We start from the raw sequence: 52167 nt of genomic DNA, 5'->3' as shown, positions 1-52167 counted from the left end.
TTTCATGTGGTACATCGTCATTCCATCAACGGAAGTATCAGAGAGGCTATGAATATGGCTGGAGAGAAAGTAAAGCTGAAAAAGAGGAGGCTATCAGGTCATTTGAAGCTGAAGACAAAACAGAAGGAGCCTTCTCTTTAAGAGAAGAGGAGTGGAGAGAGACTGAAAAAACGGATGAGGTTTCTAGTAATACAACGGTTCGGATACAAGAAACAGAAACAATAGCAGAGTCCTTACCAAGGCGAAATAAACCAGATAAGAAAAGTAACATTGAAAGGAAGGGTATTTCAGAGGTAGAAGTTGAGCGGGGCTATAACGGTAACTCGGAACCGGAATCTATTGAGGAAAGAAAAGAACGTCATGCGTATAAATTTAAGAAAGCAAGTGACGCAATGTTGGTAATGATGGCAATTTTCCTGTTTCTTACACTAGCGTTCTCTATATTGGCAATGTCGTATTTTGTCGTTCCATTAATTTTGGGTTGTGCAGCTTTGTTTTTCCCTGTTACACTGCATTCTGTCTTTAGAATGGCCAGTAATAAGCGAACAAAAAAAGAAGAACTTAAGGCGAAAAACAAGAAATGGTTTTGGGGTATTTTAGTGGGATACCTTTCCTTACTTATCGTTGGTTTGGTTGTTGGACTTATACTGTTTGTTTATTTCTAATGTAACCTACTACTGTTTTACCGACCGGTCCTTCCACTCTTTGTGAATAAACAAAGAACCCAACCCGATTGAACAGAGTAAAAGCGGGTAAAAAAATTGTAATAAGGGAAGGTAGAAGGCTAGACTCCAGTTTTGATAGCGTGTAAACCAGGGTATGTACGTGATAAAATCCACACAAAAACGTACAATAAATAATCGGAAAGCAAGCGGATAGTCAGCTTGTACAATCAATAGTAAAAACGATAACGGATAGATCAGGTTAATCAAAAACACCCACCCGGCAAAGAAAGTGGCCCGGGAGTCCGTGCCTCCCGAATTGTTCGCCATCCAGCGAATTCGTTGTCGGATCAAAGCTCCGATAGATTCCGGAACAGGTGTGACAACCGTTTGTTCAGGATGGAGGGTGTAACGCACTTTTCTTCCCTGTTTTTTGAATTGAGAAAGCGCAAATTGATCATCCCCCGAAAGCAGATGGTCATGTTGTGACAGGTCGTTGTATGTCAGGTAATCTTTCGTAGCGAATAGCAGATTGGCTCCACTCGCCATCAGAGGATTATTTTCCGGAACACTTCCCTGTAACAGTTGAAAACTACCGTACTCCAGTTCCATGAGTTTACCGGCCAAAGTAGCTCCTGTCATACGAACAGGCAGACAAATCATAGCGTAACTCCCGGGATCAGGAAGGACGGAGAAATAATCTTCAGGTACTACGACATCTGCATCAAGAGTCAGTGTATAGAGAGTGTTTACTTTTTTAACTCCTTCAAATACAGCCTGTTTTTTCCCCGAAACAGGATGGGGAAGAGAAAGAATCGCAAAGGAAATGGCAGATTCCGAAAGTTCTTGTTGGATTACGGCTTTTCCATTGTCAGTAGAATGATCATCTACAAAAATGAATGCAGCGGGAAGTTGTTTTTGAGCTTTGAGAGACTGTAAAAGGGGACGAATCCGGCTTTCTTCGTTTCGGAATGGAATGATAACAGTAAGCTCTTCCGGTCGTATTTTCGGGGATTGCTTTCGCTTTCTAACGAGATTAAAAAGTAAAATATACAACGCAAAGCCGAGCGCAATACTGATCCAGAGGGCTACTACGATTTCGAGGGCTTCCATCGCAACCAGATTATTCCTCCGAGTAAAGCCGGAAGACTTAGATTAATAAACCAAAGAATCAGTGAGCAACTCAGGATCACAGCAGAATTAGGAATCAAACCTGCTAACACAAAAACGGCAATATTTTCCCGCACCAGAAGCTTTCCGAAAGCAATGGAAGGAGCCAGTGTCATGAGGAAGTAAACAGTCCAGACGGCATATAGTAATTCCAGATTAACCGGGATCGTAAACGCCGAAAGGATGAGCACGTATTGTATAGAAAAGATGCTGTGTCTTAGTAAACTCAACCCCAATAATTGCCATTTCAGCTGGTGATTCCGTTGCAGAACTAGTGCTGCATGCTGCATAGATTTTTTCCAGAAAAAACGGGAAATAAACCGTGGTACGACCATCGGTATGAGGTACAGGATAACCATTATTGTTGTGAGTAAAAAGAAAATAACCCACATCCAACCTGATATTTCGGGAAAGTCCAGATGAACGAAAAGAGCAAATCCGATGGCTCCAAAGAACATAGAAGCAATCCATTGCGCTACATTGCCATATATCGTAAGAACCGAAGCTTCTATTTGCAGGCGTTTCGGAAGCCAGATCATTCTTCCGATGAAGTTCCCCGACCGGTTGGGCGTAAAGAGACTGGAAGACACACCGGTTAACAATGAAAAAACAACTTTGGAAAGCGACACTTTTGCGTGGAGACTTTTCAGAATGATACGCCATTTTATTCCCTCGATAAGCCAGTTGATGGGCATAAGCAGAAATGCCAGGAACAAAAGAGACGGTTTCCGAAGCAGAATTTCTTCGGGGGCAAATTTGTCAAACCGAAAGAGCTGATACAGCAGGATCACCAACAAACCGATGCTAAACAGCAACTTGATGGTTGTAATTATCTTCCCGTTTATTTTCCGTAATTTCGCCAAAGTAGCTTAAAATAATGGTTGAAGATAAAATAATTCTTGGAATTGACCCGGGTACTACCGTTTTGGGGTATGGGTTAGTACACGTGCAGGCGAAAAAGCTCAGTTTACTCAATTTTGGCGTGATTCATCTACATAAATTGGGCAACCAACCGGATAAGCTGAAACGGATTTACGATCGGGTAGAGGAAATTATCAGAGAGTATAAGCCGGATGAAATGGCTATCGAAGCTCCTTTTTTCGGAAAGAATGTACAATCAATGTTAAAGTTGGGGCGTGCCCAGGGCGTTGCCATAGCGGCTGCTTTAAGTAAGAATGTGCCGTACGAAGAGTACACCCCAAAGCGGATCAAACAGAGTATTACCGGTAGTGGTAATGCTTCCAAAGAACAGGTAGCGGCTATGTTGCAAACGCTGCTGAACTTTCCGGAAATGCCGAAATATCTTGATGCAACAGACGGTCTTGCTGCGGCTGTTTGTCACTATTTTTCCAAAGGGATTGGAGAGAATAATAAGGCAGGCTCAAAAGACTGGAAATCTTTTCTTACGCAGAATCCGGAACGAAAAAGATAACTACCCGATCGGGTGGTGATGAAAGAAAATGCAAGTCAGTCCTTTTTTCTTGTACTACATAAACAGTTTATGTACATTTGCGCCCTATTTTGCTGGTTGTGAAAAACGGAATTAAATATCTATTGCAGAGAATGCTTGGTTTTAGGCGTTATCTGATTGTTTTTTCCCGTTTTAAAATTGCCACACTTCGCAAAGATAAGAAAGAAGCCGATTTCTTTGTGTTTGTTGACCTGTTGAAACATCCTACCACAATCCTTGATATAGGCGCCAATCTGGGGATCATGACGGTGCATTTGGGAAAGAAATTTCCTGCTGCAACGATCCACGCAATAGAACCTATACCGGATAATCTCGCTGTTCTATACGCTAATATTCGACGCTACCGACTCAAAAATGTGGAAGTGCATGAACTGGCGGTCGGTGACGAAGAAAAAACCGTCAAAATGGTGCTACCCGTTCAGGGAAAAACCCGTATGCAGGGATTGAGTCATGTCAAACATGAAAGTATCACCGAATGGAACGAGGGAGATGAATTTGAAGTACAGTGTACAAAGCTGGACACTCTTTTTCCGCAAGAACAGGTCGATGCTATTAAACTGGACGTTGAAAATTTTGAGTTTTTCGCACTTCGCGGCGGAATTGAAATAATACAACGGACACATCCGGTTATTTATGCCGAATTATGGGACAACGAGAACCGGGTAAAATGTTTTGATTTACTAACCGGGTTAGGCTATACAATCAATGTGGTCGAGAACGGGATTTTGGTGCCTTTTGATCCGTTGAATCATACCCAGCAGAATTTTATCTTCCTGATCAGCGAGTAAGTCGCGTTTATTTTCCGTTATATTCTACAATATTCCGTTCTGTTTCGTACAAACGTACCGTAAGTTCAAGTCGGGATGAAAGTCTTTTCCTGAGCTTGTTCCAGATAACAATAGCAATATGTTCGGCAGTAGGATTTAGTTGCGCAAATTCAGGTACGTCAAGGTTTAAGTTTCTGTGGTCAAAGGGTTCAATCACTTCTTCCCGGATGTATTGCTTCAATATCTTCATATCGATGACATATCCGGTGTCCGGATCTATTTCTCCTTCTACCCAGGCTTCCAGTACGTAATTGTGTCCGTGATAATTGGGGTTATTGCAAAGGCCAAAAACTTCGTCATTCTTTTCCTCCGACCATGTCGGATTATACAGCCGATGTGCTGCATTGAAAGTCTCTCGTCTGCATACTTTCATAACTCCCTTATTTAATTTATACAACAACTCCCGCCAAAAGGACGGGAGTGTATGACTATAAGTACTTTTTTATTTCGTCTGCATTTTCCTGCATAATGATACGGAACCACGCCGTGTAATTTTCAGGATTATTTTTCATGTCATCAACGAGATCTTCCCATGCCATGAATTTCCAGTCACCCACTTCCTCGGGGTTAGGAACCGGTTCGCCATTAAAAACACCTGTCATTACATGGTCAAATTCATGTTCGGTCATACCTTTATCCAATTCTGCTCTGTAGATAAATGGATAGGCATAAGTAAGATCTACCACAAACCCCATTTCTTCCTGCAGACGTCGTTTTCCGGCTTCGATAATTTCCTCACCGTCTCTTGGATGGCTGCAACAGGTATTCGTCCACAACCCTCCTGAATGATACTTAGAGTCGGCACGTTTCTGTAAAAGGACCTCTCCCTTATCATTCACCACAAAAACAGAAAAGGCACGGTGCAAAAGACCTTTTTCATGCGCTTCTGTTTTTCCCATCAGCCCGATGGGATTATCACTTCTGTCTACAAGGACTACTTGTTCTTCCACGTTTTTCGAATTTGATTGTGATAGACAAAGGTAATACAATTGATTCTAATTTTAGAAGCTATTGAGATGACTTGGGTGGATTATTCCGGTTTTTGAGAGTGGAATTTACTTCCTTAAACCGAAAGAAAAACAGGGAGACAGAATCTGTTGGGAAGTGTTGTCCACAATTAATTGTTAAATTTGTTAATAATCCTGTAACAAAATAAGGCGTAATCCGTCTCAGTAAAAACGAGAACAAAATCGAATGACAGTAAGTGAGTACAACATTTGTGTAAGAGACTACTCCGATAATATCTATCGGTTCGTTTTGAAACACATAAAAAATGTTGAAAAAGCGGAGGATATTGTCCAGGATGTTTTTGAAAAAGTTTGGGTAAAAGTTGAAGATATTTCATTCGCCAAAGCAAAGAGTTATTTTTTTCAGGCGGCCTATCGAACGATGATAGACTACATTCGGAAAGATGCCAGAATGTGCTACAGCGAAGACATTCAGTCGGAACAAAAGAGCTTTCAAAAACAGACGGACTTACAGGAGATTCTGAACAATGCCCTGGAGCGATTGCCCCAAATTCAACAGAGTGCGATACTGCTGCGGGATTATGAAGGTTATAGCTACGAGGAGATAGGAGAGATTTTGTCATTGAATGAGTCGCAGGTGAAAGTGTATATTTTCAGGGCGCGAAAAAATTTGAGAGAGTATTTGAGAAAAATAGATTATGTGTTAGACGAACGATGAAAAGAATTACGCGAAATAACTATGAAGCCTTTTTGCTGGATTTAAGCGAAGGGAGATTGTCTCCGGAACTGGCTGAGGAGTTGTTTGATTTTTTATCAGACAATTCTGATCTGGAAGCTGATCTGGAGGAAATGGATACGACGCCAGTTCTCTTAACCAGTCATGTTCCTAACCGTCGCAAAAACTCTTTGTATAAAGAGGAAAGCGAAGAAAACCTTCTGAACCTTATTATCTCAGTAACGGAAAATGTTGCTAAACCAAATGAAGAAAAGCAACTTTCTGTGATGATAGAAAAAAATGAGCAATGCAGAGACGAGTATAAACTCATGCGGTCGATTGCGCTTAAACCGGGAGCAGAAGAGTTTTCAAGAAAAGCGCTATTGATGCAGGAGGCACCTGTTCGTGTTATGCCTTGGTTATTGCGTTTTTCAGGAGTCGCTGCAGCGATTTTGTTTATGTGGACCTTTTTCAGAAGTGACAATCCGTCGCTATACTCTTCTGAGCGTATGGCGTATGTGAACGAAGGAGAAGTATCAACGAGGGATGTGGGAGGACAGTTGGTCGCAGAAGGATTACCACCTGATGTTACGTCCGAAAATCTCTTGAATGAAGAGACCGTTATCCAGGATGGCGGGAAAAACACTCCTCAAAACTCAATTAATTCGGGAGAAGAAAAAATGGTCTGGCTGGCAGACAATACTTTTGATAATGCGCGTACAAATTATACTGAGGACGCTGCATTACCCCGATTGAAGCAAGTAGATAATATCACATTGGACCAACATCTTGATATGGATGTGATCGCGTTGCAAACAGAAATTCCGCAACAGGAGAAAACCCTTGTTGATATTAGTGAGGAACCCAGCTATATTACAGCTATGTCTGAAGAACATGAGGATTTGAAATCTTCTTCTCTTGTGAACAAAGTAACTATTAAGATTGATGAAAGCGTTGAGTTGAAGCGTGAGAATGATGCGTTTTATGTGCGAATCGGTCGCTTTACGGTAAGTTTTGTTAAATCAATCTTTTCTAAGAATAACAAAGACGAGAACAAAAAAGAAAACAAGAAGAAATGAGAAAATTACTTTTCCTCTTTTTGTGCGGTAGTGTATTTACCGGATATGGTCAGGAGGCCGATACTACGAAAATCAAACTGGGAGACTCAAACATGACGATAGCCATTGAAAAGAATGGCAAAGATCAGGGGTACTACAACCGATACCGGAGAAAGGATAAAATTCTCGGAGATCATAAGTATGCACATTGGTCCGGATTAGATATTGGTGTGGGAATGTTGTTGAATTCTTCCGGAGGAACCTCTTTTGCAGGAGCGGATTATCTGGAAAATGATCCGTCGGCTTCATGGACATTCAATGTGAATCTTTTTGAACATTATTTTCCTATTGCGAAACATCATTTCGGATTTGTAAGTGGTATTGGTTTTAATGCTGCGCATTATGGTTTCAAGAGAAACAATAGGATTGATTTTAACTACCTGGACAATGAGATGACAGCTGAACTGGATACCGTTTGGAATTACACGCGAAATCGTTTGTTGGTTGGCTATCTGCAGCTTCCGGTTCTTTTTCAGGTAAATACCAGTGATGATTACAGAAAGAATGTACACATTGCTTTCGGTGTCCTGGCGGGTGTACGTATCGGTTCGGATGTTAAAAGGAAATCGAAACAGAATGGTGAAGTATATAAATACGTAGAAAGGGGATCGTTTTTCCTCAATCCCTTTAAATTGGACGCAACATTGCGTTTAGGATACAGAAACTGGGGGATATTTGGCAGTTATAATCTGGTTCCTCTATTTGAGACATCTGTTACGCAAAGAGCAAATGCTGTTTCGTTTGGATTGTCTTTTACCTGGTAAATAAATTTTATCTATAATCGAAAACGTGGAGGGCGATACGGTTTACCGTGTCGCCTTTTACTTTTCCTATACGGTGTGTTTGGATAAATATGGAGCAGTAAAAAGGGGGGATTCAACGAATCCCCCCTTCACTTTTATCTGAAAGAATTTCTGTTATTTTTCAGTAGTTGTCAGTGATGCTTTCATAAACTCACGGTTCATACGTGCGATATTAGAAAGAGAGATTCCCTTAGGACACTCTACCTCACAAGCTCCTGTATTTGTACAGTTTCCAAATCCTTCTTCATCCATTTGAGAAACCATATTCAATACGCGTTGTTCAGCTTCTACACGACCCTGTGGAAGTAGTGCAAACTGAGATACTTTTGCCGATACGAAAAGCATGGCAGAAGCATTTTTACAGGTAGCTACACATGCTCCACACCCGATACAAGTCGCAGCAGCAAACGCATCGTCTGCATCTTGTTTTGGAACAGGAATAGAGTTTGCATCTTGTGCTGCTCCCGTATTAACGGAAATATAACCTCCTGCCTGAATGATACGATCAAACGCAGAACGATCTACTACAAGATCCTTGATTACCGGAAATCCTTTTGCTCTCCATGGTTCGATATAAATCGTGTCTCCGTCTTTAAAAGAACGCATATGTAGCTGACAGGTAGTGACACCTGACTGAGGTCCGTGAGCACGACCATTGATGTATAATGAACACATTCCGCAAATCCCCTCGCGGCAATCGTGGTCAAATGCTACAGGTTCGTCACCTTGTTCAACCAACTGATCATTTAATACATCCAACATCTCAAGAAAGGACATATCAGGTGAAATATTGTCGATGGGGTAGTTTACAATCTTACCTTTATCATTAGCGTTTTTTTGTCGCCAGATTTTCAATGTTAATTTCATCTCTTTCGTTTTTTTAATGATTCGACAAACCCTTACTTGTAGCTTCGTTGAACCAGTTTTACGTTTTCGAATACCAATTCCTCTTTATTCATTTTGGGTTCCTGACCGTCACCGGTAAATTCCCAGGCAGAAACAAAGGCAAAGTTTTCATCGTCACGAAGAGCCTCCCCTTCGTCAGTTTGGGACTCTTCACGGAAGTGTCCACCACAAGACTCTCTTCTTGTCAGTGCATCCAGACACATTAGCTCTCCTAATTCAAGGAAGTCGGCAACGCGTCCTGCTTTGTCCAATTCAGGGTTAAATTCGTTTACAGATCCCGGAATACGAACGTTTTCCCAGAATTCTGCACGGATAACACGTATTTCTTCGATAGCCTCTTTAAGACCTTGTTCATTACGTGCCATACCACATTTATCCCACATTACTTTTCCAAGGCGTTTGTGGAAGTAGTCAACAGGTTTTGTTCCTTTGTTAGCGATAAGTTTTTCGATACGATCTTTAACTTCTTTTTCTGCTGCTTCAAACTCAGGAGTGTCTGTTGGTATTTTTCCTGTACGAATATCTTTTGATAAATAAGACCCTATAGTGTAAGGAATAACGAAATATCCGTCTGCCAGACCCTGCATTAAGGCAGAGGCTCCAAGTCGGTTTGCTCCGTGGTCACTAAAGTTCGCTTCTCCGAGAGCATATAAACCTGGGACAGTTGTCATTAAGTCATAATCTACCCAAAGTCCACCCATTGTATAGTGTACTGCCGGATAAATTTTCATTGGCGTTTCGTACGGGTTATCACCTGTAATCTGCATATACATATCAAACAGGTTTCCGTATTTTTCTCTTACAACATCTTTCCCTAATTTGATAATTGTTGCTTTATCCGGGTTAACAATGTTGTGTTTGTTTGCTTCAATTTTACCGTATCGCTCAATAGCAGCAGCATAATCAAGGAAAACAGCTTGCCCGGTTGGGTTTACACCAAATCCGGCATCACATCTTTCCTTGGCTGCACGCGAAGCCACATCACGCGGAACCAGGTTACCAAATGCAGGGTAACGTCTTTCCAGGTAATAATCGCGGTCTTCTTCTGCTATATCGTTTGCTTTCTTTTGACCTTGCTGAATGGCTTTCGCATCTTCGATCTTTTTAGGAACCCAGATACGACCGTCATTACGAAGTGACTCTGACATCAGCGTCAGCTTACTTTGATGATCTCCTGAAACGGGGATACAAGTAGGGTGAATCTGTGTAAAACAAGGATTTCCGAAGAATGCACCTTTCTTATATGCTTTCCATGCCGCACCTACGTTACTTCCCATTGCGTTTGTTGAAAGGAAGAACACGTTTCCGTACCCACCTGAACACAAAAGTACTGCGTGTCCTGAGTGACGCTCAATTTCTCCGGTTACAAGATTACGTGCAATAATTCCTCTGGCTTTACCGTCAATTTTAACGATGTCCATCATCTCATGACGATTATACATCTTAACTGTTCCCTTTGAAATTTCTTTTGAAAGTGCCGAATACGCACCTAATAAAAGCTGCTGTCCGGTTTGCCCGGCTGCGTAGAATGTACGTTGTACCTGTACCCCACCAAAAGAACGGTTGTCCAGAAGTCCACCGTATTCGCGAGCGAAAGGAACTCCCTGAGCAACGCACTGGTCAATGATGTTTGCACTTACTTCTGCCAGACGATGAACATTTGCTTCACGAGCGCGGTAGTCACCACCTTTAATTGTGTCATAGAAAAGACGGAACGTTGAGTCACCGTCATTTTTATAGTTCTTTGCTGCGTTGATTCCTCCCTGTGCTGCAATAGAGTGAGCACGTCGTGGAGAATCCTGAAAGCAGAATACTTTAACATTATACCCCATCTCAGCCAACGAAGCAGCTGCAGAAGATCCTGCAAGACCTGATCCGATTACGATCACATCTATCAGTCGCTTATTTGCCGGGTTTACAAGGGCTACTTTATTTTTATAATCAGTCCATTTTTTGTCTAATGAACCTGCTGGTATTTTTGAATCCAATGTACTCATATCTGTTTATGGATTAAGATTGTTGAGATAAAAACAAATAAACGGGGATCGCTGCAAACGCCAATGGGACAATAACAGCAAATGCTGTTCCCAATTTCTGGATAGCAGGCGTATATTTCTTGTGGCGAAGTCCCAAACTCTGGAATGCACTTTGGAAACCGTGCATCAGGTGGAATGCCAAAGCAAACATCGCAACAACGTAAAGAAGCATTGCTACAATTGCTGTGCTGTTAACGGCAGGATTAAAGAAATCCATTACAACCTGGTACAAATCTTTGTTTCCGGCAGTATCTACAGGAAGATCTCCGAAATGCATACGCCACCAGAAATTCTGCATGTGCACAACGATGAAGACAAGAATCGCTGTCCCCAACACTGCCATACTGCGTGAATACCACGTAGAATTCGCTCCCGGATTAGAGTTAGCATACTTTACCGGGCGTGCCTTTCTGTTCGCTACGGTAAGCAAAATACCGTCAATTGCGTGAAATAAAATACTGAGGTACGTAAGGTAACTTAGTATTTTGACAGCCGGGTTTGATGTCATGAATAGGGCATATTCATTGAACTGAAGTTTTCCTTCTTCTCCTGAAATGAACAATTGTAAGTTTCCGGCAAGGTGACCGACTAAAAACAAACACAGAAACAGTCCTGTCAGTGCCATCCAGTATTTCTTGGCTAAAGAGGACTTAATTAGTACTGATTTACTCATGGTATCCTTAATAATTTAAGTATGAATGCGACAAATTTAACCCACATTAAAAATAATATCAAGGTATCGTCCTATTTAGAATAAATATAGATAAATTCCGATACCTGATTTTGGTACAAATGTAATGATAAATAAAGCATTTTTTTCTGAATTGAAAATCCGGTTTTATGCATCATAATCGACTCCCTGATCTTTTAAATGCTTCTTAACACGGAAGGCGTACAAAAGAATAAGAGCAAAACAAATTACGGTCAGCCAATACGAAAAATGTATGTCTTGTGTGTAATCTGCAACAGCTCCCTGCAATGGAGGAATAATAGCGCCCCCCAGAATCATCATAATCAGGAAGGCAGACCCCTGATTGGTGTATTTTCCTAACCCTGCAAGGGAGAGAGAGAAAATACAGGGCCACATAATAGAACAGAATAAGCCCCCGCTGATAAAGAAGTAAACGGAAGTTTTTCCACTCGTAAAGATTCCTGCGAGCATCATTACCAAGGCGACAAAACTGTATATCATAAGAGTACGGGCTGGTTTTTCCTGCCCGATATAGGTAGCAATGATCATAAGCAAGACAAAAGGAAAGTAGTAATAAAGCTCGATCATTTTTTCAGGAGTTCCAATCGCACTGAATTTAATCCAGTTTACTCCCAAAAGTACGAGATAGGCAACAACGGGTACAACCGTTAGCAGAATTTTCCTTATTTGAGTTTTTAAATTGAATGCGGCTATTGCACCGGCCCATCGTCCTATCATAAGACTTCCCCAGTACAACGAAATGAAATGAACTGTGTGATCACTCGTCAGTCCAAGAATATCCGGCTGTTTCATCAATTCGGGGAGGTTACTCTGAATAGCTACTTCAACGCCTACATAAACAAAAATAGCCAGCATTCCCCAGCGTAATTGAGGGAACTTCAGTGCGCCGATCCCTTTTTCGATTTTTTCAGTGGATGTTACTTTCGGAAGCTTGGAAAGAGCAAGTATGATTGCAACGAGAACGAAAGCCCCTGCAAGATATAAGTAAGGTGCTTTTACTCCCTGAATTCCCAGACCGAACTTATTGTCACCGGTGATATTCCCAAAAATGGCGTAACTGACAAGAAGCGGACCAATGGCAGTTCCGAAGGAATTAATCCCTCCTGCCAGGCTCACACGATGTGCGCCTGTTTTAGGCTCGCCTAATGCAATTACGTATGGATTTGCTACAATTTGTTGCAATGAAAATCCAAGTCCGACAACAAATAGAGAGGTGAGCATAAGGGGATAAGATTGCATATCTGCGGCAGGAATAAATCCCAACGATCCGATGGCGGAAATTCCAAGTCCTAGAATCAGTCCCTTTTTATAACCAATTGCATTTAAAGGGTCACGCCAGAATACAGAAAGAAGGAAATAAACAAGCGAACCACTAAAATAGGCAGCGTAAAATGCCCAGTCAACCAGCTGGCTTTGAAACTGGGTTAACTCGAACCCCTCTTTAAAAAGCCCAATGAGCACGGTGTTGGAAGCAGCTACGAATCCCCAAAAGAAAAAAACGAGTACAATGACAGCCAGTGACCTGCCGGGGTTGTTTATTTTCATAGATAATTGTTTAAGGATGGCAAATTAGAAAAAATATAGTTCATTCCAACAAAAAAACGGACGATGCAGAATCACCGTCCGTTTATTAGCTCTATTTTTTTAGTTATTGTTTGATAATTCGTTTTACCACAACACCTTCTTTTGTTTCAATGTGAACATTGTAAACTCCGGTTGCTTTTTCGGATAAATCAAGTTCTGCTGTATTCGCTTCTGTTGTGAAAGAAGTAACCAGCATTCCGGTTGTACTGTATATTGAAATATGTTTGGTTCCGGATATGTCTGCCAGTATGTTTACTTTACCATTAGTAGGATTAGGATAAACAGATACTGTTTGCTCATTTTCTAATTCTTTGACTCCTACTACTTGATTCGTACAGAAGTTAATGGTTGTTGTTGCTCCGAAGTCAGCATCTTCTTCAGCAATAAGACCTATTGTTCCGGATGCGTCCGTAATTGTAACATACCCTGTTGTTGAACACCAGCCACCACCGGATATTCCGTCACTGAATGTGTCGTCGAGAATAAGTTTGTAACAACCTTCTTCCAGACACCATTCGGTTGACATCAATGGAGGGTTAAAATTGTCGGGATAAGGCCCTCCTGTTGCCAGTTGGTTTCCTGTACTGTTTTCAAGTACCCAGGATGTTTCGCTCCCGTAACAATCCAGCTGTAAGTCGTATTGGACCTCCACTCCATTCGGGTAGGTAGTAAAAGTTGACGAAAGGGCATTATTTCCGGCATTTTCATCAGAACTTCCGTTTACAGAAACAACTTCTACTGCAAAAGTATGTTCTCCGTTACCCAGGTTGTTTACCGGAAGATTGATCACTTCAGACTCATACATGTTGAGACTTCCTGACCAGTTGATCGTCTGAGTAGCTCCGTTATCATAGCTATATTCAATAACAGCACTTGTCATTACAGTTGATCCCAGGTTAATCAATCGGAAAGAAGGAGAAACACTTCCTGAACAAACGGTTCCGGCAGCTCCTTCCAGTGAACCAATACTGGCGTCTAACGCTGCAGCAGGTGTCCCCAGATTCAGTCCGTCGATAAACTCAACACCGGAGTTATTAGGGTCTAACCAGTGTTTTAATTGATTAGACTGATCGCTCCCTGCGGGTTCCCATGAATTATGTACGCGACCATAAAAATCCGGAGAAGTCAGATTGCTGCAAGAAGCTCCACCACCCCATAACTGCCCTATGATACGACCGTTTTGATCAAACAAAGGAGAGCCGGAAGAACCACCTTCTGTTGTTGTATTTCGATCCCATTGTACTCTCCAGCTACTTGCCGGTTCCGTAGAATTCATAGCTTGTTCTGCTGATGCAGGATTGTCGTCAAATGAAATCTTTTTGATATCACCGGATGGATGATGAATGGAAATCGTAGATGTTGGTGGTGTGTTGGAATTGTTCCACCCTGCAAAATAAGGGTTATAAGCTTCCGGCACAGTTCCGTTTTCCAATGCTCCTGCTGTGATTTCTACCAAACACATATCGGAAGGTTGTCTTCTTGCCCGCAGTACAGCTCCGGATAGAGACTGGAAAGAAGGAGAAGAACCCGGATCAGAACAACCGTCTGCCTGCCAGTTAAAGCGGAAAATCCATGAAGCAGGATTACTGTAACAGTGGTTTGCCGTTAAAACATAGGGAGTTCCATCGTTAAGGGTGTTGTTAATCAGTGCTCCTGAACAGAATCCGTTACTTCCGGAAACAAGCATAAGTGCACTGTTACGTTGGTTTACCCATGGGCTGCCATCAGGGCAGTTCACGTTCATATTACAGGAACCGGATTCTCCGAAAACTTTTTCCTGAAATTCGTTGGAAGATCTGTATCCGTGAGTTACGGTACCTACTTCTACAAAACCTGCTTTATTCTTGTTCTTTTCAGGAATAAAGTATTCAACAATTACGGTGTTCCCAGGTACTAATTCAGCTCCAAGCGTTCCTTTATACAGGTGCTTTGAAGTGAATTTTCCCAATACAAAATCTCCTGAGGGATTGAATACAAATAATTCATTTCCTTCCGGGATCACCGTATTTTCAAATGTAAGGTTAACCGTCAATGCATTTTCACAGGTAATAGATAACAACCAGATTTTACCACCGTCAGCAAGTTCAATCCATGACCCGGCATTTTCAGTGTTCAATTGCGTATGATTATTATACCCGAATCTCCACGGAGCAATACCTTTTCCGTCAGTTTCTGCATCTTCTGCACGAAGAGCTGCAATATCCGGTTCGGAGAACACTTGTTTTTGTACCTGTTTCAGTTCCTGAGCAGGTAGCTTATGGCTTTTCGGAAAACCGCCGTCCCCCTGTTGTGCTTCCACGTTCATAGAGAGCAACAGCAAGCCAATAATTAGTATATGTTTTTTCATGGTTTTTAAGAAGTTTACTTTCGTTTAATACTACAACCTTTGGCAGGTGTCTGCTGAGGCTCAATTTTCTTTCCGGCAGAGGCGTTTTCGATTGCATTTAACAAATACGTCTCCTCTTTTTTTCTCTTGATATCCCAATTGTTATCAATCAAGCCTTCATAAATAAGTTTTCCTGTCTTGTCAAAATAAAAGACGTGTGGAGTGGTCTTTGCGTTGAAAGCATTTGCCACTTTGCTGTCTTTATCTAACAGATAAGCCATTTTGTATTCTCCTTTTTTTGCCTGTCGGGTCATGTCTTCAAAGCTTTCACCACCTTCTCTTTTGGCTTCATTGGAGTTGATAAGCACGAGGTTTACTCCTGTTTTTTGAGCGGATTCGTAGAGGGAATTATAGTCTTTCTCCCATCCGGCAAAGCTCTCTCCGCCGATTACAAAAGGACAAGTTGTTGCCGAAAAGATCACAATCAGGCCATTTTTACCCATACTTTCTTTCAAAGTTGTGGTTTTTCCGTCAACAGATTTCAGCTGTGTATTACTCTCTGGAATCATTGTTCCCGGTTTTATCGGGACAATGTCAGTTTGTGCATCGGCGAAGAATACCGCCGAAATTGCAAACAAAATCAATTTTAATCTTAACATAACATAAATTTTTGGGTTGTTCTGCATCTTTAAAATCCCTAATTTCGGGCAATTATTTTATTTTTCCATGAAAATACTCAAAATATTAACAATATTCTTGGTGTTCTGTTCAGGGATTTCCATTGCACAGGAAATTAGTATAACACCTAAAAAACTTTCCTATTATAAGCTCTATGAATGGCCCGGGAAGGGAGTGATTGTTGCGGGTAAAGACTTTAAAGGGAATACGCTTCAGCAGGAAATCACTTTAGTTAGTGCATCCGGCGAGACGAAATGGCAGGAACAATATATGCCACAGGTTGAAAATCCGTATCCTATCTATTCGGAACACTCGGATTACCTGTATTTTCTGGATCAATTAGAGCCTGACAACGGAAAGATTTTTTACAATCAGACCAATTTGAGTGGGTACATCAGAAAAGGATCTGTTTACTTTCCGCCGATTTTCCGATCTGTTTCTGACATTGATTACAGTTCCTGTGAATTAATTGATATTAACAATGCTACGGATGATCTGATTTTTCATTTTCGCTTAAAGGATAAAAAGAATAAGCAGTATCAGGATGTTCTTGTATTCCTGAATCATTACAGTTTAAAAACCTTTATTGCAAAGGTTCCCACTGTATTCCCTTTTGATGTTGTAGAGAAGGGAGATAAATCGCTGTTATATTTTGCAGGGAGTAAAGCGGATGAAAATTATTTTGTGCATACTACTGTGAAGGATAAAAAAGAGGGGTTTGATATTCTGATTTTTGATAAAAAAGGCGCATTTTCCGGTTCACGCTTTTTATTAAACCCGGATACTGCTATTGAACTTTCTGATCGCAAGGCATTTTTCCCATCCGGAGCCTATTATAATCAGGGAATTGTTTTTTCTGCACGGGGTCAGTTGTTCTTTATGGAGAACGAATGGTATTTGAGTGGTCGGAAAGGAACTACTCTGTCTGTTTGGAAACAGGACGATAACGACGCGTTTCAACTCTTTGGGTCGTATGAGGTAAAAACGAAAAAAAATCCGGGACACGCGGTTGGATTAACGAAAATTAATGGTAACTTGTTGGTTACTGTATCCTCTGATCTGGAACAGACAGGTTTTGTCCTGTCAGAAAAGGGGGAAACGGTAGCGTCTCATGAATGGGGAGAACAGCAACGATATAGCGAAAATCCGTCAGGATTGCTTCGGGAGAATTCCGGAAGCACGTTTTGGCTTCTGTTCGATGATGGTTGGCGAAAGGCCGGTAAAATTGAGTTTAGCGAAGAACTTCAGTCATTAACTTTTGAAAAAGAATAAGATGATAATAGGGATTTGCGGAGGAAGTGGTTCGGGTAAGACCTCAGTGTTAAGTGGTTTAAAAGAATACTACAAAGAGTTTAACCCGACGGTTGTCTCTATGGACAATTACTACCTCCCGATGGAGCAACAGCAAAAAGATGAAAACGGAGAGATAAATTTCGACCTCCCTTCATCGTTAGACCGGGAAAAGTTATTTGATGACGTAAAGAAGTTATTACGTGGTGAGCCGGTAGAATTTGTTGAATATACCTTTAATCATAAGGAAACAGAGATTCGGACGGTTTTAGAACCTTCTGAGTTGATTATTATAGAAGGGTTGTTTCTGATGTATTATACCGAAATTTTTGATCTCATTGATTTCTCCGTATTTATGGATGTCTGTCAGAAAGTACAACTTGAAAGAAGAATAGAGCGGGATCTTGTTGCAAGAGGATACTCAAAGCAGGAAGTTTTGTACCAGTGGAACAATCATGTACTTCCTTGTTATGAGCGTTATGTTGAACCCTATAAGAGTCTTGCCGACCTGATCGTTATTAATGAACGCCCTATAAAAGAGGTAATACGAGATGTGATTGAAAGTGTAGATAAGCATCCGTGTATGAAAAAGCTTAGAGTTTTGGTGTAAACTACTATGAGGAGATGGCTGAACAATAGTAATTTTATTCTGGCAACGCTATTTCTGTTAGTTTCCACATTATTATTCGGTGTTTTCTTTACTCCTTCTCCTGAAAAGGAGTTTGATAAGTTTCATGAGCAGTTTATACGGAAGAAGGTGCAACTACATCAGTCAATGGATGAGTTCGCTTCTTATGTTTCCCCTAACGATTCACTTCCTTCCATCTGGAAAAAAACCAGAAAATTTCGGCGCTCTGATTTTGTCTATTATTTGTATGATGTAGATACACTTGTCTACTGGACATCCAATAAGGCCCCGTTCACATTAGAGAACAGCGAGGTTACAGAAGGAGTTGTGTTGTTGGAGAACGGTTGGTATTATTTGCACGAAAAAGCCGTTGACCAACGCAAGCTGGTCGGTCTCTTTTTGATAAAGAATGAGTATCCGTATGAAAATGAGAGTCTTTCAAATCATTTTAATGAAGATTTTTCATTTCCATTTACAGCTGTTATAAATCAATTTCCCGATAAATATGACGTTACGGATGAAGCGGGAAATTTTCTTTTTTCGCTTCGTGATTTTAAACCGTTACCAAATTCGGACCGATTACAGGTGTTTTTTTTCCTGTCGGTTATTTTTACTTTGTTTTTCTTTTTCAGAGGGATCATCACAGAAATTCAACGTCATACGAATGCATCACTTTATTTAGGTATTGTAGCAATTTTGTTGTTGTTTATCCGATGGATGCTGATGCGGTATGATGGTCTCAGAGTCTTTGAAGGATTTACACTACTTGACCCACAATTATTTGCTTCTTCAGCCCTTTTTCCTACACTTGGGGATCTGATAATAAACGTGCTTCTGTTGGTGCTTTTTGTTAAAATGGCAACACAGATTAAAATTCCGGAACTGAAAAATGGATTTCGGGCTGTTGTTGGTGTTTTGTCACTTCTTTTGTTCTTTGGGTTAAGCTATTTGTATACTGTCAGCATACATCATCTTATTCTGGATTCGGACATTCCAATTGAGTTGTACCGATTTATGGATTTGAATCTGTATTCCTTTATTTTAGTAGGGTTGATAGGTGTTTTACTGTACATATACTACACGGTAGCTCTTACATTATTACGAAACTTTTCATTTTCAGGATTGCGTCCTACAACTCAGGGAGTGATTTGGTTTTTCTTTTCAGTCCTCTACTTTTTCGTTTTTATTCTCTTACCGCATGAATCGCTAGCTGTTTTATTATTCTCTGTAATTTTCAGCGGAGTAGTACTCTTTTTACAGGTTTGGAAACCAAAGCGCTATTCATTTCCGAGAGTTGTACTTATTCTTGCTTTACTAACGGCTTTTTCTGCTTTTCAGATTCAGTCAACTATTCTGGAAAAAAGTATTGAGCGGTTTGAATTATACGCTACTAAGCTCATTTCTGACAAAGATTTGAATACAGAGATTGAATATGGACAATTGGGGAAAGTTCTAAAGCAACACCCTCTTTTGGTTGAAGCATTCAATAATCAGGAAGAATTGAGTCTTTCGGACTTAAAGAATACATTGGAAAAGCGCTTCTTTAACCAGTATTGGAGCAGGTATGAGACGGATTTCTTTTTGTTTGATTCCGATTATAGCCCCGTTGCGCCCTATGCTGTAATACAGGATGGTAATCTGGAACGGTTCAATGAGCTGTTGGCATCCAGTGCAGAACCTTCAGAGATCAGTGAAAACATCTATTATATTACAGATTATAGTGATAAATTGAGCTATTTAATCAGACAACCAGTCTATGCAAAGTCAGATAGTTTACTGGGTTATTTATTCTGTACACTAAAGTCGAAAATTATTCCACAGGAAATAGGTTTCCCTAGACTTTTGCTGAGTGAAGAGTCCCGTGTGTTTTTTCCACTTGAGGAATATTCTATTGCTAAATATGTGGGAGGAAAACTTGTTTCACGCCATGGAGCATACAATTATCCTTTATCCCTCACATCTTTTCTTTCGGAATCATCCCGTAAATCGGGATATTTTATTCACAGAAGAGATGCACATTATGTACTGTTCGGTGACTATGAAAGGACAATAGTCTTATCAAGACCGGTAGTTTCCTTTTCGGAAAAACTAACATCGTTTTCACTCTTGTTTTCCATTTTCGGACTTCTTCTGTTAGCCGTTTTGCTAAGTTCCGGTAAACTGATTCCCGACTTGTCCCGTATCCGGCTGGCATTCAGAATACAATTGTTACTTATCGCGCTTGTATTTTTCTCATTACTGTTTTTGAGTTTAGGCACAGGGTCTTTTGTTAAGGATCAATATGATGATTACCGGGATGGTTTAATCAGAGAAAAGTTGACATCCGTAAATCTGGAACTTGTTCAGAAGTTGGGATATGAGACCTCACTGAAACGTTCCAAAATGGCAAGCTATCTGGAATACTTACTACAAAAATTTTCTATCGTTTTTCTTACGGATATAAATCTGTATGGACTGAATGGAGAGTTGCTCGCATCTTCGCGTCCCGAAATCTATAATCTTGGGTTGATTTCCGACCAAATCAATCCGAGGGCTTTCAGGAATATCGGTCATAAGATGAAAAGTGTCTATATTCATGAAGAAGAGATTGGAAATTTGACCTATCTGTCAGCTTATATTCCTTTGCAGAATGATGAAGATGAGGTTATAGCCTATATCAACCTGCCCTATTTTGCAAAACAGAATGAGTTTGAAAATGAAATTGCAGGTTTCCTTTCTGAAATCATTAATATTTTCGTTCTGCTACTCACACTGAGTATTATTGTTACGGTCGTTATTACGAATCGTATTACTGAACCACTGAAGCTGTTACAGAAAAGTCTGGCAGAATTACGTTTGGGGAGATCGAATAAACCTATTTTTTACAAGAGGGATGACGAGATTGGTGCATTAGTAAAAGAATACAACGCTAAGCTGAAGGAATTAGAGGTTAATGCTGAAAAACTGGCGCAGACGGAGCGTGAAGTAGCCTGGAGAGAAATGGCAAAACAGGTGGCACACGAAATAAAGAATCCGTTAACACCAATGAAATTAAGAATTCAACATCTGCAGCGATCATTTGATCCTTCCGATCCTGATTCTGTTCAGAGACTGGATGAAGTAGCCCAATCGATTGTAGAACAGATTGACGCACTTACCGTGATTGCGAATGAGTTTTCCAATTTTGCAAAACTTCCGAAACCAAACAAAGATATTGTTGACCTGAACATGGTTATAAAGAATGTTGTCACCACTTTTGAAGAACTTGAAGAGGTCGACATTACGACCGATTTTCAGAATGTGAAAACAGCTGTTTTTGCAGATAAAGATTTGATGATCCGGGTGTTTAATAACCTCGTAAAGAATGCAGCGCAGGCAATCCCTGAGGAGAGAAAAGGAGAGATCCTGATTACGGTAAGAACAGAAGAAGGAGTTGTAAAAGTAGCGGTGCGTGATAATGGATCCGGAATTCCGGATGAGATGAGAGATAAGATCTTTGCACCTAATTTCACAACAAAGTCAACCGGTATGGGGCTGGGGCTGGCTATGGTCCGTCAAATTATTGAATCACATAATGGGCGGATTTATTTTGAAAGTTCAGAGGCAGGGAGTACTTTTTTCATTGAATTAAAAGAATATTCGGAACAGTAACTTTGGTTTATTGTATGGATTGTTTTTGCGATGTAAAATGCACTACATTTGCAAATTATCATGACGAAAAGGCAACAATATCTGATTCTTATTCACCTGGTAGTTATTGTCTGGGGGTATACTGGAATTATGGGAAGGGCAATAACATTGTCTTCAACAGAACTGGTTTGGTATCGCCTGTTGATTGCTTTTGTTTCGCTGGGACTTTTTATCTGGTTGCTGAAGCGACCGGTTGTTAAAATCGAGAAAAAAGTTTTTTGGAAAATTGTCGCTGTCGGAGCAGTCGTCGGACTACATTGGTACGCATTTTTTCAAAGTATAAAAATGTCATCTGTTTCGATCGGAATTATCTGTCTTTCCACGACAACTCTCCATGTTTCCTGGCTGGAACCTCTGATGAGAAAACGACGGATTTCTTTGGTAGAAGTGCTTTTGGGAGTTGTTATCGTATTTGGAATCTCTTTTATACTTACCGTTGAATTTGAACACATCAATGCCATTTTAGTAGGGTTACTGGCTGCTTTTCTGGCGGCTTTATTCTCGGTTTCTAACTCAGTACTTGTGGATAAGGTTCCTTCTTCACAGTTGTCCTTTATTGAGCTGATAAGCGGTTTTGTGGTGATGACCGGAATTCTTCTTTTTCAGGGAGAATTAAATAGGGATTTATTCAATGTCTCGTCTGAGAATATAGGAAATCTTTTGTTTTTAGGGATCATTTGTACTTCGCTGGCATTTATTATTGCTGTTGATGCAACAAAATACCTCGGAGCCTTCACGGTTAGTTTAAGTATCAATCTGGAGCCGATATACACCATGATTATGGCTGTACTACTTTTCCCGAATGAAGAAGTAATGGATGCGTCTTTCTATCTGGGCAGCTCTATTATTCTTGCAGCTGTATTTTTTAATGGTCTCTGGCAATACAGAACCGGGAGAAAAGAGCGGAAAAAAAGTGTTTCCTGATTATTTGTTCTTCCGCTGAATCCTGAAGTCGATCCGGTAATAAAATATCGGAAGGAAACCTAACTGTGTTCGTTCTGCCAGAGGCTCTGCTGTTGGGTCAGAAAGACTTGGCGCATAAGCAAGGCTTAAGAGGTTTCTTGTGTTCAGAATATTTACAAGATCAAGACCAATTTCATGTGTTACCTTTTTAGCATTCAGTCGGTATAGAATTTTTAAATCCATACGGAAGTAATTTCTGAATTGACGCTCGTTATAAGCTGAATCGAGAAAGACAATTTCCTGCACCTGATTCGAAGCAGCTATGTCTACATATCCGTAGCGTCTACCACCCGCGTATGTAATTTTAGTTCCTACGGAGATCATATTCTTTTCATTAATCTGAAACTCTTTTCCAACAACTAAATTTGTCGCAAATGTTGCATTGTAATCCGTGTTTCGCCAGATTTTATCACTTCCCTGATATTTTGAGTCAAAAAGAGACCCCGTAATGAGAAAGAAAAAGCTGCGATCAAAATATTTCTCAACCGTTAATTCAATTCCGTAGTTTTTTCCAATTCCTTCGTTAACCAGTGAGTCTGGGAAAAAGCGTTGAAAACCTGATCCCATATTGTTGAGCGAGAATGCAGAAGGTGTTCGCTCTACAGGAATATTATACAAATGCTGGTAATAGATTTCTGCTGCTATACGCATTTTGCTGCGGAAAGATTTCTGATAACCGGCTGCAACGTGAACACTTCTGGAAAAATCCATGTTTTTATTAATCAGAACATTGTTCCCGTTTTTATCAGATTGGTGATAAGTATACAGATAGAGGGGTTGCGTCTGACTATGCATACCTGCACCAAATTTTATTTTGTTTCCTTTCTTCAGCGTCCAGTCCCACCCGATGCGCGGTTCTACATACGACCAGCTGTTGCTCATGCTGTAGTATTGACTGTGCAACCCTGCAACGAGGTTCATACGGTCTGAAATTCGGTATTTCCACTGAAAGAAAGGCTGAAGTAATGTGGCAAACCCTTTGTAGTCCCAGCGCACCTTGAAATTATCTGCAATGTGGATGTCATACAGAACCGAGTCATTCATTTTCTGATGCTGTAATTCTGCGTTGAATCCAAATTTGATAAGATGCCTTCTGTTGATTTTGTGATTAAAGGATACGTGAGAGGTAAGACGGGTAACTTCAAACCTATACCCCATTAACTGATAAAGTGAGTCAAGGTTAATCCTATAGCTTTCTTCTCCATCTATAATAGTGGTATCAAGTGTTCTCCAGGTAATATCGTGGTGGGATTTCTGACGCTCGTAGGAAGCACCAAGTGTTGCATGTAGAAAGGTCTTGTCGTTTAACGGCTTTTTGTACGTAATACCTCCGACTGCCATTGCTGTTGAAAAGTACTGATCACGATCTCCTTCTCCATAAAGCTCTTCTGTGAGTTCTGTCTGATCACTAATCATGATTTCAATCGCACTCATTCCGCCCATTCCCCAAACCGAAAGTTGCCCCCCTTTTTTCAGTGGGAAATTCAATTTAAATGCCATATCGCCGTACTGTGGAACGGCACTGGTTCCTATCTTTATCCCTAATGCCTGAAACATGGATAATGTGGAGTACCTTCCCATAAACAAATAACTTGCCCGCGATTTTGAAGAAAGGGGGCCTTCCATGAGTACTTCTGTACCTAAGAAACCGAATTGCCCTGTAAATTCATGCCGCTCTGTATTACCGCGTCTCAAATTCAGATCAAAGACACCGGAAAGACTGTTTCCATACTGAGCCGGGAAGGCGGACATAAAAAAATCAGAATTATCCAGAAATTTGTTGTTAAGAATAGAAACCGGTCCACCTGTTGATCCCGAAATAGCGAAGTGATTCGGATTCGGGATATCGATTCCTTCCACGCGCCACAAGAGACCCAGAGGTGAATTTCCACGTACGATAATATCATTCCGGGAGTCATCTGCACCCTGTACTCCTGCAAAGTTAGAAGCCATTCTTGCAGGGTCAGCGCGAGAACCCGCATAACGTTCTGTCTCCTCAATCGAAAATTGCTGAGCGGATATTGTGGCCATTTCATTAATAGGTTGATCCTGAGCTCGTGCGGTAACAATTACTTCATTGGTTTCCACCGCTTTTTCAAGAAGAAAAATTGTGACTACCGTCTCCCTACCGGAATTAACCTGTATAGGTTGGAAAGAAGGCTCATACCCAAGAAAGGTTGTCTTTAATGTGTGTTTTCCAATAGGAACCTGTGGAATCTGAAACTCTCCGTTGACATCAGCTACAGCACCCAAAACAAGCGTAGTATCTTCAGCCAAAACCTGTATGCGTGCTCCTGTAAGCGGAACCTGAGTTTCTACATCGGCAATCCTCCCGCGTACACTTTGTGTAATCTGCGAATGCGTGGTGAATGCGATTACTAAAAACCCACAAAATACAATTAATCTCATAGCAGTTCATTGCATGTTAAGAGGGTAAATATGAAAAATTCTGCTGAAAAAATTACGGATGAAGGTGATTAAACTCTTCTTTAGTCCAATCTTTAACACGTACTTTTGTAAGATCCAGATACAGAATAGAGTTGGTTTCCAGGTTTCTTACATTGTAATATTGTAGCATAAATTGTTCATTATACCAGAGTACGATTAGAGGGGCGTCTTCGAGCATAATTTTTTCAGCTTCCGAGAAAAGCCGGTTTCTTTCTTCGATATTTTTTTCTTTCTGAGCTTTCTCGAACAATGTGTCAAACTGTTCATTTTGATAGCGGGATGAATTTACGTGGGAGGGAGTGCGTATATCATCCGGAACAAATTTCCCGTAAAAATTCATCAGAAAACTTTCTGCACCGATATAATCCGCATACCAGGCTGTTCTGAACAAGTCTCCTCTGGCCATCGTCTCATCGGACAGACGATCCTCAAAGGAAAGCCCTTCGAGATTGACGTTAATACCTAACTCCTTGGCCATTTGTTTTCTAAACTCATCGGCTACAGCTGAGTGAATAGTTCCGGTATTGAATTTTAGTGTAAGTGTCGGAAAGCCTTTCCCATTTGGATATCCGGCTTCAGCTAACAACTCTCTGGCCTTTTCCGGGTCATAACTGTAGCCCTTTTCTTTTATTCCGGAGAAATCATACCCGGGAAGTAATTTCGGAAGAGGAGGGACAACTCCGTAAATACCTGATTGTGGAGAGCTTTTTAAAACATTGCTAAGTATTCTATCCCGATCTAGAGCGTAATTAAGTGCCTGACGTACACGTTTATCTTTGAGAGCGGGAGAGTTAATATTCAGCGAATAGTATTGTGTGCTGAGTAAGGGGTCATTGGTAAGTTTCATGAGAGGAGGTTCTCCACTGAAATCCTGTATTCTATCTTCAAGAATATGCGTAATTCTGCTTGGGGGAATGTTTTCTATATAATGCACTTTTCCTCTTTCAAACAAATCCAGTTGTTCAAGCTGGTTGTTCTGAACGTAAATCATAACACTATCCAAATAAGGTAGTTGAACTCCGTTTTCATCTTTCAGATAGTATTTTGGATTTTTGACGAGCGCAATAAAAGGTGTCCCATCATCAGCATCATATCCATAGCGGAAGGGACCTGTCCCTATTAGATCTGTTTCTTTTCCGCATTCGATTACTTCACGTGCAACTATCCCGAAATTGGTAAGTGACAATTTTGCCGGAAAATTCAGGTCCGGACGTTTGATTTTTAAAGAAATTGTATGGTCTCCGGTTACGGATATCCCGGCTATAGATTTTGTTTTTCCTTCAAAAAAATCTTCCGCGCCTTCCAGAGTTTCTTTAAGTATAGAACTGTATCCGTGACTGGCTTGTCCGGTTTCACTTTTCGTACAAATCAGCTCAAAAGTGTACTGAATATCTTGTGCATTTAACTTCCTTCCTTTTCCCTCTTTGAAACAGGAGTGATCATGAAAAAAAACGTTGTCGCGTAAGAAAAAAGTATAAGTAAGTCCGTCATCGGAAATCTCCCATTTTTCCGAAACAGCCCCTTTCGGACGGAGTGTTTTGGGATCAAGCTTTACCAATCCTTCAATTACTTGATTTACAACAATGGAGGTGTAGTAATCTTTAACATCCCGAACCAAAAAAGTTTGTGGATACTGGTCCACTACCATTTTAAAAGTAGCGAGTGTTTCTTTTGAATCCTTAATCTGATCTGTACCGGTTTCGTTACAAGAAGTGAAAAAACAGGTGGTAATCAAAGTGACAAAAGACCACAAAAACCATTTATTCATTGAGTTAGGAGTTTCATTTTCCTCACAAGAATAAGAAAAAAATGTTGGAATAACTTTATTTTATCTGATAAATTGCGATATTCGTGGTAAATTTAAGAACGTTAAAGGATATCTGAAATATTTCGGATTCTTTTGGAAATTAAAAAAATACGCAGTAATATTGCGACTGTTTAATACATTAGGCTCAGACACATACTATGAAAAACCTAATTTTGACTGTTGGTGTTTCTTTGATCTCTTTATTTTCACTGGCAAATTTGTCCATTGAAGGAAGTTATCAGGGAAAAAATTTATACGTACAAAACCCGGAAGACGAAGATGGATTTGGTTTTTGTGCGACACGCGTTACCGTTAATGGAGATGTAATGCCTGGTAGCGTAAACCAAAGTGCCTTTGAGATCAATTTTGCTGTTTACGGACTAAAGAAAGGAGATCCTGTTTTTATCGTTATAGAACATGGTCCCGGGTGTAAACCTAAAATTCTGAATCCTGAAGTTTTATTGCCCCGAAGTACATTTGAAGTTGCAGAGATCACAAGCTCTCCAAACGGATTGTTGAAGTGGACAACAACTGGAGAGCAAGGTAAACTCCCCTTCATTATCGAGCAAAACAGATGGAATAAGTGGGTAAATGCAGGTGAAGTTGACGGAATCGGAACTCCCGGGTCGAACTCGTACGAATTTAAAATTACTCCACATTCCGGAGAGAATAAGGTACGTGTAGTTCAGATCGATCATTCCGGAAAGAAAAGAACTTCGCAGGAAATTACTTTTACAGACTCATCAATTCCTGAAATAGAATTCTCTCCGAAGAAAGTTAAGACCGTTATCAAGTTTGATGCAAACGGAAGTGCTTTCGAAACGAAGTATGAGATTTACGACGCTTACGGGAACATTGTTAAGAAAGGTGTTGGTACAGAAGTAGATTGCTCAAACCTTAAGAAAGGAGCTTACTATATCAATTACGATAATAAGAACGAAAAATTTATCCGCGGATAAGTATAGAAATATTGTAGCGAAACGGCCTTCCGGTTTATGGAAGGCCGTTTTTGTTTTTAGTATCTTTGTTGTGTAAAAGAACATGAATGAATAAGATTGAACACCTTGGAATTGCGGTGGAAAGCCTTGAGGCTTCGATACCTGTCTACGAGAAATTATTAAATACGAAATGCTACAAGATTGAAGAAGTGGCATCCGAAGGGGTAAAGACAGCGTTCTTTGCAATCGGAGATTCAAAAATCGAGCTGTTGGAAGCTTCTAATCCTGAGAGTCCGATTGCCCGCTTCCTGAATCGTAAAGGAAAAGGAATACACCATATTGCTTATGATGTTACGGATATTGAGAAAGAAATGAAGCGTTTGGTAGCAGAAGGGTTTGAACTGATTTCTATGTCTCCCAAAGAGGGCGCTGACAATAAACGTATTGCATTTCTGCATCCGAAATCAACGGACGGTGTTCTTGTTGAGTTGTGTCAGGAAAAGAGTTGAAGTATTTCGTCTTTTTGAGTAATATGATACGTTTGTATCCCAATTCTTTTCGCTCCTTCAATGTGTTGGATGGAATCATCAATAAATAACGTATTACCGGCATCTGAACCAATGGAATCCAAAACGTATTGGAAAGCTTCCGAATCAGGTTTTCTTCGCCGGATCTGATGAGAAAGAAAGACCCGGTCAAAATGATCGTCCAGTTTTGAAAAACCGGTTTCTTGTTTTAGTGAGTTGAGAAAAGCCTCTTGGTGAATGGAATTCGTATTACTTAAAAGAACTGTTTTGTAACCAGGACGAAGTTGGTTGAGTAGTTCAAACTTTCTGATGTCCCAGTTGAGTAGCATAGCATTCCAGGCACTAATTATTTGTTCTTCTGTTATGTGGTTGGGTAAATGTTCTGTAAGATAACCAAGAAAAGCTTTTTCTCCAATATCTCCCCGTTCGAAATCATCAAAAATACCTTGTTGCGAAGCTTGTGTGTACAACTGCCCGAAGTTGTCAATTCCCAGTAGATTAAAGGCATCTATTGTCAGTTGGTAATCAATGTTTAGGATAACACCTCCCAGGTCAAAAATGATGGTTTCTACAGGCGTCTTCAGTAAAGAGTGTATTTTCATAGCGATATCGTGTTCAGCAGGAATTTCCTGTTTGAGAATAATGACAAAAATAGGATTTAAGGAGATGTGATGATCCAAGAATCCGTTTAAAGAGAAGATATTGACGGAATAAATGGTAAATTCGCAACTGTAACCGGGTTAAATCCATGAACAATAGCTTTATAATTTCGATAGAAAATCTTTGTAAGCATTACCGAAATGCCGGTAAGAATGCATTGGATGGATTGAACCTTGCAATTGTTGAAGGAGAGGTGTTTGGGGTCTTGGGTCCGAACGGAGCGGGAAAGACAACCCTGTTTTCGATTTTAAGCGGAATCCTGCCTATGACATCCGGAAACGTAACCATTGCTGGGCTGGATTTAAAAACAGATCTCGAATCGATCAAATACAAGTTAGGCGTTGTACCACAGGAAATAGCGCTTTATCCGTCTTTGTCGGCAGAGGACAACTTGTTGTACATTGGCAGAATGTATGGTATGATAGGGGAAGAGTTGAAGGAAAAGGTTGATTATCGTATCCGACAGTTTGGTCTTTCAGAAGTTAAGGATAAGCCGGTTAAGACTTACTCGGGTGGAATGAAACGAAGGGTAAATTTATTGGGTGGAATCCTGCATCAACCTGAGGTTTTAATTCTCGACGAACCGACTGAAGGAATGGATGTGCAGTCGCGGGCTGTGATGATGGAAATGCTGAGGAAACTAAATAAAGAGGAGGGGATGACAATTTTGTATACTTCTCATTACCTTGAACAGGCTGAAATTTTTTGTGATCGTGTAGCCATACTTAATCATGGGAAGCAACTGGTTGTTGGTGATCCAAAAGATCTGACAGATCAAAATGAAGACATAACTTCTCTGGAGGAATTATTTTTGAAACTTACAGGTACTACAATCGTCAGATCATGATAAAAAGAAGCATAGCTACCTTTCTGAAAGAGTTTAAGCTCCTGAAACACGATCGTATTGGTGTGCTCGTACTTTTTGCTATGCCGGTGTTGTTGATACTTATTATGACGCTTGTTCAGAATGAAGCGTATAAAAGTCTCAATGAAGCAGGAATTCCGGTTTTATTCATTGATAGAGATCAGGATAGTTTAAGTGTTGCCATCGAAAAAGGGTTTGAATCTTCTCAGTTATGCCGGTTGACAATGGATGACGGAACGTTGTTTCCGACGGAAGCATCTGTTCGCGAAGCTGTACTCAGTGGGGAGTATTTAGTGGCAGTGACAATTCCGGAGGGAGCAACCCGGGCGATCCGTGAGAATATCGGAGATATTATGGATGCTTTTCTGGAAGGAGAAGAGTTTGACCCGGAAACTTCTATGGATATTGTTCATGTTCCTATCATAGTTGATCCGATTGCCAGAAAATCATTTGTTATGGCTATAACTTTTGGCTTGCGGGAGTTTATTGGCAGTGTTAAGACGGGTGTGACTTTTAAACTGATGGGAGAGCGAATGCAAGAGTACCTTCCTGTACAGAGAGAGGTGCGGATGCCAACCGTAGATTTTTTTGAGTTTGAAGAAAAATATGCAATCGATAAAGAGCAATACCAACCTAACGCTGTACAACATAACGTTCCGGCCTGGGCTATTTTTGCTATCTTTTTTATAACGGTTCCTTTGGCTGCGAGCATTATACTGGAGCGTGCTGAGGGACTCTATATCAGGATGAGAGCATTCCCTGGTAGTTATCTTTCCAAGCTTTCCGGAAAATTGGTCGTTTATATCATTGTAGCTATGATTCAGTTTGCAATGACTTTGATGATTGGTAAATTGCTTTTGCCGCTTATCGGTTTGCCGGAACTATATATCGGGGAGTCAGGTTTGGCATTATTTATGCTGGCACTTTCCGTATCTATGGCAGCTATTGGTTACGGTCTTCTATTGGGAACGATATTTAACACACCTCCACAATCGTCTATTTTCGGAGGAGTTAGTATATTGATTATGTCGGCATTGGGTGGGATCTGGGTGCCGGTAAATATTATGCCTGCCGTGATGCAGGATATTGCAGCCTTTTCTCCTTTGAACTGGGGATTGAGCGGATTTTATGATTTGTTCCTGAAAGAAGGTACATTTGCAACGATTTTACCAAACTGTATCAAACTGCTGACATTTTTTGTTGCCTGTTTGTTGGTGTCGGTTTTTGTTTATCAACGTAAAAGAAAATATCAGTAAATGCCGATTAACAAGTCAATGATAATCCTGCAAATGGTAAAATACCTGAACAGTGAAATTATGGATGAACCGTTAGCGTTTGATTCTGCCACACCGTTCAGCGAAATTGGAGTTGAATCGTACGATATTATACAACTGGTGTTATTCATTGAACGTAAGTTTGGAATCGAGATTCCGGAAAGTGAGTTAATTCCCGAGAATCTGGAATCAATTGATGCACTTGCCGCCTGCGCGGAAAAACAACAGTAATCCGATGACTTTTGATAGAATTCCGTTAACTGGTCTGGATCATTTCTTCCTCGCTCTAGAAAAACATAATGAGCGATTGAATACGGTTGGAAGTACATGCCGGTATTTCTTTGAATTAGAGGGGGGATTGACCGTCGGAGAGCTTAAATCATTGCTGTGTCAACATCCTTTATCTGCCCGTTTAAGTGGAGTTCGATTAAAGAAACGTTCTGTAATAAGCGGTAGTTTTTGGGAAGTAGGAGATCAATCAGAAATCAGGATTCAGGAGATTATATCCGAAGAAAAGATCCCGCAGGAAATTCTGGAGTACACGGTTGATAGTAATGCCAATGCCCCTTATTTTTGCTTTTTTCTGATACAGCGGCCTAATGAACGTACAACTGTTGTGTTTGTATGGCATCATCTGCTTATGGATGGGTATGGTGCTGTTTTATACATGAAAAGTCTGAATGAAGGAAACTCTGAGTTTTTTTTTAAAGGGAAAAACAAAGAGAAAGTTGTGTTTTCTGATGCTAGATACGCAAAGAAATTTGTCAGTAAGACATCGTGTCCGGAGTTAACACCTGTTTTTTCCGGGGAAGTTAATCCGGATACTGTTCCGGCTGTAAGAGTCATTGATTTTTCAGAAGAGTCATCTGAAAAAATCCAGATAAATTCGGTACAAAACGGAGCTAAATTCGGACAGAGTACATTTTTTCTGGCGGCTTGTGGAATAGCTGTAAAGAGAATGATACTGGCGAGAGGAGGAAAAGTTGATAATTTTTGGGTTCCCGTACCACAGGATCAAAGAAAAAAACTAGCAAAAGGACCGGTTCTTTCCAATCACCTTTCATTATTATTTTATCGACTGGAAAATAGTAAAATGGAAGGTGGTTTAAGACAACTTACAACGGACCTTACAGCTCAGATGAAAAATCAGATTAAGTACCGGATACCGGATAAGTATAACGCATTGATGCATTATTTGCGAGTAGTACCAAAAAGTGTGTACTATCGTTTTATAAAAGGTCCGCATGGCGGAGCCATTTCAAGTTTTCTTTTTACTGTAGCTCCTGAACATCCGGATGAACTTTCACAATTATTTGGCAGAAATGTAATCGATGCAATGAACCTCCCTCCGCTTACCTTCCCTCCGGGATTAACTTTTGCCTTTGCAAAGTTTCAGACAAAAACACGTATCTTCGTTTTGTATTCGAAAGACGCTTTGAGTGAATCAGAGATTGATAATCTGGAAGATACATTGAAGGTATTGTTGGAGAAAGGTGAATAAGAAAAGACATATTCTGGTTGTTGGAAGTGGAGTTTCGGGCTATGCGGCGGCAGTTGCGGCGGCAGAATCCGGGGGTGCTGTGACAGTTGTTGATAAGGCCTGCTATCCGGGAGGACAATGTACACATGTCAACGTGGGAACTATTTGTGGTCTTTTTATAAAAGACGAACTGATAGAACACCCTTTCCTTACGGATTTTTATAAATCATATTGTGATTTTGATGAGCAGGCAAAAGTAATTAATCACGCAGGCTATCCTGTCCTTTCATACGATTGGAAACGTCTGTCAGACTATTTTTCCCGAAAGCTGACGGAAAATAAGGTAGAAATTCTTTCTTCCGCACAGATCACCGGGATACAAACTTCAGGAGACAGGATAACAGAAGTGCTTGTCGAAAAAGATGAGAAAGAGTTCTGTTTAGCAGTTGATGCAGTTATTGACTGTACAGGAAAAGCAGTAGTAACTGAATTTTTGGGTACAGAAACGATTTGTTCTGATAATTATCAGGCTCCGGCTTATATTTTTGAACTATCAGGAGTTTCAGCGAATAGCGAATTTCAATTGCAGATGACCCTGAGTCGATTTGCTGTTAAAATGGATTTCCCTTCTCTTTATGTGGTACCGGGGTCTTTCAAAGCAGGAAAGGTAATGCTTAAGCTTGCACTGAAAGTTGCCGGAACCGATGATGAAAACCAGAAAGAACAGTTACTGGTGGATACACAGAAGTTCGTTCAGGAAAAACTCTTACCTGAATTAAAAGAACAAACGGAAGCATTTGGAAAGGCTACAATTAGTGTTCTTTTCCCTGAAATGGGGTGGAGGACAGGAAAACGCCCCAAAGGAAAAAAGATACTTACAGAAAATGATTTGACAGGAAGTTCAAAATCTTCTGATTTTGTTGCTGTTGGTGCATGGCCAATGGAAGAATGGAAGGCGGACGGGCAGGTAGAAATAAAAACTTTAGCGGGTGTGTGCTATGGTATCCCGGCGGGATGCCTCCGACACAATACCTTTGATAATTTATTCATGGCGGGTAAGAATATCTCCGCTGATGAACGGGCTATCTCTAGTGCCCGGGTTACAGGAACCTGCCTCCAGACCGGTTTTGCTGCGGGAAAGATGGCTGGGGCAGATAGCGTAACGGATTTGGACAGTGTGATTAAAAAACTGTATCAAACAATTGAACACTACTTTTAGCACATATCATCTTTTGCGGGAAAGTGCCCGGAAGTTTTCTGATCGGATAGCCATAACGGATGAATCCGGTCATCTTACCTATGCCGAATTACTTTGGGAAGTTGACCAGCTGGCAACAGAGTTACAGAAGTACTCGGAAGACAAAATCCTGCGTTTAGGGATTGGTTATGCCAATGACAGAAACTTTTTGATTGCATTGTTTGCCGGGGTTAAGGCTGGCTATATTGTTATGCCGGTATTTCATGAGCTTACTTCCTCCGAAATTTCAGCACATCTCAGGGAAAATAAGATCGCTCATTTTTTGAATCAGGAGAAAGGGGTCAAGCTTTGTAATGCGGCATTCCGCCTTGAGATTATCCACAATCGACCCGATGAGGAAGTTCTTGCCTTATGCCCAGACCCTGCGTTTATTCGTCCGACTTCTGGAACAACAGGAAAAGCCAAGGGGGTGTTGATGAGTCACAGTGGGGTAAAAGAGCGGATTACTGCTGCCAATACAGTATTAAATATCGACGAAAACAGTGTGATTATCTGGGTCTTGCCAATGGCTTTTCATTTCGTTGTTTCATTAGTATTGTATGTGGCTAAAGGAGCAAGAGTTGTTGTGGCTGGAGGACTGGATGGAAAGCATCTTGCTGGGGTAATTGAAAAACACAAAGGAACCCTATTGTATTCTTCTCCATTACATATTCGTCTTCTCAGTACGCTAAAAGAACCGATAGATCTTAGTTCTTTACAGCATGTAATTTCTACCACCACAGCTGTTTCTTCTACCGTGTGTCATACGTTTTACAAGAAATATGGAATAGCAGTGAGTCAGGCATACGGAATAATTGAAGTCGGTCTGCCGTTGATTAATACTTTGTATAATATTGAAGAGCCGGATGATGTAGGTTCTGCTCTTCCGGATTACGAAGTTGCTGTATTTGATGATGTAGGAAATCAGCTTTCGGATGGAGCAATTGGTAATCTGGGGATAAAAGGTGTTGGAATGTTTGCAGGCTATCTGAATCCATTGACAAAACGGGAAAGGGTTTTACAAAATGGTTTTTTTATGACCGGAGATATTGCGAAGATAAAGAGCAACGGTAATGTCCGTATATTAGGGAGGAAGAAGTCAGTGATCAATGTTGGCGGAAATAAAGTGTTCCCGCAGGAAGTGGAATTTACCCTTGAAAAGTATCCGGGGGTTCTAAGGGCGAGGGTTTACGCAGATCAGCACCCATTGGTTGGAGAAATTGTTGCTGCAGAGTTGGTTCCCGAAGGTGAAGCCCTGTTAGTTGTAGAAGATATTATTAGTTATTGTCGAAAATATCTCGTTCCGTTTAAGCTTCCTCAGCGTATCCGAATCGTAGAAGAAGTCGAAATGACAGCTTCGGGAAAAATCAAACGTTGATTTAATTTATGCTTTTCGGGGTTTCTTAAATACCGGAACTGTAGAACAAGGTTCTCCATACATAAGAGCCTTTACAACAGGACGTAAGCGAACTGTTAGTTGTAAAAAGAGTGCTTCGGGGTCCGGAATTTCAGCGCAGCCTTTAATAACAACCCGGGCATCTGTATAATCTTCTATATGTAACGCATTGATTCCGTCTTCTATGAATCCTTTCTGAGCCTGAGTTGTATCTCCAAAATAAACAAACGGAGTATATTCAGCCAAAGCCGAAGCAACTAGCATATAAGCCCAGGTAGGAATAATCGCATCTGTCGAACAAAAAACAGCGACAACTTTATGCTCATAACTACTCCAGTTATGCTCTTTTATGAAGCTTCGAAAGTCCTTCTCGCGGAGTACTAATTCATTCCATAGATTGTCTTTTAAATCAATTTCAACAACCTCTCCCTTAGGTAAGAAGCTGGTCAGATCCAGTGTAATTATTCCACTTTTTTGTACTCTGTTTACAATTTCTTCCATGATTATTTCTCTACGATTCAAAATTCCTTATCTTAGCCACAAAATTAACACTTTTAACGGATGAAATTAATTAATGTTTTTGTTGTAAGTGCCTTAGCTTTGGTTATGGTAGCTTGCGGGGGGTCTGCTAAAGACAATTTGGTTGGAAAATGGCAAGTTACGGGAGTAGACATGTCATCAATGATGGAAAGTATTCCTGAAGAGCAAAAAGAATTTATGGAAGCTATGCTACCAATGATGGAAGAAGCAATGAAGTCTATGACAATGGAGTTCGCTGCAGACGGAAAAGTTACTCAGAAGTCATCAATGATGGGGCAGGAGAAAGAGGAAGAAGGAAGCTGGAAACTTTCTGACGATTCTAAAAAACTTACAATTACAACTAATGGAAACGAAGAAAGCATGGATATTACTGAGCTTTCTGCAAGCAAAATGGTTGTGAAAATTTCCGAAGAAGAGGGAGAGATCTCTTTGACAATGGAAAAGAAGTAAATAGAACTTTAGTACAGAAAGCTCGCTTGTAAAGGCGAGCTTTTTTGTTTTGTAAAGAGGAGTATATGGAGGAAGAGCGAATTGATAAAATCCTGATGCAAAGGAACCTTGTTTCTTCAAGGCAGCGGGCAGAGGAAGTTATAAAACAGTATGGCGTACGTGTAAATGGGAAGTTACTGTTTAAACCCGGCAAAAAAGTGCCTTTTGATGCAGAGGTAGAAATGATGGCGGAAGAACTTCCCTGGGTGTCAAGAGGTGCGTTGAAACTACAGAAAGCTTTGGAATTATGGCCAGTGAAAGTTGAAGGGATAACTGCGATGGATATCGGGGCTTCAACAGGAGGGTTCACAGAAGTACTGCTTTCTGAAAAGGCGGACAAAGTGTTTTGTGTAGATGTTGGGACGGGGCAGTTGGTAGACAAGATAGCTAAAGATTCCAGAGTAGTAAATTTGGAACAAACCCATGTCCGGGATCTTACGGATCAGGAAATAACCGATTCTTGTGACCTTTGTGTAATTGATGTTTCTTTTATCTCGCTCAAAAAGGTTTTTTCGCACATTACCCGCTTCCTAAAACCTCAGTCTTCTGTGATAGCTTTAGTGAAACCTCAATTCGAAGTAGGGAAAGCACACGTGGGTAAAAATGGAGTTGTACGCGACAAGCGTTTGTACACTGTTGTGATCAATGAAATCATAGAGGAAGCCAATTCTAATGGATTAACCTATAAAGCACATGCGGAATCCCCCATTCTGGGAGGAGAGGGGAACCGCGAATTTCTTATGTGGCTGGTTAAAGAGAACTAATCAAGACTGCTATATGTACGGATATCTTTGATATTGAGTTGCAATGTTGTTTTGTTGTTCCATGTATTTTCTTCTAACGTGAAAAGAAGGGTTACAGCTTCTCCTTCGGCTATCTCGTTTAGTTTATACCCCAGATTAAAACCGATGGCATCCAGAGCAAAGGGAATGTGTGGAGAGCGCAAACGGGTTTTCAGGTGATTATCTCCTACAATACGAGTATAAGCGGGATCCATAAAAATATCCTCTGCCATAAAAACAGGTTTCATATTTCCCGGTCCGTAGGGTTCAAACTGATCCAGGATTCGTTTGACTTTTGGGATGGAATAATAAGATTCTCCCGGTGAAAAGATATGATCCAGAGATAGGGGCAGATCAATTACCTGTTCGGCAATTTTCATTTCGTCACTCAGATGGGTTGCTACTACCTGATCAAATTTTTTTCTGAATGCTTCAATTTGTTCTGTTTGAATAGTCAGCCCGGCAGCGTATTTATGTCCGCCAAACTGGATAAGATGTTCCGAACAGTTTTCCAGCGCTTCGTACACATTGAATCCGGATACGGACCGGACAGATCCCGCAGCAACACCATTTGATTTGGTCAGTACTACAGTTGGGCGATAATACGTTTCGATCAGCCGGGAGGCTACAATTCCAATTACACCTTTATGCCAGTCTTCTCCGTAGACAACGGTCGAACTCATCGATCCATACTCCTTATCAGCGGCCAGTTGCTCGAGGATTTCTTCTGTGATTGATCGATCGAGTTCTTTCCTTATACTGTTATCTTCCTCAATTTGAAGGGCTAGTTGATGGGTTAATTTTTCATTTTCAGAAATCAAAAGTTCAACAGCATGCTTCCCGGACTGTATTCTTCCTGCTGCGTTAATACGCGGAGCAATGACAAAGACAATATTTGTGAACGAGAGTGGGATTTCCTTTCCGGCATGTTTGAGCAGAGCAGCGATTCCTTTGCGGAGTGGCTGTTCATTCAATTGTTTTAACCCGTGAAAAGCAATGATTCTGTTTTCACCGGTTACGGGAACAATATCAGCAGCAATGGAAATAGCATTGAGATCCAGAAAATGATACAATTCTTCCTGCGGCAATGCCAGTTTTTCCAATAATCCCTGAATGAGCTTAAAACCAATTCCACATCCTGTTAACTCCTTATAGGGATAAGCACAATCAGCTTGTTTTTGATCAAGGATAATGGCGTTGGGTAAAATCTCACCGGGAGTATGGTGATCACAAATGATCACATCCAGTCCCCTTTCGCGGGCGTAGGCAATCTTTTCTACCGCTTTGATTCCACAATCCAGAGCGATGAATAAACCACAATTATTTTCTAGCGCATAGTCAATTCCCTGAATGGAGATACCATATCCTTCATTATATCTGTCGGGAATGTAAAAATCAGCGTTGAATCCATGCTTTCTGAAGAAAATGACTAGTTGAGCGACAGCAGTAGTTCCATCGACATCATAATCACCGAAAACAAGAATTTTTTCTTTAGTATTTAATGCGAGAATCAGACGCTCTACAGCTTCGGACATCCCTTTCATCAGAAAAGGATCATGCAAATCTTTTAAATCAGGTCTGAAGAATGATTTGGCTTCGTTAAACGAAGCAATTCCCCGCTGAAGAAGCAGTGTTGAAATAATTTCCGGTATTTTTAGTTCTTCCTGAAGCTGTTTTACAACAGTATGTTCAGGCAAGTCTTTGACAAGCCATCTTTTTTGCATAATTTCGGTTTTAAAGTAAGTTAGGAATGCCAAAATTACAAAAAATTATATTGCTTCTGATGACCATTTGTGTTTCCTATGTTGGTTCGGGACAGGTGGTGAATTATGATTTTGTGCAACCGGTACCACCAGAATATGGAAATATTCTTTCAATCCCTCCCAAGCTGTATGGAAATTACAGAGATACGAGTGGTAATCAGGAAATCACAGTAAAAGCACGTGGAATTTATATTTCGTCAAATATTTACGGATCGGTTTCACGGGAAGAAATAAGGGAAAGCAGTAAATATGAGGTGAGGAATGACCATATCTTCGGAATAAACGAATACGATTCATTACCCTGTACCCTCGAAGGAGAAAACTACTATTTTGGTTTGAGAAAGACAACGGAACTGTTTAGTTTTAATGGAGTAAATACGTTAAGAAAACAAAACATAGACCGATTGGATAATAACTATATACTTTGTTTTTCTGAAAATGGATACTGGTTGCCGATGTTACTGAACTTTACGGATAACAAGTTGATTATCTGTAATCCATCGTTTGACGATGTTGAAAATGCTTTTGATGTAATCACCGATAAATTTAGAGAGGAAAAAGAAGGCGTAACACGCATTCATTTACATCCGGGTGGAGAAGAATGGGAAAAGGTAGATTTGTCTTTGTATTTTTCACACCCAACGGTGTATCTCAGAGAGTAATATTCTACTACTATGACAAAAATAGTCAGCCTTTTTTGTGTTACAGTGTTTTTGTTAGCCTGTAAAAAAATTCAACCGGATGTGCCCGAGACGTTATCTCCTGCTGATTGTAATCAAGAACTTATAAGTATGACAGAGATTGCGGGATATGGTATTCTGGAAAAATTGCCCGGGATTTGGCAGGGGCCGGTATATTCGCCTACTCCGTTAGGTAGTTTTCCGGAATGGATTGTCGATTTACGCCCTGTTTCCGGAGCTCAGGTCTCTTCGAAGAATGAACTGGATTCACTCAACGACATTTTTATGTCCTTTTTTGTTGCGAAACAGGATTGTGGATATAAAATTGCTTTCCGTAACGGAGGTGGTTTTGCCGGGATGGTTCGCAATTCTTATATGATAGCGGATAGTGTATACGAGAATGCCGGATTTGGTTTTTACCGTTTCACAGATGTTGTTTCAGGTGGCAACAGAGTTTATACTGATATCCATTTCGAAGGAGATAGCCTGAAAATGTTTACGTATACCAATCAGTACAATTCATTACCACAACCTGTATTACATATGCAATGGCTGGCGGAGAGAAAAGATGTAACTGCTGCCGCAGATGCGATTAATCATTTTAACTACCCGCAAAAAGAACTGGTTAAAGATTTTTCAACGACATTTGACGGACTTACGGAAGCAATATTTTATTCAAATGAGGCAGATCCGTACCCGGAATCCGAACAACCGTATCTGGGAGAAAGTCAGGTGTCAGTCTCTATTAGTAATCCTTCTGATCCGGATCCTGCGAAGAAGGTATTGATTTTGATTACGACAGAGCCATTATTTAACGGGTTTACATTTTTACAGGCAAATTTGAAGTATCGTTCGCGTTATGTGTTGGTAGGATCAGGGACAGAGACAGGATATTTGTTTAATTACATGCACCCCGGAAATTATTACGTAAACGTGATCTATGATGAGAACGGAGATCAGGCATTCTCTTCCGGAGATTATATGAATTCGACATTTGATGTGCCGTTACAGTTAGCCCCTTCGGGAAGTACTGCTATAAATGTTACCGTTAACTTTCAAATTCCCTGATAGAGAATAACCGGATGGATAAACGACTGTCAGCTTGTATTATTTACGTATTGCTTTGTGTAGGCATTCTTCTGGTCATGGACTTAGGTGGATGGATAGACCTGTTCTCCGAAAGTTCATTTCTCAATTGGGATGCAGAACATTACCATTGGATTCGAAACAAAGGGTATGAAGGTTTTAGAGTTGCCTTTTTCCCTCTTTTTCCATTTGTATGGAAACTGATTCCAATAGGAGCAATAGGTATTTCTGTTTTGAATGGGGGGGTATTTCTTGTTTCTTTCTATTTTTTAATCAGGCAATTGGGAAGTTCATGGAAAGAGGTGATATTATATCTCTCCATACCCGGGTGCATCTTTTTTTTCTTACCGTATTCAGAAGCTTTGTTCTTTCTTTGTTCAACACTCATTTTGATTGGATTGAGAAAAAACAAAATGAAGTGGGTGTATATCGGATTATTGTTCGCTACCATCTCGCGTCCGGCTTTCACTATTTTTATCCCGGCTCTGTTAATTGTTGAAATGTTGTCCGGCGACCAAAAAGGAAGCTTACAGCGTATAGCAATGTACCTGTTATCAACTGCCCTGGGTATTATACTGGTCGGACTCTTTCAATTTATGGATACGGGTGAATGGTTTACGTTTTTCAGTGTTCAAAGTGGATGGGGTAATGCCTTGCGCCTGCCTGAGTTCCCATTGACATCCTGGGCAGGAGGCTTTGTTGTCCGTTTAGATGGTGCTGCTTTTTTAATCGGGAGTACAGCCGGACTTGTTCTGCTTGCTAATATCTTGAAGGTAGGTAAGACAGGAAAAGAGAAGTTGTCCAGAGAATTGGTCTTTTCGCTTGCCTACCTGGGAGGGATTACGCTGTCGGTATTATTGTTTAGAGGAGGAAGTCTTTTCAGTTTGAATCGTTTTATATTTGCCACACCTTTTATCCTTGTTGCCTTGCATTTCTGGCTCACTTCTACTGTTGAGATACGAATGAAACAGCTTTGGGTGGCTTTTGTAGTCATTTTCCTGTTTTGGTTATTTTTTGCTTCCTATGTTCATATACAGGTATTGGTAAAATTCTTGTTCTTAAGTTTTTACCTCTGGCTTATACTTTTGGTTAAATCGGATAAGAAATGGTTGAGAGAACCGGCTTTTTTTATCCTGATTCTTTTCAATAGTGTGTTTCAGATGATCCTTTTTTACCGTTTTATGAATAATGAATGGGTAGGATAATGAAGCGCCCTGAAGTATACATATTATGAAAACCCGTACATTTAGTTATTTGTTTTGTACTCCTCAGGCTCGAAAATGAAAATTGGAATCTGGATCATACTGATAATGACGCTGAACACTGTTCTTGTCTTCGGACAAGAGACAACTGTTTCTGGAAAAGTTATTGATTCGGATACAAAAGACCCCCTGGGTTTTGCTCAGGTCGTGTTGGTCAATGCCGGGGTAGGTGCAACGACGAAAATTGATGGCTCTTTTACATTTTCCTTTCCATTGTCTGTAATTCAGGAGGACTCACTGATTGTTACGTATATGGGGTATCACCATAAAAAAGTGGCATTTGACCGGGGAAGAGCACAGGAAATTATAATCGAACTGGAATCCAAGACACTTAGTCTGGGAGAAGTAGTTGTAGGGCCGGGGCAGAATCCTGCCTGGAAAGTACTGGACAGAGTAATTGCGAATAAGCGGAGTAACAATCCTGATTTTTTCCCTACATATACTTATGAAGAATACAGTAAGATAAGGTTTGACCTGAATCATTTTTCTGATAAAATCAAAAAGAATTTTCTTTTTCGTCCGTTTGATTTTATCTGGGAAAATGTAGACACGACTGACGAAGGGGTGCGTTTTCTTCCGGTATTGTTGGTTGAAAAAGCACTGTCACATTATGTGCGTTCTGAACCTGCCGCAAAAAAAAGTGTGGTACAGGGGGTGAACATGACCGGACTCAAGGGACCCAGAATTTTGGAGTTTGCGGAAGACTTACAAGTAACACCTAATATTTATGAAAACACAATTGTCGTGCTGGATAAAGGATTTATCAGTCCGATTAATGATCAGTATAAATCCCATTACGAGTACTATCTGATTGACAGTGCAAAGTTTTCCGAAAGAAAAGCGTATCAGGTTGCTTTTAAACCAAAGAATTATCTGGACTTAGCATTTATGGGAAGTATGTGGATAGATTCTGCAGATGCTGCAATTCGTGAAGTCAATTTGCGATTTGATATTCAGGCAAATGTCAATTTCGTCAGGAGTTATATGGTGAGGCAGACTTACTCTCCTGTGGATGCTAAATACTGGCTGCCGGATACGGCTTCTGTGCTTGCTGATTTCACTGTGTTGGAAAATCAGGCAGACCTGACCGGTTTCTTTGGTAGGAAAACATCTGTTTATCATAAGTATGCTGTCGATACAATGGTAGCAAAGACGGTTTTTTCCGGGTTGGAAGAGGTTGAGTACACAGATGATGCAGAGTCTCTTACGGAAGAGCAGTGGGAGGCCTTACGAAAAGGCGAGATGACAGAACAGGAAGATAACCTTTTCGGTATGATGGAAACATTGGAGAAAGATCCAAAATACCAATTCAGAAAGAACCTGATTGTTTCTGTCTTTTCAGGATATATTCCCCTAAAAAATGTACTTGAAATAGGTGATTTTTATACGTTTTACAACTACAATCAGGTAGAATATGGCAGGTTTAAATTCGGTTTGCGAACACATGAAGATCTTTCGGATCATTTTTTTGCGTCTGCATACACCGCGTATGGTCTCCGTGATGCCAAATGGAAGTACGGGGGAGATTTGCGGGTTTCTTTTGGGGAAAATCAGGGAAAGCGAATGCATATTGGGGCAGATTATTCATACGATATTCAACAGCTTGGAAGAAGTGAGAATCAGATTCGTATAGATCATTTATTTTCCTCAATTATGCAGGTGGGTCAGGGTAGCAGCAGGCAGTATGTAAGTGACTTTTCTGCATACGTGGAGAAAAATTGGGCAACGGGTTTTGTAACGCGACTAGGTTATTTTCATCAAACATATACTCCGACATTGGACAATCAGTATATCAGACTTACTGATTCGGGGTTGGACACGGTAGCTAATTACCGGGCATCGGGGCTGAGCCTTACATTCAAGTTCCGTTACCTGGAGGATGAGGTAAAAGCAGTATTCACTGAACGAAGAGTGATGCAGATTCCGTTCTTACGATTTCCTGAAGTTGCAGTCGATTTCCGTTTCGCTGATAAAAAGAGGCTAGGGTCGCAGTTCGACTTTCAGAAGATACGATTGCAATTACAACAGAAGGTTCGGGCGGGTAAAGCAGGTTATTTTCACTATCTGATTGCCGGAGGGAAAACATTCGGGAATGTTCCGTTTCCCTTTTTGGATATCCCGTACGGAAATCAATTGATTCTTAATGACGACAGAGCCTTTAACCTGATGCAGTTTATGGAGTATGCCACAGATCAATATGTAGAATTTAATGTACAACATCATTTCGAGGGGATGATTATGAACCGGATACCATTGATTAAAAAATTGAAATGGAGAAGTTTTGTCTTTGCCAAAGGATACCTGGGATCTTTATCGGATAAAAATAATGAAGGAAAGTATCTTTTCCCGCAAGGAATGTCTGCTTTGTCTAATCATCAGTATTACGAAGTTGGTTTTGGGTTTGAGAACATCTTTAAATTTGCCCGGATGGACTTTAGCTGGCGGTTAACCGATATTACTAAGCCCGGGACGTATTATTTTATTGTGAAACCGTCCTTTGTCTTTACTTTTTAGCGCGTACAAATTTTGTACCTTTAGTGTGATATGAAGTATTGGATGGTCGTATTGCTGGTCTGTTGTCAATCTGTTTTTTCGCAGACGATACAGGAAAGGTTTTATAATTCCGGAGAGTTAGCTGTGCGTGAAACAACAACAGAGTCTTACAGGCAATACGGATCTTCTGCAAGAGAAGAGAAGGTAGAAGTGTTCAGTAAGGAGGGAAATCTTGTCTTCTCAGGAAACAGAAGGTATACCGGAGGATATGCAATGGTCCGGTTGACTTTTTATGACAATGGTGGTGTAGAGCGTATTGAGAATGAGTATAACTCCGAGGGAAGGCATGTAAAAGACATGATTCTATTGGATCGCAATGGAAATCGGATAACTTCTCAACCCGGTTCTACTACAGTAATCGATACAATCGGAGGATATGCTTTTCCCAAAAGACCTTCATTAAAGGCAATCAAATCGCATGGTTTAGGAGAAAAACAATTGATACGTATCTGGTGGGAAAACGGAAGTGTGGACACACTAATAATCAGAACTCAGCAGAAAACTGATTCGGAAAATGCATGGAAAATGTACACCCTAAAACCAGAGGCTAAAGTAGAGATAGGCACCTTTCATCGGGAAAGCCTTTTAGACCATCCTGCTGAAAGATATATTTTTGAAATATGGTATGGTAAGGATTCTACATTCCAAAAAGTAGAAACAGGTGAGGTAGGAATCACTCTGCTGCAGACAGGTCGCGAAACAACGTATCTGTACTACTGGACAGGAAGTAAGTAAAGGTTTACCTTTCTTCTCCCATTTTTTCTAAAACAGCGTTGTATTTTTCAAGGAGGATAAGGTATTTGTTCTTCCAGTATTCTACAGATTGTTCGTTTGGACCGTAAACCCCTTTGTTATCAGAGGATATGTTGTTGTTGTCAGGTGAAATATAGAAACCTCCTTGTGGTAAAATCTCTGAGAAATCATAATGGATGATTCTTCCAATCTCAAGTACAGTTTCAATTGGAACCTGCGGATTCTCAAATACATTGTAAATATGCCTTCTGCTCTTACCCATACGTTTCGCCAACTTAGTTATTGAATAACCACTTTCGCGAACCGCTTTTTCCACTGTTTCCCCTCTGTGTATCATACTACGCAAGTATATGTAGCAATTCGGGAAACAAAATCATCATTTTTTACACAATTATGTAAAATAAAGTTAAGCTTCTATGAAGTAAAGATGTATTCATTTAAAAAACAGTAAATTCATGGCATACGAACAAATTATCTGCATACAATAGAAAGAGGCTGATTATGAATAATACGGAAGACGGTCTGGATACCTATCTGGACAATCATTACATTAACCGAAGTAACTGGTTGAGAGCTGCGGTACTGGGAGCAAATGATGGTATAATATCAACAGCAAGTTTGGCAATTGGAGTTGCAGCGGCCAGTGATATACGTGAACCGGTTGTTCTTGCAACACTTGCCGGACTGGTTGCCGGTGCCTTGTCAATGGCAGCCGGGGAATACGTTTCCGTTAGTTCTCAAACAGACATTGAAAAAGCAGATATTCAACGCGAAAAGGAAGAGCTTAAAGAAATGCCTGAACTGGAGATGCAGCGTTTGGCAGAAATCTATGAGAGTCGCGGATTAAAAAAGGAGACTGCACTTCAGGTAGCAAGGGAACTTACGGAACATGACGCACTTGGGGCGCATGTACGTGATGAATTAGGAATTAATGAAATCAGTCAGGCTAATCCCATTCAGGCGGCAATAGCTTCCGGAGCGGCATTCACTGTCGGAGGCATCATGCCATTACTGGTTACTCTTTTTCTTCCGGTAAAAGGGATGGAATATTTTCTGTACGGATTTGCTATCTTCTTCCTGATTATTTTGGGTGCAATGGCGGCCAAAACAGGAGGATCAGGAATTGGAAAAGCTATCGTACGCATTACCTTTTGGGGAACAGTTGCGATGGGACTTACTGCCCTTGTCGGATACCTGTTCGGAGTGAAAGTATAATAAAGGACAAACTTTAGAGAAGTTCGGCAGTTAACGTGATATCAAAACTGAATGCTCCGCTAACCGGACAGTTTTCCTTTGCACCTTTTGCTATTTCCTGAAATTCTTTTTCACCGATTCCGGGTACTTTGGCCTTTAGATGTAGCGCAGATAGTTTAATCTTGCCTTCTTCTAAAGTAATAATGGATTCTGTTTCCAGTTCGTCCGGAGTATACCCTGCTTCCGTCAGATCCAGACTGAGCTTCATTGTGAAACATCCTGCATGCGCTGCGGCAAGTAATTCTTCCGGATTTGTTCCCGTTCCTTCGGCAAAACGACTGTTAAAAGAATAGGAAGTCTTACTAAGCACTTTACTTTGTGTTGTAAGATGTCCTTTTCCTTCTTTAATCGTACCGTTCCAAACAGCTGTTGCTTTTCTTTTCATAATTTTCCCTTTTCACTATACTACGAAAAAAGGAGTAGAAAAACAATTATTTATGAAGTAATGTTTCAGCAATCTGTACGGCATTTGTAGCGGCTCCCTTTCGAAGGTTGTCCGCAACAATCCAGAGGTTAACCGTTCCCGGTTGGGATGCATCCAATCGGATTCGCCCGACAAAAACATCATCCTTGTCCTGAGCGTATGCAGGCATAGGATAGGTTAATGTATCCGGATTGTCTTTTAGCGTAATTCCCGGAGTTTCGGAAAGAATTTTCCGGATTTCAGTGACACTGATATCCTTGTCTTCAAATTCAATATTTACGGCTTCTGAATGTCCGCCAACTACAGGAACTCGTACGGCTGTTGCTGTCACATTTATGGCAGGATCAAGAATTTTTTTGGTTTCCCGGGTGAGTTTCATTTCCTCTTTTGTATAACCATTCTCTTCAAAAACATCACAGTGTGGAATACAGTTCTTGTCAATTTGATAAGGATAAGCCATTTCTCCCTGTTCTTCGTTGCGTTCATTTTCCAACTGGCGCATCGCTTTTACCCCTGTTCCGGTAACCGATTGATAGGTAGATACAACAACGCGTTTAATACCATATCGTTTATGAAGTGGTGCAAGAACCATTACAAGCTGAATCGTAGAACAATTTGGGTTGGCAATGATTTTATCCTGATCAGAAAGTAAATCTCCGTTAACCTCAGGTACAATTAATTTCTTTTCGGGGTCCATTCGCCAGGCAGAGCTGTTGTCAATTACAACCGTTCCGTTTTCGGCAAACTTTGGTGCCCATTCCAGAGAAGTTGCTCCACCCGCCGAGAAAATAGCGTAATCAGGGTTACAATCGACAGCAGTTTGAAGACTAACAACCGGATATTCTTTGTTTTTAAAAGAAACGGTTTTTCCGACGGACTTCTCTGATGCAACAGGAATTAATTCAGTTACGGGGAAATTTCGTTCTGCTAATACCCTAAGCATCACATTTCCAACCATACCCGTTGCGCCAACTACTGCAACTTTCATAACGCGATCAAATTTTTTAATTCCTACAAAAATAGTATATTTCAGTATTAAACCGAGGCTATGTTAAAATATCTACACGTTGTTATTTTCCTTTTACTTATTCCCTGTTTTTATGGACAATTTGCAGATGATTTCACAGACGGAGATTTTACATCCGGTAATCTTTGGGCCGGAGATGATGCGAAATTCATCGTAAACGGAGCAGGAGAGTTACAGTTGTCAGCACCTACTGAAACCGGTGATGCTTATTTAGCGACTCCTTGTGCGGCCATTGAAAATGCCGAGTGGGAATTTTTTGTGAGAATGGATTTCAATCCGTCATCTTCCAATTATACACAGATTTTTCTGGTGTCTGATTCAGATGATTTGAGAAATGATCTGAATGGTTACTTTGTGTATATAGGTGGAACTACGGATGAAATTTCATTATACAGGCAGACAGGAAATACCCGAACAAAGATTATTCAGGGAGTAGCGGGTTCAGTTAATACTAGCCCGGTAAATGCGCGAATTCGTGTAACAAGAGATGTTGCGGGTAATTGGGAACTGTTTCGTGACACTTCATTGACAGGTGTGTTCGTGTCGGAAGGGAGTGTATTTGATGATGCACATCTCTACTCTTCTTTCTTTGGTGTCTATTGTGATTATACCGCAACTCGTTCAGAGCATTTTTACTTTGATGACTTTGTTGTAACGGGTCAACCATATACGGATTTGATAGCTCCGGAGTTCATTTCGCTTACAGTAACTTCTCCAAATACGATCGATTTACTCTTTAACGAAGCATTAGATGAAACTTCGGCAGAAAGTAATGCGAGCTATGCAGTTAATAATGGGGTAGGTTCTCCGGTTTCAATTGAGTTAGATGTTGGAAACAGTGCTTTGATTCACCTTACTTTTGCTACTGATTTTACTGATGGAGCGACGCATGAATTAGCTGTCTCCGGGATTGCAGATCCTTCCGGGAATGTTATGGCACCGTTCGCTGAAGAGTTTTTCTTTTACATAGCGAACAATCCGTTGTGGGGAGATGTCCGGATTAATGAAGTAATGGCAGATGAATCGCCTTCGGTTGGGCAGCCTTTGACAGAATACGTTGAGTTATTAAATACAACTGCTAAGACGTTCGATCTGACAGGATGGAAAATTTGTAATGACAATTCCTGTGGGACGATTCAATCTGTTTTGCTTTTACCACATAGTTATCTGCTCGTTACCCCAACGGGAGCACTCGATTCGTTTCCGGGCAAACCGATTAGTAATGCAACTTCATTTCCCGGATTAAAAAACAGTGCCGATGAAATTTTTCTTTGGGATGCAACAGAGACCATATTGATTGATAATATGGCTTATTCTTTAGCCACTTATCAGGATATGGAAAAGAGTGATGGCGGGTATTCGCTTGAGTTGATTAATCCTTTGTTACCTTGTTCGGGAAGCACTAACTGGACAGCTTCTGCAAGTGTTTCGGGAGGAACCCCCGGCGAACAAAACTCTGTATATACAACTACTCCGGACAGTACACCGCCTGCCATTGAAAGTGCATTTACAGAATCAGAGAATAAGGTGCGGATAACATTTACAGAATTGATGGACTCAGTCGATTTAGTAAATCTGGGGTTGACTATTACTCCTGCTGTTTCATTGGATTCAATTGAAGTAGAGCAGCGGTACTCTTACAGTATGGATCTTTATTTTTCAGAGCTACTACAGCCTAGCGTAACTTACTTACTGGAGCTTATCACCGTTGAAGATTGTTCTGGTAATATCGCCGATCTTTCGACTGTATTTATACTTCCTTCTCTTCCGAATGAGGGTGACGTGGTAATTAATGAGATTCTTTTTAATCCGTTGACAGGAGGGGCTGACTATGTAGAGTTATTGAACGCATCTGATAAAACCTTTGACCTGAAGTACTGGCAGATGGCAAACTATACGGATACAATTTCAGGGTTTAAAACCATCTCAGAGGAACCTTTCCTTTTTTCGCCCGGTCAGTATCTCGTTTTGACAAAGGATTCACTACAGGTAAAACAAGCTTATCCCACACATGGTTTTGGAACATTCGTTTATTGTGATTTACCTGCCTATTCAAATGGCGAAGGAAGTGTAATACTTCTGGATGAGGTAGGTGAAACTATAGATCGGGTGGATTACCGGGAGGACTGGCATTTCAGATTACTGGATGATAAAAAAGGGAAATCGTTGGAACGAATCAGTAGTACAGGAAAATCAAATGATGCTTCGAATTGGCAGACGGCATCAGAAACAATTGGTTTTGGGACACCAGGGTTAAAAAATTCACAAAACTTTGAGGCGAATGCGGACGGGAGCTTTTCCATAGAACCTAGAGTTTTCTCTCCCGATAATGATGGATTTGAAGATTTTGCAGTACTCGTATATGACTTGCCGGAGCCGGGGATGGTCGGTTCTATTCATATGTATGATGAGAATGGACGAAAAGTGAGAACATTGGTAAACAATCATTACTTTGATCAACGGGGAGAGTTGAAGTGGGATGGTTTGAATGACGATGAACAGAAGTGTCCCACGGGAAGATATATTGTCGTATTTGAAGTCTATTCTCCAACGGGAACAGCACAGAATATCTCAGCAAGAAAAGTCGTTGTAGTTGCATCCCGGCTTTAAATTTGTTATTTTTGAAGCAGGCTTCCGAACCAAACTACTCAGATTTTTGTTAGATAAAAAAGTAAAAGTATGAAAATTAGAAATTTGAGTTTAACAGTTGTTATTGCATTGGCTTTTTCGTTTGTTTCTTATGCACAGCCATATAAAACGGCAATCGGAGTAAGATTAGGATTTCCTAATAGTGTCAACTTTACTTTAAAGCATAACTTGGGATCTGCGTGGGCAATTGAATTGAATGCAGGGGCGGGTTGGAGATCTGCTGCAATTGATTTTGCTGGAATGTATCATTTCGATATTCCGAAACCATCCGGAATGAGATGGTATTTGGGTGCTGCTGCTGATGTTGGTGTTTTCTATAGTAGAGGGACGAATCATCCGGTTTCAGGATATAAGCATGGTTATTTTTCAACGGGGGTAAGTATCTTCGGAGGTTTGGAATACACATTCCCGAATATTCCATTGAATCTGGCGTTTGATTTAGGACCCCGTTTACCGATTGTTCCATGGAGTGTCTACCCGGATTATGCAAGGGTCGGTCTGACAGCGCGTTATACGTTTAAGTAATAGTAAATATTTGTATAAAAATCCCGGGTATTTTACTTCGGGATTTTTTTATTCTCCGAACCAGCTAAAGTACGTACGTTCCAGGAAAAAACCTTCTTCTGTTTCAAGCAGCGGGTAAGTTTCAAGGTACAACCCATGACCTCTTCCATTTTCCAGATTGAATTGATACTTATGCCAGGGACAGATAACAGATCCTTCCCGAATCGTACATCCATTAAGGGGTTTATTTTGATGCGGACATTTATTGCGAAAAGCATAAACAGAAGAACCGGAACGTACAAACAAAACCTCCCCGAATCCCAAACGAATGACTAATTCTCCATCCTGTGCAAATGATGCAATAAAAGATTGTCGGGAATCACTTAGTTTGTATCGTTTGGTTTTATCGGAAAACATACTGAGGAGTTATTCGTCCAGTAGAATTTTAATATCCCGAATAAGATGATCGACTTCTTCAGAAGATGTTCCGTCGTAATATCCACGGATGCGGCGTTTTTTGTCAACAAGAACAAAGTTGTTGGTATGAATAAAATCACTTTCTCCGTCACCTACATCCTCAGCCTCAGTTGGTTTTAGGACAAAGTAAGACTTTCTGGCTAATTCATATAAATGCTCTTTGTCTCCGGTCAGTAGATGCCATTTTCCTTTACGAACACCTTTTTCCTCAGCGTAGCGCAACATCTGCTCCACTGTATCTACTTCAGGCCATACCGTGTGGCTGAGAATTATAACATCAGGATTATTGAGAAAAGCACCCTGTACACGAGTCATCTGTGCTGTCATTTTAGGACAGATAGAGCCGCAGGTAGTGAAAAAATAATCAGCTACAAATATTTTCTCTTTGATATCTGCTTGGGTGATGGTCTCTCCATACTGATTGGTAAAAGAAAAATCACCGATGGTATGACCATATCCTTTTCGTAAAAGCGTACTGTCGACAAGACTTTTTTCAATGATATCAATTGGGTTGTAAACTTTTAGAACGTGTTCTTGTTTTTTTGCCTGATCGAGGTTCATTTTGTAAGCAATTCCGAGGGCTACGGCAAAAATTACAGCGAAGATCCAAACGACTTTTTTCATAACAAATCCGTTTTTTACAAAGGTAAGGAAAATAAGCGTTGAGGGGAGAAAAACCGGAAATCTATGATGTAGAGAGGAGGTGTTGTTGAAGTCTGTTTTGCAGATTAGCAGTCTCTCCGATGCAGAACCGATTAAGTTTTTG

Annotated in this window: 48 protein-coding genes; 28 read left to right on the top strand and 20 right to left on the bottom strand. The window is 40.6% G+C overall.

Annotated features, from left to right (window positions below; translation table 11 throughout):
- A partial coding sequence (locus AC4PL9_RS09435; protein ID WP_491604504.1) for a YrzE family protein occupies window positions 1–665 on the top strand: 665 nt, incomplete at its 5' end.
- A gap of 9 nt (window positions 666–674) precedes the next feature.
- On the opposite strand, the gene AC4PL9_RS09430 is transcribed toward AC4PL9_RS09435, so the two are convergent.
- Window positions 675–1775: a glycosyltransferase gene (locus tag AC4PL9_RS09430; protein WP_491604503.1), complete on the bottom strand. Its 1101-nt coding sequence runs from the start codon at window positions 1773–1775 to the stop codon at window positions 675–677.
- On the bottom strand, window positions 1754–2695 hold the full coding sequence (locus AC4PL9_RS09425) for a lysylphosphatidylglycerol synthase domain-containing protein (protein WP_491604502.1): 942 nt from the start codon (window positions 2693–2695) through the stop codon (window positions 1754–1756). Before AC4PL9_RS09425 ends, AC4PL9_RS09430 begins: the two co-directional genes overlap by 22 nt.
- 14 nt (window positions 2696–2709) lie before the next feature.
- Here AC4PL9_RS09425 and ruvC point away from each other — a divergent pair, with 14 nt between their 5' ends.
- Complete coding sequence (gene ruvC / locus AC4PL9_RS09420) at window positions 2710–3264, top strand: crossover junction endodeoxyribonuclease RuvC (RefSeq protein ID WP_491604501.1); 555 nt, start codon at window positions 2710–2712, stop codon at window positions 3262–3264.
- Window positions 3265–3395: 131 nt separating this feature from the next.
- Complete coding sequence (locus AC4PL9_RS09415; protein ID WP_491604500.1) at window positions 3396–4091, top strand: FkbM family methyltransferase; 696 nt, start codon at window positions 3396–3398, stop codon at window positions 4089–4091.
- Window positions 4092–4098: 7 nt separating this feature from the next.
- Here AC4PL9_RS09415 and AC4PL9_RS09410 read toward each other — a convergent pair whose 3' ends face one another.
- Together AC4PL9_RS09410 and idi are read right to left on the bottom strand one after the other, a co-directional pair.
- Window positions 4099–4503 (bottom strand): 6-pyruvoyl trahydropterin synthase family protein, encoded by a 405-nt coding sequence (locus tag AC4PL9_RS09410; protein WP_491604499.1) that lies wholly within the window; start codon window positions 4501–4503, stop codon window positions 4099–4101.
- Between the two features lie 55 nt (window positions 4504–4558).
- Window positions 4559–5080: an isopentenyl-diphosphate Delta-isomerase gene (gene idi / locus AC4PL9_RS09405; protein ID WP_343790969.1), complete on the bottom strand. Its 522-nt coding sequence runs from the start codon at window positions 5078–5080 to the stop codon at window positions 4559–4561.
- A 244-nt stretch (window positions 5081–5324) separates the two neighbouring features.
- Here idi and AC4PL9_RS09400 point away from each other — a divergent pair, with 244 nt between their 5' ends.
- The 3 genes from AC4PL9_RS09400 to AC4PL9_RS09390 are packed head-to-tail and all read left to right on the top strand — an operon-like array spanning window position 5325 to window position 7695.
- Window positions 5325–5816: an RNA polymerase sigma factor gene (locus tag AC4PL9_RS09400; protein ID WP_491604498.1), complete on the top strand. Its 492-nt coding sequence runs from the start codon at window positions 5325–5327 to the stop codon at window positions 5814–5816.
- Entirely contained in the window at window positions 5813–6892 is a 1080-nt protein-coding gene (locus AC4PL9_RS09395; RefSeq protein WP_491604497.1) for a hypothetical protein, read from the top strand. Before AC4PL9_RS09400 ends, AC4PL9_RS09395 begins: the two co-directional genes overlap by 4 nt.
- The gene (locus AC4PL9_RS09390) at window positions 6889–7695 is read left to right on the top strand and encodes an outer membrane beta-barrel protein (protein WP_491604496.1); all 807 of its coding nucleotides are present in this window, start codon (window positions 6889–6891) and stop codon (window positions 7693–7695) included. Before AC4PL9_RS09395 ends, AC4PL9_RS09390 begins: the two co-directional genes overlap by 4 nt.
- A gap of 153 nt (window positions 7696–7848) precedes the next feature.
- Here AC4PL9_RS09390 and AC4PL9_RS09385 read toward each other — a convergent pair whose 3' ends face one another.
- The 6 genes from AC4PL9_RS09385 to AC4PL9_RS09360 all read right to left on the bottom strand — a co-directional run bounded on the left by AC4PL9_RS09385 (window position 7849) and on the right by AC4PL9_RS09360 (window position 15957).
- Window positions 7849–8601: a succinate dehydrogenase/fumarate reductase iron-sulfur subunit gene (locus tag AC4PL9_RS09385; RefSeq protein ID WP_491604495.1), complete on the bottom strand. Its 753-nt coding sequence runs from the start codon at window positions 8599–8601 to the stop codon at window positions 7849–7851.
- A gap of 32 nt (window positions 8602–8633) precedes the next feature.
- Complete coding sequence (locus AC4PL9_RS09380) at window positions 8634–10637, bottom strand: fumarate reductase/succinate dehydrogenase flavoprotein subunit (protein ID WP_491604494.1); 2004 nt, start codon at window positions 10635–10637, stop codon at window positions 8634–8636.
- 13 nt (window positions 10638–10650) lie between these two features.
- Window positions 10651–11349: a succinate dehydrogenase cytochrome b subunit gene (locus AC4PL9_RS09375; protein ID WP_491604493.1), complete on the bottom strand. Its 699-nt coding sequence runs from the start codon at window positions 11347–11349 to the stop codon at window positions 10651–10653.
- Between the two features lie 165 nt (window positions 11350–11514).
- A complete protein-coding gene (locus AC4PL9_RS09370; protein ID WP_491604492.1) occupies window positions 11515–12933 on the bottom strand; it encodes an MFS transporter in 1419 nt (472 codons plus the stop codon).
- Between the two features lie 103 nt (window positions 12934–13036).
- Complete coding sequence (locus AC4PL9_RS09365) at window positions 13037–15319, bottom strand: T9SS type A sorting domain-containing protein (protein WP_491604491.1); 2283 nt, start codon at window positions 15317–15319, stop codon at window positions 13037–13039.
- A gap of 14 nt (window positions 15320–15333) precedes the next feature.
- A complete protein-coding gene (locus AC4PL9_RS09360; protein ID WP_491604490.1) occupies window positions 15334–15957 on the bottom strand; it encodes a redoxin family protein in 624 nt (207 codons plus the stop codon).
- Window positions 15958–16024: 67 nt separating this feature from the next.
- On the opposite strand from AC4PL9_RS09360, the gene AC4PL9_RS09355 reads away from it, so the two are divergent.
- From AC4PL9_RS09355 to AC4PL9_RS09340, 4 genes are read left to right on the top strand one after another with little or no spacing between them, the layout of a single operon-like run.
- Entirely contained in the window at window positions 16025–17248 is a 1224-nt protein-coding gene (locus tag AC4PL9_RS09355) for a hypothetical protein (RefSeq protein WP_491604489.1), read from the top strand.
- A gap of 1 nt (window position 17249) precedes the next feature.
- Complete coding sequence (locus AC4PL9_RS09350; RefSeq protein WP_491604488.1) at window positions 17250–17876, top strand: uridine kinase family protein; 627 nt, start codon at window positions 17250–17252, stop codon at window positions 17874–17876.
- A 6-nt stretch (window positions 17877–17882) separates the two neighbouring features.
- The gene (locus tag AC4PL9_RS09345; RefSeq protein ID WP_491604487.1) at window positions 17883–21524 is read left to right on the top strand and encodes a sensor histidine kinase; all 3642 of its coding nucleotides are present in this window, start codon (window positions 17883–17885) and stop codon (window positions 21522–21524) included.
- Window positions 21525–21584: 60 nt separating this feature from the next.
- Entirely contained in the window at window positions 21585–22487 is a 903-nt protein-coding gene (locus AC4PL9_RS09340) for a DMT family transporter (RefSeq protein ID WP_491604486.1), read from the top strand.
- On the opposite strand, the gene AC4PL9_RS09335 is transcribed toward AC4PL9_RS09340, so the two are convergent.
- Window positions 22488–24935, bottom strand: coding sequence for a TonB-dependent receptor (locus AC4PL9_RS09335; protein WP_491604485.1), 2448 nt, complete (start codon window positions 24933–24935; stop codon window positions 22488–22490).
- Window positions 24936–24987: 52 nt separating this feature from the next.
- Entirely contained in the window at window positions 24988–26742 is a 1755-nt protein-coding gene (locus AC4PL9_RS09330; RefSeq protein WP_491604484.1) for an ABC transporter substrate-binding protein, read from the bottom strand.
- Between the two features lie 197 nt (window positions 26743–26939).
- Here AC4PL9_RS09330 and AC4PL9_RS09325 point away from each other — a divergent pair, with 197 nt between their 5' ends.
- Both AC4PL9_RS09325 and mce read left to right on the top strand, forming a co-directional pair.
- Entirely contained in the window at window positions 26940–27740 is an 801-nt protein-coding gene (locus AC4PL9_RS09325; protein ID WP_491604483.1) for a T9SS type A sorting domain-containing protein, read from the top strand.
- A gap of 86 nt (window positions 27741–27826) precedes the next feature.
- Window positions 27827–28228, top strand: a complete 402-nt coding sequence (mce, locus tag AC4PL9_RS09320; protein ID WP_491604482.1) for a methylmalonyl-CoA epimerase — start codon at window positions 27827–27829, stop codon at window positions 28226–28228.
- Here mce and AC4PL9_RS09315 read toward each other — a convergent pair.
- Entirely contained in the window at window positions 28213–28848 is a 636-nt protein-coding gene (locus AC4PL9_RS09315) for an HAD family hydrolase (protein ID WP_491604481.1), read from the bottom strand. The genes mce and AC4PL9_RS09315 overlap by 16 nt on opposite strands.
- Before the next feature lie 146 nt (window positions 28849–28994).
- Between AC4PL9_RS09315 and AC4PL9_RS09310 the strand changes: the two genes are divergently transcribed.
- Genes AC4PL9_RS09310 through AC4PL9_RS09285 form a run of 6 tightly spaced genes read left to right on the top strand, consistent with a single transcriptional unit; the run spans window position 28995 to window position 35140 of the window.
- Window positions 28995–29753, top strand: coding sequence for an ABC transporter ATP-binding protein (locus AC4PL9_RS09310; RefSeq protein WP_491604480.1), 759 nt, complete (start codon window positions 28995–28997; stop codon window positions 29751–29753).
- The gene (locus tag AC4PL9_RS09305; protein WP_491604479.1) at window positions 29750–31027 is read left to right on the top strand and encodes an ABC transporter permease; all 1278 of its coding nucleotides are present in this window, start codon (window positions 29750–29752) and stop codon (window positions 31025–31027) included. Before AC4PL9_RS09310 ends, AC4PL9_RS09305 begins: the two co-directional genes overlap by 4 nt.
- Complete coding sequence (locus tag AC4PL9_RS09300) at window positions 31028–31276, top strand: phosphopantetheine-binding protein (RefSeq protein ID WP_491604478.1); 249 nt, start codon at window positions 31028–31030, stop codon at window positions 31274–31276.
- A gap of 4 nt (window positions 31277–31280) precedes the next feature.
- The gene (locus AC4PL9_RS09295) at window positions 31281–32546 is read left to right on the top strand and encodes a hypothetical protein (RefSeq protein WP_491604477.1); all 1266 of its coding nucleotides are present in this window, start codon (window positions 31281–31283) and stop codon (window positions 32544–32546) included.
- Complete coding sequence (locus AC4PL9_RS09290) at window positions 32539–33744, top strand: FAD-dependent oxidoreductase (RefSeq protein ID WP_491604476.1); 1206 nt, start codon at window positions 32539–32541, stop codon at window positions 33742–33744. The genes AC4PL9_RS09295 and AC4PL9_RS09290 overlap by 8 nt, the downstream gene beginning before the upstream one ends.
- Window positions 33728–35140 (top strand): class I adenylate-forming enzyme family protein, encoded by a 1413-nt coding sequence (locus AC4PL9_RS09285; RefSeq protein WP_491604475.1) that lies wholly within the window; start codon window positions 33728–33730, stop codon window positions 35138–35140. Before AC4PL9_RS09290 ends, AC4PL9_RS09285 begins: the two co-directional genes overlap by 17 nt.
- Before the next feature lie 6 nt (window positions 35141–35146).
- Here AC4PL9_RS09285 and AC4PL9_RS09280 read toward each other — a convergent pair whose 3' ends face one another.
- Window positions 35147–35659, bottom strand: coding sequence for a DUF2480 family protein (locus AC4PL9_RS09280; RefSeq protein WP_491604474.1), 513 nt, complete (start codon window positions 35657–35659; stop codon window positions 35147–35149).
- Between the two features lie 60 nt (window positions 35660–35719).
- On the opposite strand from AC4PL9_RS09280, the gene AC4PL9_RS09275 reads away from it, so the two are divergent.
- Together AC4PL9_RS09275 and AC4PL9_RS09270 are read left to right on the top strand one after the other, a co-directional pair.
- On the top strand, window positions 35720–36148 hold the full coding sequence (locus AC4PL9_RS09275; protein WP_491604473.1) for a lipocalin-like domain-containing protein: 429 nt from the start codon (window positions 35720–35722) through the stop codon (window positions 36146–36148).
- Window positions 36149–36213: 65 nt separating this feature from the next.
- Window positions 36214–36951 (top strand): TlyA family RNA methyltransferase, encoded by a 738-nt coding sequence (locus AC4PL9_RS09270; protein ID WP_491604472.1) that lies wholly within the window; start codon window positions 36214–36216, stop codon window positions 36949–36951.
- Here the strand turns inward: AC4PL9_RS09270 and recJ are convergent.
- A complete protein-coding gene (gene recJ, locus AC4PL9_RS09265; RefSeq protein ID WP_491604471.1) occupies window positions 36948–38693 on the bottom strand; it encodes a single-stranded-DNA-specific exonuclease RecJ in 1746 nt (581 codons plus the stop codon). The genes AC4PL9_RS09270 and recJ overlap by 4 nt on opposite strands.
- A gap of 26 nt (window positions 38694–38719) precedes the next feature.
- On the opposite strand from recJ, the gene AC4PL9_RS09260 reads away from it, so the two are divergent.
- The 5 genes from AC4PL9_RS09260 to AC4PL9_RS09240 all read left to right on the top strand — a co-directional run bounded on the left by AC4PL9_RS09260 (window position 38720) and on the right by AC4PL9_RS09240 (window position 45048).
- Window positions 38720–39394 carry a hypothetical protein gene (locus AC4PL9_RS09260; RefSeq protein WP_491604470.1) on the top strand — a complete coding sequence of 225 codons (675 nt, stop codon included), beginning with the start codon at window positions 38720–38722 and terminating at the stop codon, window positions 39392–39394.
- A 129-nt stretch (window positions 39395–39523) separates the two neighbouring features.
- Window positions 39524–40480, top strand: a complete 957-nt coding sequence (locus AC4PL9_RS09255; protein ID WP_491604469.1) for a hypothetical protein — start codon at window positions 39524–39526, stop codon at window positions 40478–40480.
- Between the two features lie 14 nt (window positions 40481–40494).
- The gene (locus tag AC4PL9_RS09250) at window positions 40495–41703 is read left to right on the top strand and encodes a hypothetical protein (RefSeq protein ID WP_491604468.1); all 1209 of its coding nucleotides are present in this window, start codon (window positions 40495–40497) and stop codon (window positions 41701–41703) included.
- 75 nt (window positions 41704–41778) lie between these two features.
- Window positions 41779–44274 carry a DUF5686 and carboxypeptidase-like regulatory domain-containing protein gene (locus tag AC4PL9_RS09245; RefSeq protein WP_491604467.1) on the top strand — a complete coding sequence of 832 codons (2496 nt, stop codon included), beginning with the start codon at window positions 41779–41781 and terminating at the stop codon, window positions 44272–44274.
- 30 nt (window positions 44275–44304) lie between these two features.
- Window positions 44305–45048: a hypothetical protein gene (locus tag AC4PL9_RS09240; RefSeq protein WP_491604466.1), complete on the top strand. Its 744-nt coding sequence runs from the start codon at window positions 44305–44307 to the stop codon at window positions 45046–45048.
- A gap of 4 nt (window positions 45049–45052) precedes the next feature.
- Here the strand turns inward: AC4PL9_RS09240 and AC4PL9_RS09235 are convergent, their stop codons facing one another.
- Window positions 45053–45403 (bottom strand): helix-turn-helix domain-containing protein, encoded by a 351-nt coding sequence (locus tag AC4PL9_RS09235; protein WP_491604465.1) that lies wholly within the window; start codon window positions 45401–45403, stop codon window positions 45053–45055.
- Window positions 45404–45567: 164 nt separating this feature from the next.
- Here AC4PL9_RS09235 and AC4PL9_RS09230 point away from each other — a divergent pair, with 164 nt between their 5' ends.
- On the top strand, window positions 45568–46281 hold the full coding sequence (locus AC4PL9_RS09230; protein ID WP_491604464.1) for a VIT1/CCC1 transporter family protein: 714 nt from the start codon (window positions 45568–45570) through the stop codon (window positions 46279–46281).
- Window positions 46282–46294: 13 nt separating this feature from the next.
- Here AC4PL9_RS09230 and AC4PL9_RS09225 read toward each other — a convergent pair whose 3' ends face one another.
- Window positions 46295–46705, bottom strand: a complete 411-nt coding sequence (locus AC4PL9_RS09225; RefSeq protein WP_491604463.1) for an OsmC family protein — start codon at window positions 46703–46705, stop codon at window positions 46295–46297.
- 46 nt (window positions 46706–46751) lie between these two features.
- A complete protein-coding gene (locus tag AC4PL9_RS09220) occupies window positions 46752–47732 on the bottom strand; it encodes an aspartate-semialdehyde dehydrogenase (RefSeq protein WP_491604462.1) in 981 nt (326 codons plus the stop codon).
- 60 nt (window positions 47733–47792) lie between these two features.
- On the opposite strand from AC4PL9_RS09220, the gene AC4PL9_RS09215 reads away from it, so the two are divergent.
- Window positions 47793–50381 (top strand): lamin tail domain-containing protein, encoded by a 2589-nt coding sequence (locus tag AC4PL9_RS09215; protein ID WP_491604461.1) that lies wholly within the window; start codon window positions 47793–47795, stop codon window positions 50379–50381.
- Between the two features lie 69 nt (window positions 50382–50450).
- A complete protein-coding gene (locus tag AC4PL9_RS09210) occupies window positions 50451–50945 on the top strand; it encodes a hypothetical protein (RefSeq protein ID WP_491604460.1) in 495 nt (164 codons plus the stop codon).
- Window positions 50946–50993: 48 nt separating this feature from the next.
- On the opposite strand, the gene AC4PL9_RS09205 is transcribed toward AC4PL9_RS09210, so the two are convergent.
- Together AC4PL9_RS09205 and AC4PL9_RS09200 are read right to left on the bottom strand one after the other, a co-directional pair.
- Entirely contained in the window at window positions 50994–51341 is a 348-nt protein-coding gene (locus tag AC4PL9_RS09205; protein WP_491604459.1) for a Rieske (2Fe-2S) protein, read from the bottom strand.
- Window positions 51342–51350: 9 nt separating this feature from the next.
- Window positions 51351–52167: SCO family protein (locus AC4PL9_RS09200; RefSeq protein WP_491604458.1), on the bottom strand; the 817-nt coding region annotated here is incomplete at its 5' end.

This window comes from Wandonia sp. (assembly GCF_984588085.1).
The sequence above is the reverse complement of the archived record's forward strand: the minus strand, read 5'-3'. Positions and strand labels throughout refer to the sequence as shown.

Coding starts and splice junctions, on each gene's coding strand:
- AC4PL9_RS09415 (WP_491604500.1), top strand. CDS start 3,396: ATGCTTGGTTTTAGGCGTTATCTGATTGTTTTTTCCCGTTTTAAAATT.
- AC4PL9_RS09305 (WP_491604479.1), top strand. CDS start 29,750: ATGATAAAAAGAAGCATAGCTACCTTTCTGAAAGAGTTTAAGCTCCTG.
- AC4PL9_RS09230 (WP_491604464.1), top strand. CDS start 45,568: ATGAATAATACGGAAGACGGTCTGGATACCTATCTGGACAATCATTAC.
- AC4PL9_RS09325 (WP_491604483.1), top strand. CDS start 26,940: ATGAAAAACCTAATTTTGACTGTTGGTGTTTCTTTGATCTCTTTATTT.
- AC4PL9_RS09395 (WP_491604497.1), top strand. CDS start 5,813: ATGAAAAGAATTACGCGAAATAACTATGAAGCCTTTTTGCTGGATTTA.
- AC4PL9_RS09360 (WP_491604490.1), bottom strand. CDS start 15,957: ATGTTAAGATTAAAATTGATTTTGTTTGCAATTTCGGCGGTATTCTTC.
- AC4PL9_RS09350 (WP_491604488.1), top strand. CDS start 17,250: ATGATAATAGGGATTTGCGGAGGAAGTGGTTCGGGTAAGACCTCAGTG.
- AC4PL9_RS09400 (WP_491604498.1), top strand. CDS start 5,325: ATGACAGTAAGTGAGTACAACATTTGTGTAAGAGACTACTCCGATAAT.
- AC4PL9_RS09355 (WP_491604489.1), top strand. CDS start 16,025: ATGAAAATACTCAAAATATTAACAATATTCTTGGTGTTCTGTTCAGGG.
- AC4PL9_RS09275 (WP_491604473.1), top strand. CDS start 35,720: ATGAAATTAATTAATGTTTTTGTTGTAAGTGCCTTAGCTTTGGTTATG.
- AC4PL9_RS09330 (WP_491604484.1), bottom strand. CDS start 26,742: ATGAATAAATGGTTTTTGTGGTCTTTTGTCACTTTGATTACCACCTGT.
- AC4PL9_RS09240 (WP_491604466.1), top strand. CDS start 44,305: ATGAAGTATTGGATGGTCGTATTGCTGGTCTGTTGTCAATCTGTTTTT.
- AC4PL9_RS09255 (WP_491604469.1), top strand. CDS start 39,524: ATGACAGAGATTGCGGGATATGGTATTCTGGAAAAATTGCCCGGGATT.
- AC4PL9_RS09235 (WP_491604465.1), bottom strand. CDS start 45,403: ATGATACACAGAGGGGAAACAGTGGAAAAAGCGGTTCGCGAAAGTGGT.
- ruvC (WP_491604501.1), top strand. CDS start 2,710: ATGGTTGAAGATAAAATAATTCTTGGAATTGACCCGGGTACTACCGTT.
- AC4PL9_RS09295 (WP_491604477.1), top strand. CDS start 31,281: ATGACTTTTGATAGAATTCCGTTAACTGGTCTGGATCATTTCTTCCTC.
- AC4PL9_RS09300 (WP_491604478.1), top strand. CDS start 31,028: ATGCCGATTAACAAGTCAATGATAATCCTGCAAATGGTAAAATACCTG.
- AC4PL9_RS09385 (WP_491604495.1), bottom strand. CDS start 8,601: ATGAAATTAACATTGAAAATCTGGCGACAAAAAAACGCTAATGATAAA.
- AC4PL9_RS09370 (WP_491604492.1), bottom strand. CDS start 12,933: ATGAAAATAAACAACCCCGGCAGGTCACTGGCTGTCATTGTACTCGTT.
- AC4PL9_RS09390 (WP_491604496.1), top strand. CDS start 6,889: ATGAGAAAATTACTTTTCCTCTTTTTGTGCGGTAGTGTATTTACCGGA.
- AC4PL9_RS09365 (WP_491604491.1), bottom strand. CDS start 15,319: ATGAAAAAACATATACTAATTATTGGCTTGCTGTTGCTCTCTATGAAC.
- AC4PL9_RS09225 (WP_491604463.1), bottom strand. CDS start 46,705: ATGAAAAGAAAAGCAACAGCTGTTTGGAACGGTACGATTAAAGAAGGA.
- AC4PL9_RS09250 (WP_491604468.1), top strand. CDS start 40,495: ATGGATAAACGACTGTCAGCTTGTATTATTTACGTATTGCTTTGTGTA.
- AC4PL9_RS09210 (WP_491604460.1), top strand. CDS start 50,451: ATGAAAATTAGAAATTTGAGTTTAACAGTTGTTATTGCATTGGCTTTT.
- AC4PL9_RS09205 (WP_491604459.1), bottom strand. CDS start 51,341: ATGTTTTCCGATAAAACCAAACGATACAAACTAAGTGATTCCCGACAA.
- AC4PL9_RS09270 (WP_491604472.1), top strand. CDS start 36,214: ATGGAGGAAGAGCGAATTGATAAAATCCTGATGCAAAGGAACCTTGTT.
- AC4PL9_RS09215 (WP_491604461.1), top strand. CDS start 47,793: ATGTTAAAATATCTACACGTTGTTATTTTCCTTTTACTTATTCCCTGT.
- AC4PL9_RS09280 (WP_491604474.1), bottom strand. CDS start 35,659: ATGGAAGAAATTGTAAACAGAGTACAAAAAAGTGGAATAATTACACTG.
- AC4PL9_RS09335 (WP_491604485.1), bottom strand. CDS start 24,935: ATGAGATTAATTGTATTTTGTGGGTTTTTAGTAATCGCATTCACCACG.
- AC4PL9_RS09310 (WP_491604480.1), top strand. CDS start 28,995: ATGAACAATAGCTTTATAATTTCGATAGAAAATCTTTGTAAGCATTAC.
- AC4PL9_RS09345 (WP_491604487.1), top strand. CDS start 17,883: ATGAGGAGATGGCTGAACAATAGTAATTTTATTCTGGCAACGCTATTT.
- AC4PL9_RS09260 (WP_491604470.1), top strand. CDS start 38,720: ATGCCAAAATTACAAAAAATTATATTGCTTCTGATGACCATTTGTGTT.
- AC4PL9_RS09410 (WP_491604499.1), bottom strand. CDS start 4,503: ATGAAAGTATGCAGACGAGAGACTTTCAATGCAGCACATCGGCTGTAT.
- mce (WP_491604482.1), top strand. CDS start 27,827: ATGAATAAGATTGAACACCTTGGAATTGCGGTGGAAAGCCTTGAGGCT.
- recJ (WP_491604471.1), bottom strand. CDS start 38,693: ATGCAAAAAAGATGGCTTGTCAAAGACTTGCCTGAACATACTGTTGTA.
- AC4PL9_RS09315 (WP_491604481.1), bottom strand. CDS start 28,848: ATGAAAATACACTCTTTACTGAAGACGCCTGTAGAAACCATCATTTTT.
- AC4PL9_RS09245 (WP_491604467.1), top strand. CDS start 41,779: ATGAAAATTGGAATCTGGATCATACTGATAATGACGCTGAACACTGTT.
- AC4PL9_RS09220 (WP_491604462.1), bottom strand. CDS start 47,732: ATGAAAGTTGCAGTAGTTGGCGCAACGGGTATGGTTGGAAATGTGATG.
- AC4PL9_RS09375 (WP_491604493.1), bottom strand. CDS start 11,349: ATGAGTAAATCAGTACTAATTAAGTCCTCTTTAGCCAAGAAATACTGG.
- AC4PL9_RS09340 (WP_491604486.1), top strand. CDS start 21,585: ATGACGAAAAGGCAACAATATCTGATTCTTATTCACCTGGTAGTTATT.
- AC4PL9_RS09380 (WP_491604494.1), bottom strand. CDS start 10,637: ATGAGTACATTGGATTCAAAAATACCAGCAGGTTCATTAGACAAAAAA.
- AC4PL9_RS09430 (WP_491604503.1), bottom strand. CDS start 1,775: ATGGAAGCCCTCGAAATCGTAGTAGCCCTCTGGATCAGTATTGCGCTC.